The 57,108-nt window shown below is 64.8% G+C and carries 49 protein-coding genes, 6 tRNA genes and 2 riboswitches (2 of these 57 only partly in view); of the genes, 27 read left to right on the top strand and 28 right to left on the bottom strand.

The genetic code is table 11. From position 1 onward, the window contains the following. The 11 genes from NKF27_RS06105 to NKF27_RS06055 form a co-directional block, all read right to left on the bottom strand. Nucleotides 1–104, bottom strand: partial view of a YiiD C-terminal domain-containing protein gene (locus tag NKF27_RS06105; protein ID WP_253555710.1) — the beginning only. It extends 499 nt beyond the left edge of the window; 104 of the gene's 603 nt are visible here — the first part of the coding sequence; the start codon lies at nucleotides 102–104; the stop codon falls past the left edge of the window. A 6-nt stretch (nucleotides 105–110) separates the two neighbouring features. Beyond that, nucleotides 111–671, bottom strand: coding sequence for a nitroreductase (locus tag NKF27_RS06100; protein WP_253555709.1), 561 nt, complete (start codon nucleotides 669–671; stop codon nucleotides 111–113). 123 nt (nucleotides 672–794) lie between these two features. Next, complete coding sequence (gene queF, locus NKF27_RS06095; protein WP_124802430.1) at nucleotides 795–1,649, bottom strand: NADPH-dependent 7-cyano-7-deazaguanine reductase QueF; 855 nt, start codon at nucleotides 1,647–1,649, stop codon at nucleotides 795–797. Nucleotides 1,650–1,717: 68 nt separating this feature from the next. After that, nucleotides 1,718–2,491: an ABC transporter permease gene (locus NKF27_RS06090; protein WP_045993708.1), complete on the bottom strand. Its 774-nt coding sequence runs from the start codon at nucleotides 2,489–2,491 to the stop codon at nucleotides 1,718–1,720. After that, entirely contained in the window at nucleotides 2,488–3,432 is a 945-nt protein-coding gene (locus NKF27_RS06085) for an ABC transporter ATP-binding protein (RefSeq protein ID WP_124802432.1), read from the bottom strand. The genes NKF27_RS06090 and NKF27_RS06085 overlap by 4 nt, the downstream gene beginning before the upstream one ends. Nucleotides 3,433–3,826: 394 nt before the next feature. Continuing rightward, a tRNA-Gly gene (locus NKF27_RS06080) sits at nucleotides 3,827–3,901 on the bottom strand. Between the two features lie 53 nt (nucleotides 3,902–3,954). After that, a tRNA-Glu gene (locus tag NKF27_RS06075) sits at nucleotides 3,955–4,030 on the bottom strand. A gap of 3 nt (nucleotides 4,031–4,033) precedes the next feature. Continuing rightward, nucleotides 4,034–4,108: transfer RNA gene (locus NKF27_RS06070), tRNA-Gly, on the bottom strand. A 27-nt stretch (nucleotides 4,109–4,135) separates the two neighbouring features. Beyond that, nucleotides 4,136–4,211, bottom strand: a tRNA-Glu gene (locus NKF27_RS06065). Nucleotides 4,212–4,215: 4 nt separating this feature from the next. Next, nucleotides 4,216–4,290: transfer RNA gene (locus NKF27_RS06060), tRNA-Gly, on the bottom strand. A 40-nt stretch (nucleotides 4,291–4,330) separates the two neighbouring features. Next, nucleotides 4,331–4,406 (bottom strand) — tRNA-Glu (locus NKF27_RS06055). A 305-nt stretch (nucleotides 4,407–4,711) separates the two neighbouring features. Between NKF27_RS06055 and msrB the strand changes: the two genes are divergently transcribed. From msrB to ggt, 5 genes are all read left to right on the top strand, one after another. Further along, the gene (gene msrB, locus NKF27_RS06050) at nucleotides 4,712–5,110 is read left to right on the top strand and encodes a peptide-methionine (R)-S-oxide reductase MsrB (RefSeq protein ID WP_045994885.1); all 399 of its coding nucleotides are present in this window, start codon (nucleotides 4,712–4,714) and stop codon (nucleotides 5,108–5,110) included. 271 nt (nucleotides 5,111–5,381) lie between these two features. Further along, nucleotides 5,382–6,416, top strand: coding sequence for a ribosome biogenesis GTPase YlqF (gene ylqF / locus NKF27_RS06045; protein ID WP_253555708.1), 1,035 nt, complete (start codon nucleotides 5,382–5,384; stop codon nucleotides 6,414–6,416). Nucleotides 6,417–6,524: 108 nt separating this feature from the next. Beyond that, nucleotides 6,525–7,754: a pyridoxal phosphate-dependent aminotransferase gene (locus tag NKF27_RS06040; protein WP_045994887.1), complete on the top strand. Its 1,230-nt coding sequence runs from the start codon at nucleotides 6,525–6,527 to the stop codon at nucleotides 7,752–7,754. Nucleotides 7,755–7,939: 185 nt separating this feature from the next. Next, nucleotides 7,940–8,839, top strand: coding sequence for a protease HtpX (gene htpX, locus NKF27_RS06035; RefSeq protein WP_045994888.1), 900 nt, complete (start codon nucleotides 7,940–7,942; stop codon nucleotides 8,837–8,839). Nucleotides 8,840–9,058: 219 nt separating this feature from the next. Then, on the top strand, nucleotides 9,059–10,798 hold the full coding sequence (gene ggt, locus NKF27_RS06030; protein WP_253555707.1) for a gamma-glutamyltransferase: 1,740 nt from the start codon (nucleotides 9,059–9,061) through the stop codon (nucleotides 10,796–10,798). 165 nt (nucleotides 10,799–10,963) lie between these two features. Here ggt and pdxB read toward each other — a convergent pair whose 3' ends face one another. Further along, complete coding sequence (gene pdxB / locus NKF27_RS06025) at nucleotides 10,964–12,148, bottom strand: 4-phosphoerythronate dehydrogenase PdxB (protein WP_253555706.1); 1,185 nt, start codon at nucleotides 12,146–12,148, stop codon at nucleotides 10,964–10,966. 186 nt (nucleotides 12,149–12,334) lie between these two features. On the opposite strand from pdxB, the gene NKF27_RS06020 reads away from it, so the two are divergent. Together NKF27_RS06020 and NKF27_RS06015 are read left to right on the top strand one after the other, a co-directional pair. Then, nucleotides 12,335–12,616: a hypothetical protein gene (locus tag NKF27_RS06020; protein WP_045994908.1), complete on the top strand. Its 282-nt coding sequence runs from the start codon at nucleotides 12,335–12,337 to the stop codon at nucleotides 12,614–12,616. A gap of 2 nt (nucleotides 12,617–12,618) precedes the next feature. Then, a complete protein-coding gene (locus tag NKF27_RS06015) occupies nucleotides 12,619–12,969 on the top strand; it encodes a hypothetical protein (RefSeq protein WP_253555705.1) in 351 nt (116 codons plus the stop codon). Nucleotides 12,970–13,060: 91 nt separating this feature from the next. On the opposite strand, the gene NKF27_RS06010 is transcribed toward NKF27_RS06015, so the two are convergent. Then, nucleotides 13,061–13,423 (bottom strand): glutaredoxin family protein, encoded by a 363-nt coding sequence (locus tag NKF27_RS06010; RefSeq protein ID WP_253555704.1) that lies wholly within the window; start codon nucleotides 13,421–13,423, stop codon nucleotides 13,061–13,063. Next, the gene (gene rlmKL, locus NKF27_RS06005; protein ID WP_253555703.1) at nucleotides 13,420–15,732 is read right to left on the bottom strand and encodes a bifunctional 23S rRNA (guanine(2069)-N(7))-methyltransferase RlmK/23S rRNA (guanine(2445)-N(2))-methyltransferase RlmL; all 2,313 of its coding nucleotides are present in this window, start codon (nucleotides 15,730–15,732) and stop codon (nucleotides 13,420–13,422) included. The genes NKF27_RS06010 and rlmKL overlap by 4 nt, the downstream gene beginning before the upstream one ends. 296 nt (nucleotides 15,733–16,028) lie before the next feature. On the opposite strand from rlmKL, the gene rmf reads away from it, so the two are divergent. Beyond that, nucleotides 16,029–16,235, top strand: a complete 207-nt coding sequence (gene rmf / locus NKF27_RS06000; protein WP_045994893.1) for a ribosome modulation factor — start codon at nucleotides 16,029–16,031, stop codon at nucleotides 16,233–16,235. A gap of 80 nt (nucleotides 16,236–16,315) precedes the next feature. Here the strand turns inward: rmf and NKF27_RS05995 are convergent, their stop codons facing one another. After that, nucleotides 16,316–17,332, bottom strand: a complete 1,017-nt coding sequence (locus tag NKF27_RS05995; protein WP_108449714.1) for a quinone-dependent dihydroorotate dehydrogenase — start codon at nucleotides 17,330–17,332, stop codon at nucleotides 16,316–16,318. A gap of 128 nt (nucleotides 17,333–17,460) precedes the next feature. Beyond that, nucleotides 17,461–17,751, bottom strand: a complete 291-nt coding sequence (locus NKF27_RS05990; protein ID WP_045994894.1) for an encapsulin-associated ferritin-like protein — start codon at nucleotides 17,749–17,751, stop codon at nucleotides 17,461–17,463. Nucleotides 17,752–17,860: 109 nt separating this feature from the next. On the opposite strand from NKF27_RS05990, the gene mgtE reads away from it, so the two are divergent. Beyond that, complete coding sequence (gene mgtE, locus NKF27_RS05985; RefSeq protein ID WP_253555702.1) at nucleotides 17,861–19,213, top strand: magnesium transporter; 1,353 nt, start codon at nucleotides 17,861–17,863, stop codon at nucleotides 19,211–19,213. A 354-nt stretch (nucleotides 19,214–19,567) separates the two neighbouring features. Then, complete coding sequence (locus NKF27_RS05980; RefSeq protein WP_045994896.1) at nucleotides 19,568–19,939, top strand: hypothetical protein; 372 nt, start codon at nucleotides 19,568–19,570, stop codon at nucleotides 19,937–19,939. A gap of 175 nt (nucleotides 19,940–20,114) precedes the next feature. On the opposite strand, the gene NKF27_RS05975 is transcribed toward NKF27_RS05980, so the two are convergent. The 4 genes from NKF27_RS05975 to NKF27_RS05960 form a co-directional block, all read right to left on the bottom strand. Then, a complete protein-coding gene (locus NKF27_RS05975; RefSeq protein WP_253555701.1) occupies nucleotides 20,115–24,956 on the bottom strand; it encodes an NAD-glutamate dehydrogenase in 4,842 nt (1,613 codons plus the stop codon). A 213-nt stretch (nucleotides 24,957–25,169) separates the two neighbouring features. Continuing rightward, nucleotides 25,170–26,276, bottom strand: coding sequence for a tRNA (uridine(54)-C5)-methyltransferase TrmA (gene trmA / locus NKF27_RS05970; protein ID WP_253555700.1), 1,107 nt, complete (start codon nucleotides 26,274–26,276; stop codon nucleotides 25,170–25,172). Nucleotides 26,277–26,369: 93 nt separating this feature from the next. Further along, nucleotides 26,370–27,182, bottom strand: coding sequence for a glutamate racemase (gene murI, locus NKF27_RS05965; RefSeq protein WP_253555699.1), 813 nt, complete (start codon nucleotides 27,180–27,182; stop codon nucleotides 26,370–26,372). Between the two features lie 326 nt (nucleotides 27,183–27,508). Beyond that, on the bottom strand, nucleotides 27,509–28,051 hold the full coding sequence (locus NKF27_RS05960; protein WP_253556419.1) for a hemerythrin domain-containing protein: 543 nt from the start codon (nucleotides 28,049–28,051) through the stop codon (nucleotides 27,509–27,511). A 226-nt stretch (nucleotides 28,052–28,277) separates the two neighbouring features. Between NKF27_RS05960 and NKF27_RS05955 the strand changes: the two genes are divergently transcribed. Then, complete coding sequence (locus NKF27_RS05955) at nucleotides 28,278–29,612, top strand: replication-associated recombination protein A (protein WP_253555697.1); 1,335 nt, start codon at nucleotides 28,278–28,280, stop codon at nucleotides 29,610–29,612. A 201-nt stretch (nucleotides 29,613–29,813) separates the two neighbouring features. Continuing rightward, entirely contained in the window at nucleotides 29,814–29,966 is a 153-nt protein-coding gene (locus NKF27_RS05950) for a hypothetical protein (RefSeq protein WP_253555696.1), read from the top strand. Nucleotides 29,967–30,065: 99 nt separating this feature from the next. Here the strand turns inward: NKF27_RS05950 and NKF27_RS05945 are convergent, their stop codons facing one another. Both NKF27_RS05945 and NKF27_RS05940 read right to left on the bottom strand, forming a co-directional pair. Continuing rightward, nucleotides 30,066–31,556, bottom strand: coding sequence for an MFS transporter (locus NKF27_RS05945; protein WP_253555695.1), 1,491 nt, complete (start codon nucleotides 31,554–31,556; stop codon nucleotides 30,066–30,068). 198 nt (nucleotides 31,557–31,754) lie between these two features. Continuing rightward, a complete protein-coding gene (locus tag NKF27_RS05940) occupies nucleotides 31,755–32,393 on the bottom strand; it encodes a class I SAM-dependent methyltransferase (protein WP_253555694.1) in 639 nt (212 codons plus the stop codon). Nucleotides 32,394–32,434: 41 nt separating this feature from the next. On the opposite strand from NKF27_RS05940, the gene NKF27_RS05935 reads away from it, so the two are divergent. The 10 genes from NKF27_RS05935 (at nucleotide 32,435) to pta (ending at nucleotide 45,332) form a co-directional block, all read left to right on the top strand. Next, entirely contained in the window at nucleotides 32,435–32,821 is a 387-nt protein-coding gene (locus NKF27_RS05935; RefSeq protein WP_253555693.1) for a VOC family protein, read from the top strand. A gap of 179 nt (nucleotides 32,822–33,000) precedes the next feature. Further along, entirely contained in the window at nucleotides 33,001–33,312 is a 312-nt protein-coding gene (locus NKF27_RS05930; RefSeq protein WP_253556418.1) for a DUF4870 domain-containing protein, read from the top strand. Between the two features lies 1 nt (nucleotide 33,313). After that, entirely contained in the window at nucleotides 33,314–34,255 is a 942-nt protein-coding gene (locus tag NKF27_RS05925; RefSeq protein WP_253555692.1) for a lysophospholipid acyltransferase family protein, read from the top strand. Further along, complete coding sequence (locus tag NKF27_RS05920) at nucleotides 34,252–34,608, top strand: hypothetical protein (RefSeq protein ID WP_231498501.1); 357 nt, start codon at nucleotides 34,252–34,254, stop codon at nucleotides 34,606–34,608. The genes NKF27_RS05925 and NKF27_RS05920 overlap by 4 nt, the downstream gene beginning before the upstream one ends. Before the next feature lie 351 nt (nucleotides 34,609–34,959). Further along, the gene (locus tag NKF27_RS05915) at nucleotides 34,960–36,546 is read left to right on the top strand and encodes a glucan biosynthesis protein (protein WP_253555691.1); all 1,587 of its coding nucleotides are present in this window, start codon (nucleotides 34,960–34,962) and stop codon (nucleotides 36,544–36,546) included. After that, a complete protein-coding gene (gene mdoH, locus NKF27_RS05910; protein ID WP_253555690.1) occupies nucleotides 36,546–38,447 on the top strand; it encodes a glucans biosynthesis glucosyltransferase MdoH in 1,902 nt (633 codons plus the stop codon). The genes NKF27_RS05915 and mdoH overlap by 1 nt, the downstream gene beginning before the upstream one ends. A 63-nt stretch (nucleotides 38,448–38,510) precedes the next feature. Beyond that, a riboswitch (TPP riboswitch) is annotated at nucleotides 38,511–38,664 on the top strand. Nucleotides 38,665–38,745: 81 nt separating this feature from the next. Then, nucleotides 38,746–39,414, top strand: coding sequence for a thiaminase II (gene tenA / locus NKF27_RS05905; RefSeq protein ID WP_253555688.1), 669 nt, complete (start codon nucleotides 38,746–38,748; stop codon nucleotides 39,412–39,414). Between the two features lie 11 nt (nucleotides 39,415–39,425). After that, nucleotides 39,426–39,560, top strand: a riboswitch (TPP riboswitch). Between the two features lie 77 nt (nucleotides 39,561–39,637). Continuing rightward, nucleotides 39,638–41,590, top strand: coding sequence for a phosphomethylpyrimidine synthase ThiC (gene thiC, locus NKF27_RS05900; protein ID WP_253555686.1), 1,953 nt, complete (start codon nucleotides 39,638–39,640; stop codon nucleotides 41,588–41,590). Nucleotides 41,591–41,958: 368 nt separating this feature from the next. Beyond that, on the top strand, nucleotides 41,959–43,173 hold the full coding sequence (locus tag NKF27_RS05895; protein WP_253555684.1) for an acetate/propionate family kinase: 1,215 nt from the start codon (nucleotides 41,959–41,961) through the stop codon (nucleotides 43,171–43,173). Then, nucleotides 43,170–45,332, top strand: coding sequence for a phosphate acetyltransferase (pta, locus tag NKF27_RS05890; protein ID WP_253555683.1), 2,163 nt, complete (start codon nucleotides 43,170–43,172; stop codon nucleotides 45,330–45,332). The genes NKF27_RS05895 and pta overlap by 4 nt, the downstream gene beginning before the upstream one ends. Nucleotides 45,333–45,425: 93 nt before the next feature. Here the strand turns inward: pta and NKF27_RS05885 are convergent, their stop codons facing one another. Continuing rightward, the gene (locus NKF27_RS05885) at nucleotides 45,426–46,475 is read right to left on the bottom strand and encodes a YeiH family protein (RefSeq protein ID WP_108131570.1); all 1,050 of its coding nucleotides are present in this window, start codon (nucleotides 46,473–46,475) and stop codon (nucleotides 45,426–45,428) included. 225 nt (nucleotides 46,476–46,700) lie between these two features. Further along, nucleotides 46,701–48,332, bottom strand: a complete 1,632-nt coding sequence (locus NKF27_RS05880; protein WP_253555682.1) for a GMC family oxidoreductase — start codon at nucleotides 48,330–48,332, stop codon at nucleotides 46,701–46,703. Between the two features lie 225 nt (nucleotides 48,333–48,557). Between NKF27_RS05880 and NKF27_RS05875 the strand changes: the two genes are divergently transcribed. The 4 genes from NKF27_RS05875 to NKF27_RS05860 all read left to right on the top strand — a co-directional run bounded on the left by NKF27_RS05875 (nucleotide 48,558) and on the right by NKF27_RS05860 (nucleotide 52,535). Continuing rightward, nucleotides 48,558–49,790, top strand: coding sequence for a TRAP transporter substrate-binding protein (locus NKF27_RS05875; RefSeq protein WP_253555681.1), 1,233 nt, complete (start codon nucleotides 48,558–48,560; stop codon nucleotides 49,788–49,790). Then, nucleotides 49,790–50,377 carry a TRAP transporter small permease gene (locus tag NKF27_RS05870; protein WP_253555680.1) on the top strand — a complete coding sequence of 196 codons (588 nt, stop codon included), beginning with the start codon at nucleotides 49,790–49,792 and terminating at the stop codon, nucleotides 50,375–50,377. The genes NKF27_RS05875 and NKF27_RS05870 overlap by 1 nt, the downstream gene beginning before the upstream one ends. 10 nt (nucleotides 50,378–50,387) lie before the next feature. Continuing rightward, complete coding sequence (locus NKF27_RS05865) at nucleotides 50,388–51,665, top strand: TRAP transporter large permease (protein ID WP_045991950.1); 1,278 nt, start codon at nucleotides 50,388–50,390, stop codon at nucleotides 51,663–51,665. A gap of 96 nt (nucleotides 51,666–51,761) precedes the next feature. After that, complete coding sequence (locus tag NKF27_RS05860; protein ID WP_253555679.1) at nucleotides 51,762–52,535, top strand: IclR family transcriptional regulator; 774 nt, start codon at nucleotides 51,762–51,764, stop codon at nucleotides 52,533–52,535. Nucleotides 52,536–52,618: 83 nt separating this feature from the next. Here NKF27_RS05860 and NKF27_RS05855 read toward each other — a convergent pair whose 3' ends face one another. The 4 genes from NKF27_RS05855 to NKF27_RS05840 form a co-directional block, all read right to left on the bottom strand. Continuing rightward, nucleotides 52,619–53,101, bottom strand: coding sequence for a universal stress protein (locus tag NKF27_RS05855; protein WP_253555678.1), 483 nt, complete (start codon nucleotides 53,099–53,101; stop codon nucleotides 52,619–52,621). A gap of 83 nt (nucleotides 53,102–53,184) precedes the next feature. Beyond that, a complete protein-coding gene (locus NKF27_RS05850; RefSeq protein WP_253555676.1) occupies nucleotides 53,185–54,525 on the bottom strand; it encodes a TRAP transporter large permease in 1,341 nt (446 codons plus the stop codon). Nucleotides 54,526–54,528: 3 nt separating this feature from the next. Further along, entirely contained in the window at nucleotides 54,529–55,080 is a 552-nt protein-coding gene (locus NKF27_RS05845) for a TRAP transporter small permease (protein WP_213228486.1), read from the bottom strand. A 122-nt stretch (nucleotides 55,081–55,202) separates the two neighbouring features. Further along, nucleotides 55,203–56,291, bottom strand: coding sequence for a TRAP transporter substrate-binding protein (locus NKF27_RS05840; protein WP_253555674.1), 1,089 nt, complete (start codon nucleotides 56,289–56,291; stop codon nucleotides 55,203–55,205). A 288-nt stretch (nucleotides 56,292–56,579) separates the two neighbouring features. On the opposite strand from NKF27_RS05840, the gene NKF27_RS05835 reads away from it, so the two are divergent. Continuing rightward, a protein-coding gene (locus tag NKF27_RS05835; protein ID WP_253555673.1) for a PLP-dependent aminotransferase family protein crosses the window boundary here: on the top strand, nucleotides 56,580–57,108 show its 5' portion. The gene runs 965 nt beyond the window's last position; 529 of the gene's 1,494 nt are visible here — the first part of the coding sequence; it begins with the start codon at nucleotides 56,580–56,582; the stop codon falls past the right edge of the window.

Raw genomic sequence — 57,108 nt, 5'->3', positions numbered from 1 at the left:
TCACCCAGCCAGTCGAGAAAGGCCCCGGGGTCGTCCTCGCCTCCCTCGGGCGGCAAGACGGGCCGCGGGTGGGCCGTGCCAACGCGTCTGATCAATTCATCCATGAGGGGTTAGTCCCAGCGCTCGACAAAGTCCTCACTATCATGACAGGCGATGGGCTTGTGGCGGCCACCGAGCTGGCCGATGTAGATAAAGGCGACCAGTTCGTCGTCGTCGCCGAGCCGCAGGCCCTTGCGCACGGTGTCGTCGAAGGCGTACTTGCCGCTGCGCCACATGGCGCCGAGCCCCAGGGCGTGGGCGGCCAGCAGGATGCCGTGGGCAGCGCAGCCAGCGGAGATGACCTGCTCGATCTTCGGCACCTTGGGTACGTCCGGGTCCACCTTGGCGACGACGCCGATGATCATGGGTGCGCGCTTGGGCTTCATTCGAGCGCTGTTGAGGCACTCGTCTGTCGCCTTGGGGTCTTCGCGAAATTCGGCCTCGGCGAACAATTCACCCAGGCGATCGAGCCCCTCGCCGGAGAACTCGATAAACCGCCAGGGTCTGAGCTCCTTGTGATCCGGTGCGCGCAGGGCGGCGCAGTAGATCGCCTCGAGTTGTTCACGGCTGGGGGCCGGTCCCATCAGCTTGCCCATGGAGCTGCGCTCTTGCAGCAGTGTCATTGCATCCATCGTGTCACTCCAGAGGGTCCGAGCCCTGTCACTGTTCAGCGATCGAGAATTCTTCGCATTACCCTACCAGATCACTCGGGTATTGTCTGTGGCGCTATCGCTATCGCCCTGAGCCATTGCCGACTACTGGCGCGCCAGGCGCAGCGGCGTGGGCGGTGTCTCGCCGGGAGTACCGCGCCAGGGGCTGATGTCGAGACCACCGCGGCGCACGTAGCGTGCCAGCACCAGAAGCCGTTCTGGGCGAGCCTTGTCCATCAGGTCCATGAAGATATGCTCGACGCAATGTTCATGGAAGTCCTGGTGCTGGCGATAGCCGACGATGTAGCGCAGAAGGCCTTCCCGATCGAGCCGGGGACCGCGGTAGCGGATCATCACGCTGCCCCAGTCGGGCTGGCCGGTCACCGGGCAGTTGGACTTGAGCAGGTGGGACGTCAGCGTTTCCTCGACGATCTCATCACTGACCGAAAGGTGCTCCGGGCTCGGCGTATAGTCGCTGATCTCGATGTCCTGATCGTCGATGCACTCCCCCGGCAATGGGCGCGGGTTGAGCTCGGCGTCGTCCACCGCCAGGATCTCCACGCTGAGCTCGGCCCCGGCGGCCTCGCTCAGGTCGCGCTTCAGCGTTTCGATCAGTTCGTCGTGGCCTGCAAAGCGGGTTTGATTCAGGCTATTGAGGTAGAGCTTCCAGGATTTGGACTCGATCAGCCGGGGTGAGCTTGCCGGCAGGCGAAAGCGTGCCACGGCGACACAGGGCTTGCCCCTGGGCGTCAGCCAGGACAGCTCGAAGGCGTGCCATTCGTCCTCGCCGACGAAGGGCAGCGCGCCCTCCTCGATTCCCAGCGGTTTGCGGTTGGCGGCGCGTTCGATGGGAAACAGAAGCTGCGCATCGTAGCGCTCGGGATAGTCCGACTCCCGCCCCAGGGGCGCATCGGTCAGGGTGTCGGGGCGGTGGTGGGGATCCCGAGGGATAGTGGACATGGCAATACCTGAACAAGAGAGAGTCCGAGAGACAAACGGCGACCGGCCGCCCGAGGCGGCCGGTGCGATCAACTGCGAATGCCCTTGCCGTTTTCCAGCATCCACAGTGCAATGGCGAACAGCACCACGATAAAGCCGAAGATAGCGGCGAGCGCCCAGCCGACCGGGATGTCGGAGACGCCAAGGAAACCGTAGCGGAAGACGTTGACCATGTAGAGGATGGGGTTGAGCATCGAGGCGCCCTGCCAGAAGGCCGGCAGCAGCGAGATCGAGTAGAAGACCCCACCCAGGTAGGTCAGCGGCGTCAGCACGAAGGTCGGCACGATGGAGATATCGTCGAACTTCTTGCCGAGCAGCGCATTGATGAAGCCGCCGGTGGCGAACAGTGCCGCGGTCAGGATCACCACCCCGATGGTCAACAGCGGGTGGGCCACCTCGATGCGGGTAAAGAACAGCGACACCCCGGTGACGATGATGCCGACACCGAGCCCGCGCGCCATGCCGCCGAGGATAAAGCCCGCCAGTATCACCCAGTTGGGCATCGGCGAGACCATCATCTCCTCGACGCTGCGCTGGAACTTGTTGGAGAAGAATGACGAGGCCACGTTGGAGTAGCTGTTGGTGATCACCGACATCATGATCAGCCCCGGGACGATGAAGTCCATGTAGCTGTAGCCGTCCATCTCACCGATGCGCGAGCCGATCAGGTTGCCGAAGATGATGAAGTACATCGTCATGGTGATCGACGGCGGCAACAGGGTCTGCGGCCAGATCCGGGTAAAGCGCCGGACTTCCTTGGCTACCAGGGTCCACAGGGCGATCGCGATCTGACTCGGGTTCATCCTCTCAGCTCCTTGTCGGCGTTGCCGCTTTCCACCATGGACACGAACATTTCCTCCAGTCGGTTGGCCCGGTTGCGCATCGACAGCACCCGCACGCCGTCTGCCTTGAGGGCATCGAAGACGTCGTTGAGGCACTGCCCGCGATGCACCATCACCGATAGCTGGGCGCTGTCCACCTGCTTGACCTCGAAGCCTTCGATGGCGGGGGCATGATCGATGGGTTCGGCCAGATCCAGCAGGAAGGTCTCGGTGTCGAGCTCACTCAGTAGCTCGCGTACGCTGGTGTTCCTGACGATCTCGCCGTGGTTGATGATGCCCACGTTGCGGCACAGGCTCTCCGCCTCTTCCAGATAGTGGGTGGTCAGGATAATGGTGGTGCCTTCCTCGCGGTTGATGCGCCGCATGTACTCCCACATGCTGCGACGCAACTCGATATCCACCCCGGCGGTGGGCTCATCGAGGATCAACAGCTTGGGACGGTGCATCAGCGCGCGGGCGATCATCAGGCGGCGCTTCATGCCGCCGGACAGCATGCGTGCGCTGCCGTTGCGCTTGTCCCACAGGCTGAGATCTCTGAGCAGGCTTTCCGCCCGAGGCAGGGCTTCACGGCGAGGCATGCCGTAGTAGCCTGCCTGGGCCAGCACGATATCGATGACCCGCTCGAACTGGTTGAAGTTGAACTCCTGCGGCACCACCCCGAGATGGTACTTGGCCCGGGCGAAGTCCTCGTCGATATCAATGCCGAAGATCTTTACCTGGCCGGCGGTCTTCTGCACCAGCGAACAGACCACGCCCAGGGTGGTGGACTTGCCCGCCCCATTGGGGCCAAGCAAGGCGTAGAAGTCGCCCTGCTGGACGTCGAGGTCGATGCCCTTTAGGGCCTTGAAGCCATTGCCGTAGACCTTGGTCAGGCCTCGAATGGACAGAGCCGGTTCGGCCATGAGGGATCCTTGGTGTCAGGGTTGAAAGCTTGGGCTTTGAAGCATGAGATCGGACGCCAAGCGCTGCACGCCTTCGCTAGCTTGCCTGTCGCGGGTGACTCGACGTTGACGGTTGGCATCGGCTTGCCCAACCCGTCGCGATCGCGCCGTGCCGAGCGACGGGATTCGCTATTCGATAGAAGGCTTAGCATATGGGGTCGGTCGGGAGCATCTTCAACCGGACAAAGCGGCAAATGCGGCGTCGACGCAAGGGGCACTCGATGGTCTTACGCCGGACTCGCTTCGCGCAAGCACAAAAAAATCGCCGATCAACGCGATGATTCGCGTCGCTCAGGCGACTGTTGCTGCTTCTGGCGATGTGCTTTCCACAGGTATTTGAGACGCTTCTCGATACTGGAGCGGGAAACGAGATTCGAACTCGCGACCCCAACCTTGGCAAGGTTGTGCTCTACCACTGAGCTATTCCCGCTTGATCGATGCAGTCCGACGATGTCTTCATCGTGTCCTGCCTGCGCTGCGAAGTGGCGTCCCATAGGGGGTTCGAACCCCTGTTCCCGCCGTGAAAGGGCGGTGTCCTGGACCACTAGACGAATGGGACGCATGGAGCGGGAAACGAGATTCGAACTCGCGACCCCAACCTTGGCAAGGTTGTGCTCTACCACTGAGCTATTCCCGCAAACGCATCGCAAATTGTACCGGAAAGTGGCGTCCCATAGGGGGTTCGAACCCCTGTTCCCGCCGTGAAAGGGCGGTGTCCTGGACCACTAGACGAATGGGACGCATTGGAGCGGGAAACGAGATTCGAACTCGCGACCCCAACCTTGGCAAGGTTGTGCTCTACCACTGAGCTATTCCCGCGCTGCGCACTACTGCCGCATTCCGGCCTCGAGATTCGAGTTGGCGTCCCATAGGGGGTTCGAACCCCTGTTCCCGCCGTGAAAGGGCGGTGTCCTGGACCACTAGACGAATGGGACGCATCCGCCTCGTCTCATCTCGAGGTGGCGCGTATGTTACTGAGCACCCTCAAAAGTGTCAACCCCGGCTGAAGGATTTCCTGCTCGATTCAGCGCCCTTCTCTATATAAGCTCTTTCTATACGCATTTGCTCTCCATCGACGCTTTAGCCACCCTCCCCTGCATCGTGGAACGCAGGAGTTGGTCAAACTGCAGCAAACGTCTTAGCTTGAATACCGAGGCTGCGACTTTGATGCAGTCGTGGGTGCCGCAGCGACGCGAACCACGATGCGCAAGCCTCGACCGAACGTCACGGGAGACCGTCCATGCGCAAGAAGATCGAGAAGTCCGACGCCGAATGGCGAGAGCAGCTTACCCCGGAGCAATACCACGTCACCCGCGAAAAAGGCACGGAACGTCCCTTTACCGGTGACTACCAGATCACCGAGGTGCACGGCATCTATCACTGCGTGTGCTGCAACGCCCCCTTGTTTGAAAACGAGCACAAGTTCGACGCTGGCTGCGGCTGGCCCAGCTTCGACCGCCCGCTGTCCTGCGAAAGCGTGCAGCGCCACGAGGACACCAGCCACGGCATGCACCGCATCGAGGTCACCTGCCATCGCTGCGATGCCCACCTGGGCCATGTGTTCCCCGACGGGCCGACCAGCACCGGAGAGCGCTTCTGCATCAATTCGCTGGCCATCGACTTTCATGAGGGGGAGTAGGCGTTGCGCCCTCCCCCGGCCTCCGCCCCAGACGCATCTCTCCCCTTGCCCCTTCCCCCCTCGCTGCAAGCCCCTGTGCCCGCCGCCAGGTTTTTATCGGCGGGCCTGGCGCGCTTGTCGCCCGGAGCTTGCGGCCTCGCCTCCCGCCGTGTGCGACCCTGCCCTCCATCATCTGCGGCCTTGTCATCCACCGCTCGCGACATTTGCCTCGCATTTCCATAAGATGGGGAGCCCTTTGCGCAACACCCTTTAGAAAAGGCAGGAGAACGAGATGCTGGGCTGGTTTCCGGGACACATGAACAAGGCGCGACGCCAGATTCTCGAGGCGCTGCCGGAAATCGACGTGGTCATCGAGGTGCTGGACGCGCGCCTGCCCTATTCCAGTGCCAACCCGATGCTGGCGAGCCTGACCCGCCACAAGCCGGTACTGAAGATCCTGTCCCGAGCCGACCTGGCCGATCCTGAGGGTACCCGCGCCTGGACCGCCCACTTCGACGCCCTGCCAGACACCCGCGCCCTGGCGGTGACCACCACCAATACCCGCGAGCTCAAGCGCATTCCCAAGCTGTGCCATGAACTGGCTGGCCAGGTGCGTGCCGACCGCGACGTGCGGGTGATGGTGATGGGCATCCCCAATGTCGGCAAATCGACGCTGATCAATGGTCTGGCGGGACGCACCATCGCCAAGACCGGTAACGAACCGGCGGTGACCAAGCGCCAGCAGAAGGTACGCATCCAGGGTCGCGTGGCGCTGACCGACACTCCGGGCGTGCTGTGGCCAAAGATCGAGGATCAGGCCAGTGCCTATCGTCTGGCGGCCAGTGGCGCCATCCGCGATACCGCCATCGACTATGTCGATGTGGCCCTGATCACCGCCGCCGAGCTGGCCAAACGCTATCCAGAGGCGCTCAAGGCACGCTATAAACTCAAGGCGCTGCCGGCCTACGAGGCCAATCCCGACGCCGACAAGGTCGAGGCCGACGGAGACGCTCGCCCGGACCTGATGGCGCTGGCCGGCTTCGACGGCCACGCCATCCTCGCCGAGATCGCCGCCAAGCGCGGTGGCCTGCGCGCCGGTGGCGAGATCGACCTGCACCGCGGCAGCGAGGTGCTGTTGCACGAACTGCGTGACGGCAAGCTCGGGCGCCTGACCCTGGAGACCCCGGAGGACATCCCGACGCCTGAGGAAGCCGCCGTCGAGGCCGCAGACGATGCCTTGGAAGACGGCTCGCAGGATGTCGCAGAAGGCGCCTCGAAGGCAGCACCTGCCCAGGGTGCCCAGGGCGAAGCGGCGAGCGACGACTAGGCCGCACGCCCGGCCACCGCCGCCCCGGCAACGCATCGACAGGACTCACCAACAACGACACTCCCGCCACGGCGGGCACGGACACACGGACCCAGCGAGACCCGCGCCATGGACACGCCCACCCTTTCCAAGTCTCACAAGCTCGACAACGTCTGCTACGACATCCGCGGGCCCGTGCTCGAGCACGCCAAGCGGCTGGAGGACGAAGGACAGCGCATCCTCAAGCTCAATATCGGCAACCCGGCGCCGTTCGGCTTCGAGGCGCCGGAAGAGATCCTGCAGGACGTGATGCGCAATCTGCCCACCGCCCAGGGCTACTGCGACTCCAAGGGGCTCTACTCGGCACGCAAGGCGATCATGCAGGAGTGCCAGCGCAAGGAGATCCCTGGCGTAGGCATCGAGGACATCTACATCGGCAACGGCGTCTCCGAGCTGATCGTGATGGCCATGCAGGCGCTGCTCAACGACGGCGACGAGGTGCTGATCCCGGCCCCCGACTATCCGCTGTGGACCGCTGCGGTGAACCTGTCCGGTGGGCGTGGCGTACACTATCTGTGCGACGAACAGGCCGACTGGGCGCCGGCGATGGACGATATCCGCGCCAAGGTCACCAGCCACACCCGCGCCATCGTCATCATCAACCCCAACAACCCCACCGGTGCGGTCTACCCCCCCGAGGTGCTGCGCGAGCTGCTCGACATCGCCCGTGAGCACAACCTGGTGGTGTTCTCCGACGAGATCTACGACAAGATCCTCTACGACGACACCGTGCACGTGGCCACCGGGGCACTGGCCAGCGAAGACCAGCTGGTGGTGACCATGAACGGTCTGTCCAAGAGCTACCGCTGCGCCGGCTTTCGCAGCGGCTGGATGACCCTGTCCGGGGCGGTGGCACGTCAGCGCGCCAACGACTTTATCCAGGGCCTGACCATGCTGGCCTCGATGCGCCTGTGCGCCAATGTGCCCGCCCAGCACGCCATCCAGACCGCACTGGGGGGCTACCAGTCGATCAACGACCTGATCCTGCCCGGCGGGCGCCTGCTGGCCCAGCGCGACATCACGGTGGAAAAGCTCAACGCCATCCCAGGGGTCAGCTGCACCACGCCCAAGGGGGCGCTCTACGCCTTTCCGCGCCTGGACCCCAAGGTCTTCAATATCCAGGACGACCAGCAACTGGTGCTGGACCTGCTGCTGCAGGAGAAGATCCTGCTGGTCCAGGGTACCGCCTTCAACTGGCCCGACCCGGACCACGTGCGCATCGTCACGTTGCCCTGGGCCGATCAGCTCGGCGACGCCCTGGATCGCTTCGCCCGCTTCCTCTCGCGCTATCGCCAGTAAGCGGTCACGTCGACGTCATCGCCGGGTGCCAGCATCGAATCCGCTATCTCGACGCTGGCACGGCGATAGCGTCATCCGCGCCCGGGCGCTTGAAACTTGTCGCTCCAGGGCTTATCTAAGCATCTGATTCCTCCCGTCGAGCCAATTGGCTCGGCAGGTTTCCTTCCTTACGGAGAATGTCGGCAATGATGAGAATCCTGCTCTTCCTGGGCACCAACCTGGCGGTGATCCTGGTGGCGAGTATCACCCTGCGCCTGCTCGGCGTGGAGCCCTACCTCAACGCCCAGGGCATCAACTTCAACAGCCTGCTGATCTTCTGCTTCGTGTTCGGCATGGCGGGTTCCATGGTGTCGCTGTTCATCTCCAAGTGGATGGCCAAGCGCTCCACCGGCACGGTGATCATCGAAAATCCCTCCAACGCCACCGAGCAGTGGCTGGTCGACACCGTCGCCGAGCTGGCCCGCGAGGCCAACATCAAGACTCCGGAGGTCGGCATCTTCCCGGCCCAGCAGTCCAACGCCTTTGCCACCGGCTGGAACAAGAACGATGCCCTGGTCGCGGTGTCCGCCGGCCTGCTCAATCGCATGCAGCCCGAAGAAATCAAGGCGGTGCTGGCCCACGAGATCGGCCACGTCGCCAACGGCGACATGGTCACGCTTGCGCTGATTCAGGGCGTGCTCAACACCTTCGTGATGTTCTTCGCCCGGGTGGTCGCCCAGGTGGTCGACAGCTTCCTGCGGCGTGACGACAACGAGGGCCTCGGCTTCTTCGGCTACATCGCCGTGGTCATGGTCGCCGAGATCGTGTTTGGCATCCTGGCCTCGATGATCGCCGCCTGGTTCTCGCGCTTCCGCGAGTACCGCGCCGACGCCGCCGGGGCCAAGCTCGCCGGTTCCGGCGCCATGATCAATGCCCTGGCTCGACTCAAGGCCGAGACCCAGATGCCCGACCAGATGCCGGACACCCTGACCGCCTTCGCCATCACCACCGGCCAGACCCGCAAGCTGATGGAAAAGCTGTTTGCCAGCCACCCGCCGCTGGACGACCGCATCCGCGCGCTCAAGGAAGCCGCCTACCGCCAGTAAGCGCACACTTGATACGCTCGAAACGCCCCCGCCCGGCCCTGCCTGGCGGGGGCGTTGTCGTTGGAGCCGGCATGCACTTACTCCTCTCGGCACACCCAGGATCGCTTCGCCATTTGCGCGTACGCCTCGTCACGACAATAGTTAAGCAGCGTACAACGAGGCGTTCTGGCCGCACGGCCAGCGGCCTGCAACGATCTATTGAAAACACGAGGGTATGCCATGTCAGTCTCCTACTCCCTGCGCGGGGCAATCGCAGGGTCGGCGCTAGGGCTCGCTCTGGGTCTCGTCTCGACCTCGGCGCTGGCCGACAGTCAGGCGATCCTGGAAGGCGAACGCTTCCATCCTGAGGTCAGCACCCGCGGCATGGTCGCCACCAGCCACTTCCTGGCCTCCGAGGTGGCCCGCGAGGTGCTGGCCAACGGCGGCAATGCCGTGGACGCTGCCGTGACCGCAGGCTTTGCGCTGGCGGTCACCCAGCCGCGTTCGGGCAATATCGGCGGTGGCGGTTTCATGCTGATCTCCGACGAGAACAGCGATGAAGTCATCGCCATCGACTATCGCGAAAAGGCGCCCAAGGCAGCCTACGAGACCATGTTCCAGGACGACAACGGCGACGCTGTGGCCGAACTGTCCCGCTACACCCACAACGCCGCCGGCGTACCAGGCACCGTGGCAGGGCTGGCACTGGCGCTGGAGCGCTACGGCACCATGAGCCTGGCCGAGACCCTGGCCCCGGCCATCAAGCTTGCCGAAGAGGGCTTCGCCGTGCCCCAGCGCTTCGTCGACGGCATCGACAGCGCCAGCGAACGCTTCGAGCCCTGGGAGGCCAGCCGCGCCAAGTTCTTCAAGGAGGATGGCTCGCGCTACCAGGTGGGCGACATCTACCGCCAGCCGGACCTGGCCGCCACCTTGAAGCGCATCGCCGAACAGGGCCCCCGGGAGTTCTACGAGGGTGAGACCGCCGAGCTGATCGCCGCCGAGATGGAGCGTCACGACGGCCTGATGACACGTGAGGATCTGGCCAGCTACGAGGCCACCGTGCGCGAGCCGGTGCATGGCAGCTACCGTGGCCACGACGTCTACGCGATGAGCCCGCCGTCCTCCGGTGGCGCCCATATCGTGCAGATCCTCAACATCCTCGAGGACGACGATATCGGCGAGCTGGGCTTCAACTCGGCCCGCACCATCCACCTGATGGCCGAGGCGATGAAGCGGGCCTACGCCGATCGCTCCCAGTACCTGGGTGACACCGACTTCGTCGAGGTGCCCCTGGCCGGGCTGACCTCCGAGGAGTACGCCGCCGAGCTACGCAGCGATATCGCCGCCGACCAGGCCACCCCAAGTGCCGATATCGCGCCAGGCAACCCACTGCCCTACGAGTCCAACGAAACCACTCACTTCTCGATCGCCGACGGCAACGGCCTGGCGGTGTCCAACACCTACACCATCAACTTCAGCTATGGTTCGGGCATCGTGGTCGACGGCGCCGGCTTCCTGCTCAACAACGAGATGGACGACTTCTCGGCCAAGCCGGGGGTACCCAACGCCTACGGCCTGATCGGCGGCGAAGCCAACAAGATCGAGCCGGAGAAGCGCATGCTGTCGTCGATGACGCCGACCATCGTCAAGCGCGACGGCAAGAACTACCTTATCACCGGCAGCCCCGGTGGCTCGCGCATCATCACCACCACCCTGCAGGTGCTGATGAACGTGATCGACCACGACATGAACATCCAGGCGGCGGTCAGCATGCCGCGCATCCACCACCAGTGGCTGCCCGACGAAATCCGTATCGAACAGGGCGTCAGCCCCGACACCCTGGACCTGCTGGAGAGCATGGGCCACACCGTCAGCCAGCAGGAGGCCATGGGTGCCGCCCAGTCGATCCTGATCGAGGACGGCGTCTTCTACGGCGGTGCCGATCCGCGCCGTTCCACCTCCTCGGCCATGGGGCTGTAGCCTGCTGACACCCAGGCAACGCCAAGACTTGGCCGCAACACACGATGGCAGTCGCGGTAGAGGATGGCCGCCTCAACAGACAAGAGCCCGGCGCATGGCGCCGGGCTCTTGGGGTGTCCATGCAGCTGGTCGGGAAAGACCACTTGGGCGGCGGTGCCGTCTGTGTCAGCGGCAGTCCACTTGAAAGCCGGCCCCGGACAGCAGGGGCGCCAGCTCCTGCGCCTGGCCGACAAGCTCCAGCGTCAGGGTCGAAAACTCACGACGCAGCGGATAGCTCGCCCGACACTGATCAAAGCCCTTGCCCGGGTCATCGACGGCCATGGCACGCAGCAGTCGATCATGATCGCGCCGCGGGTCATACACTGCCCGCATGCACAGCGCCAGCGCCTCCTCCGGCGACAAGCCGCCATCGAGCACCAGGCGTGACAGCGCGGGAGCGGGCAGCAGCGCAGCGAGGGAAACCCTTTCTCCCAGCCCCAGATGAGCCACCAGCGCCTGATGGATCTGATAGGTACCGCGCAGCTTGCCATCCAGGCTATGCCCCGCGATATGGGGCGTGGCCAGGGCGACCTGGTGCGCCAGCACCTGGTCAATGGAGGGCTCTTCCTCCCACACGTCGAGCAGTGCGGTGAGGTCATCACCACGAGCCAGGCGTCGGCTCAGCGCCTGACCGTCGACGCAGTCGCCACGTCCGCCATTGAGCAGCAGCGTACCGGGCGCCAGCGCCTCGATGCGCCGGGCGTCGAGCAGGTGGCGAGTAGCGTGGCGTCCCTCGCGCACCAGCGGGGTATGCAGGCACAGCACGTCGCAGCTGTCGATCAGGGCGTCCAGCTCGACAAAGTCCTGGCCGTTCTCGCGACCGGCTCTGCTGCCGGTTTCTCTCTCTGCCCTTGGCGGGTCGCACAGCCGGTGCTCGATGCCCATGGCAGCCAGACGGGCCGCCAGCCGGCCGCCTACATTGCCGACGCCGACGATACCCACGCGACGCTCGAGCAGCGACTGGCCACGACGCTCGCAGGCCAGCATCAACGCCGACAGCACATAGTCCACCACCGGCTCGGCATTGCAGCCAGGGGCGCTGGCGAAGGTGATGGCATGGCGTGCCAGGGCGGCCTGGTCGACGTGGTCGGTGCCAATGGTGCAACTGCCGACAAAGGACAGCGGCGAGCCCTTGGCCTTGGCGGCCTCGATCAAATCGGCGTCGAGACGCGTGATCGAGCGAATCACCAGGGCATCCACATCGGCCAGGCTGTCGGCGTCGATCTCGCGCCCCGGCCGACGGCTGACCTGGCCAAGCGGCGCAAAGCAGGCATCGGCGGCGGGCACGTTGGCATCGACAAGAATCTTCATGGGGCTCCCCGGGTCGCAGGTATCGGGCTCCCGGTCATGCAACCGGGCTATTTGTGGATTAGCCTCAAGGGCTTACAATGCCCATCATAACCATAATGGAAACACTGCAAAGGCTTTATCAGCGTTTCCAGACACGGAGCCGGCGCCCGCCCTCCGTAGCCACCAAGTGATATGACGGGAGTCGCCGTGATCGTCCGCTGGGAAACCGACCATGACTATGTCCTCGTGCACGTGCACCAGGACATGTTCGGCGACTGGATCTTCAGCCGTGCCTGGGGCCAGATCGGTACCCAGTTCGGCGGGCTCAAGCATCAGCTGGCCGATGACTACGGTCAGGCAATGATGTGGCTGGAAGACGAGAAGACCATCCTCGGATCGCGAGGTTTCACCAAGGTCCTGGAAGCCGACGACCATAGCCCGGAAGGCCGTGAAGCCATGGGGCAACTGTCACTGCTGGACGAGCACTGAGCATGGCGGACACCTCCCCTGTCAGCCTGGCCCCCCGACTGCGTGCCCTGCTGGAGAGCCTGCCCGACAGCGCCCTGCCGATCACCTACCAGCAGGCCGCCGAGGCCCTAGGGCTCACCCCGCCACGCACCATCCGCCGGGTGGCCGAAGCCCTGGAAATCACCATGCGCGAGGACGTCGCGGCCGAACGACCGCTGATCGCCGCCCTGGTGGTCAGCCGCCAGGCACCGCAACTGCCGGGCCCTGGATTCTTCGAACTGGCGGTGGCACTGGGGCGTCTTGACGAGGAGCCGACCTCACATCTCGAGGCCTACCAGCGAGAGCTGGCGGCTGCCCTGGCGACCCGCCGCTAAAGCGGCAGCCGCCATGGCGACGAGGCCTCCACCACGGGCGCTATCGACATAGCCCTTGTTACAGTCATCCTACAGCCATCCAGGCACCCGCTCAGAGCTTGCCGAAGACGCGGCGTCCTTTCACCCGGGTCGCTGTTACTGCGGGAGCCTCCCTCCCCTGGCTCGCCGAGTCCGCTTCGGCTTGCACAGCGACCGCTTGCTCGCTCAACCACCCGCGTGTCGCCAGCCAGCGCACGACGGCATCCGGCTCCACCCGTCCCTCCAGGACGTCATCGGGGCGACCAGCGTCGATCAGCACCGGGATCCTCTCGCCGTACCGGCGCATCAGAGCGTCGTCTTCGCTGATCTCGATACGCTCGATGGTGAACTCCACCCGGGCAAGGGCACGCACCAGGGCTTCCATCTGCTCGCACAGATGGCAGCCCAGGGTGGTGTAGAGCGTCAGCACTATCACGACGTCTGCCGATGGCGGATGAGGAAGCAGTGGTGCAGGTCCGGCCGGCGGCTGAAGTCAGGATCGAAGGTCTGACGCGAGATGTCCTTGACCTCGAAGTCGACGGCAAGCTCGTCATCCATCTGAAAGCGCCGCTGGTTGTTGGAGAACACCAGGGTACCGCCCGGCGCCAGCCGAGCCATGGCCAGGCGCACCAGGCGCGGGTGGTCCCGCTGGACATCCAGGGTGTCTTCCATCTTCTTGGAGTTGGAGAAGGTCGGCGGGTCCATGAAGATCAGGTCGAACTCGCCGCCTGCGGTCTCCAGCCAGCGCAGACAGTCGTCGCGCACCACTCGGTGGCGCGACGGGTCGAGCCGGTTGAGCTCGAAGTTGTCCCGCGCCCACTCCAGATAGGTGTTGGACATGTCGACGCTGACGCTGTCGCTGGCGCCGCCCTCGGCCTCGCTGCCGAGCGCCGCCTGCACCGTGGCCGTGGCGGTGTAGCAGAACAGGTTGAGAAAACGCTTGCCGGCAGCCATCTCGCCGAGCATACGGCGCACCGGGCGATGATCGAGAAACAGCCCTGTGTCCAGATAGTCACGCAGGTTGACCCACAGCGTCGCGCGACCTTCGGTGACCTGGAAGCGCTGGCCGCTTCGCCCCTGCTTCTCGTACTGGGACTTGCCCTGCTGACGCTTGCGCCGCTTGATCACCACCTTGCCGGGGTCCACTTCCAGCACCTCGGGAATCACCCCGAGGGCATCGAACAGACGCCGCTGGGCCTGGGACGGGTCGATGGACTTGGGCGCGGCGTACTCCTGGACGTGGACGTGATCGCCGTAGACATCGATGGCCAGGGCATACTCGGGCATGTCGGCGTCGTACAGCCGATAGCAGCTCTCGCCGCTGCGCTTGAGCCACTTGCGCAGCTTCTTCTGGTTCTTTTCCAGACGGTTGGCAAACATCTGGGCGCCCTCGCTACGAGGTGCCGTGGATGTTGCCTGGCTATCGGAGGATGCCGACCCTTCACCTGCCCCGGTGGCCGGGCTAGCCAGGCCATCGACCGCCGACGTCGCCTCAGCGTCATGGCGGCGACCCTGGCTCCGATCCCGGTTCTGATCCTGGCCCAGGTTCTGGTTCTGGCTCTGGCCATCGCGGCGTGCGATATCGATCAGCAACAGCTTGGCCTCGAGCGGGCCGTTTCTCAGCGCGTACTGCTTGTGGGCGCGCATGCCGAGACGGTGGCCAAGGTCCGGATTGCCGGTGAACAGCGCCAGGCGCCAGCCACCGAAGTCGGCCTTGAGCCGCTCGCCCAGGTCCGAATAGAGCCGCACCAGTTCCGGCAACTCGCCGATACGCTCACCGTAAGGCGGGTTGCTGATCACCAGCCCCGCAAGCTCGGGGTCGAGCACCCGCGGCCGCGCCAGGCGATGCACGCTGGCGCCATCGAGGTGGATCAGCGCCGGGATGCCGGCGCGCATGGCGTTGGTCTTGGCCGCCGACAGCGCCGGCGGGCTCTGGTCGAAGCCAAAGATCACCGAGCGCGCGCGTTTTCGTCCGATGCTCGCCCGGGCCTCGGCCTCGCGCAGGACCTCGCGCCACAGCGCCGGGTCGTGGCCAGCCCAGCGGGCAAAGCCGAAGCGCTCCCGGTTCAGGTTGGGCGCCATGTCGGCGGCCATCAGCGCGGCCTCGATCAACAGCGTGCCCGAGCCACACATGGGGTCGACCAGCGGCGCGCCCTGCTTGGCCAACTCCGGCCAGCCGGCGCGCACCAGCAGCGCCGCCGCCAGATTTTCCTTGAGCGGGGCGTGGCCGGTATCGCGACGATAGCCGCGCCGGTGCAGGCTGTCGCCGGACAGGTCGATGCCCAGCGTCAAGCGGCCACGGTGCAGGTGGGCATAGAGGCGAACGTCGGGATTACGGACGTCGACATCGGGACGCGCCTGGCCAGCCGCACCAAGACGGTCGACCACGCCATCCTTGACCGTCTGGGCGCCGAAGCGGGTGTGTCGAATCTCGTCACTGCGACCATGAAAGTCCACCGTAATGCTGGCACCGGCAGGCAGATGGCGCTGCCAGTCGACGGCGGCGGCGGCATCGTGCAGGGCATCCGGCGTTTCGACGCCTTCCGTTCGCGACAGACACAGGATGACCCGGTTGGCCAGGCGCGACCACAGGCAGGCCCGGTAGGCACCCTCGAGATCGCCCTCGGCGTTCACGCCTGCCACGGTGGTCTTGCCCGGTGTCAAGCCGAATGTGACTAGCTCGTCGGCTAACAGTTGTTCGATGCCCCGCGGACAGGTTGCCAGAAGGTCAAGCTTCTCAGGCACTTGCTTCTCCTACATTAATGATGACTGCGAAAGCCATTATTCGGTTAACCATTTCATGACGACAAGGTGAACAGGTTGTTACAAAACAACAGTCGACAATGCCGAGCGGCTTACGCTATCAATGGAATGGTAGCTACGAGATACGACACATGTGTCCCTGTCAACAAGCCTTCATTTCGTGCGACTCGGGAGAGCCTGCACATCGCAGGGCTTGGGCATCACGGGCCTGCCGCTTGCATCCCCCGAACTTCCCGCAGGGGCAGGTCAGATTGGTACCTTTGTCACGAGGTAGACCCATGAAACGACAGAAACGTGATCGCTTCCAGCGTGCCTATGTACATGGCTACAAGGCCGGTCTCTCGGGTAGATCCCGCGATGACTGCCCCAGCCAGGACATCAATCTACGGGAATACTGGATGAGCGGTTGGCGTGAAGGTCGTGGGGACCAGTGGTCGGGCATGACGGGAGTGTCCGGCATTCACAAGAACCCCATGGTGCTCTGATAACGCAGTACTGTCGAGGTAAAGGAAAGACCCGCCAAGCCCATGGCACATGACGCCATGGGCTTTTTGCTGCCCGCCCTTCAGCGCGCCGACGCCAGCGCCCTGGCGCACTCCCGGACCAGCCCCGGTCCGCGGTAGATAAAGCCCGAATACACCTGCACCAGATCCGCGCCTGCCTGACGCTTGGCCACCGCCGCCTGGCCACTGTCGACGCCGCCGACGCCGATGATCGGCATGTCGGGCAACGCCTGGCGCAGCCGCTCGATCACAAGGTTGGAGGCGTCGAACACCGGGCAACCCGACAGTCCGCCCTGCTCATCGGCGTGCGCAAGCCCTTGCACCGCTTCACGGGATACCGTGGTGTTGGTGGCGATCACCGCGTCGATGCCATTGTCCGCCAGCGCCCGCGCCACCAGGACGACCTCTTCCTCGTCCATGTCCGGGGCGATCTTTACCGCCAGCGGCACACGACGCCCACTCTGTTCATCGAGGCGAGTGCCTGTCGAGCGCAGGCGTCCGAGCAACTCATCGAGGTGGTCGCCGAACTGCAGGTTGCGTAGCCCCGGGGTATTCGGTGACGAGATATTGACCGCCACGTAGTCGGCGTGGGCGTGAACCCGCTCCAGGCAGTAAAGGTAGTCGTCACCGGCGTCCTCCACCGAGGTGGTCAGGTTCTTGCCGATATTGATGCCGATCACCCCGCGGTAGCGGCTGGCCTTTACTTGCTCCACCAGGTGATCCACGCCGAGGTTGTTGAACCCCATGCGATTGATGATGGCCCCACGCTCGGGCAGGCGGAACAGCCGGGGCTTGGGGTTGCCGGACTGGGCCCTGGGCGTCACGGTGCCGACCTCGACGAAGCCGAAGCCCAGCGCCCCCAGAGCGTCGAGGTGGTCGGCGTTCTTGTCGAGCCCCGCCGCCAGGCCGATACGGTTGGGGAAGCTCAAGCCCATCACCTTGACCGGATCGTCCACGCGGGCACCTGCCAGCAACCGCGTCGCCTTCACGCGCGCCGCCCAGTCCAGCGACGTCAAGGACAGGCCGTGGGCCCGTTCGGGATCCAGGCGAAACAACAGGGAGCGGGCGAGATCGTACATGGCGTCTCCGAGGCGAAAAAGGACGAGGGCGCGCGGCCGGGCGCGAGTATAGCGCAGCCGCGACGCCACGACGACTTCCTGAATCAGACCTCAGCCGTTTTGCCCAAACGGGCTTTCATCCCAGGTCGTCAGTGTCCAATGTCCCCTTCGGTAAACAGAAACTCGCGTAGATACTTGTCCATGGCGGGATCCTTGCGGCGCAGCCACTCCAGGGTCATGGCCGCGTGCTCCTTTTCCTCATCACGGTTATGTTCGAGGATCTTGCGTAGATCTTCGTCCTGACAGGCGTCAACTCGCTGGTTGTACCAGTCGACTGCCTCCAGTTCCTCCATCAACGACACGATGGCGCGATGATAATCCCGGGTCTGCGCCGTCAACTCTTCCACCGGTTCGTGGTAGCCCTCGCTCGATCCAGCCATTCGCCACTCCTTTTCTTTGTAAATAGTTGTGTTCTACTAACTCCATCAACGTAGGACACGATCGTTGTCTTGTCAGTCAGCGACATATGGACATATGCCGGGAGGGCCCATGACAGAAGTGACCGAGACGTTTGAAAGCCAGCTGTCGCGCATCCACCTGGCCCTGGAAGATGAGAACCCCCAGGAGGTCTCCGAGGCCCTTGAGGATCTCGAACCCGCCGAGGTCGCCCTGCTGCTCGAATCGCTGCCACTGAGCGAACGCATCAGGCTGTGGGAACAGGTACCGGCAGAGGACGACGGCGAGGTACTGCTGCACGTCCACGACGAGGTGCGCAGTACCCTGCTCGAGGACATGGACCCCGAGGAGATCGTCGCCGCCACGGCAAGCCTGGATACCGCCGACCTGGCCGAACTGTTCGAGGACCTGCCCAAGCAGGTGGCCGAGGACATGCTGCGCACCATGGACGAGATGCAGCGCACTCGTCTGCAGGAGACCCTGTCCTTCGAGGAAGACAGCGCCGGGCGCCTGATGCGCACCGACGCCATCGGGGTGCGTTCCGACGTTACGCTGGAGACGGTGCAGCGCTTTCTGCGCTGGAAGGAATCGATCCCGGACAATACCGACAACCTGATGGTAGTCGACCGCATCGGCCACTTCGTCGGCGTGTTGCCGCTGGCCCGGCTGGTTTCCCACGACCAGGAAACCTCGGTGGTGGAACTGATGGACGCCGACGTCGACGTCATCCAGGGCGACATGAAGTCCCGTGACGTGGCCACGCTGTTCCAGACCCACGACCTGACGTCGGCCCCGGTGGTGGACAACGACGGCATGTTGATCGGCCGTATCGTCATCGACGATATCGTCGACGTCATCCAGGAGAACTCCGAACAGGCGCTGATGAACATGGCCGGCCTCGACGAGGAGGAAGACCTGTTCGCGCCGGTACTGCCCAGCGCCAAGCGTCGTGCCGTGTGGCTCGGCATCAACCTGCTGACTGCCTTTCTCGCCGCCTGGGTCATCGGTCAGTTCGAGGATGCCCTGGAGAAGGTGGTGGCGCTGGCGGTACTGATGCCGATCGTCGCCAGCATGGGCGGCATCGCCGGCAGCCAGACCCTGACCCTGGCGATTCGCGGTCTTGCCCTCGGCCAGATCAGCAAGACCAACAGCAACTGGCTGCTGCGCAAGGAGGTCGGCATCGCCCTGCTCAACGGTATCGTCTGGGCGCTGGTGGTGGCGGTGCTGGCGGTGCTCTGGTTCAAGAGCGTGGCGATCGGCGCGATCATCGCCGCCGCCCTGGTCATCAACATGCTGGCCGCCGGGGTCTGCGGCATCGTGATTCCCCTCGTGCTCAAGCGCATGAACATCGATCCAGCGCTGTCCGGCTCGGTCATTCTGACCACCGTCACCGACGTCATCGGCTTCATGTCATTCCTTGGCCTGGCGACGATCTTCCTGCTGTAGCGCTCCGCTGAACGGCGTCATCGATCGGCCAACTCGCTCGGCCATCACGATCGGTCATCACTGCCCCACGGGCACTGATGGCCGTCCGAAGGCCTGCCACCTGCGTCGCTTATCTACCGACTCTTGTCTGCCGTCTCCTGTCTGCCGTCTCCTGTCTGCCGTCTCCTGTCTGCCGTCTCCTGTCTGCTGTCTGCCGTCTCCTGTCTGCCGTCTCCTGTCTGCGACACCCCCCGTCGCCGGCACGCTACTCTTGTGCTGCTGTGCTGATTCGTTAGCATGGTCAGCAAGGCGCAGGTGACAAGCGCCCATCCCTGCAGGAAACAGGGATCCCCGAGACGGAAAAGGAGAGACCGCATGATGATCAAGACTCGCCCCATGATGCTTGCCCTCGGCGCCGTTGCCGCCCTCGGCCTCGCCGGCTGCGCCAGCGACAGCGCCTCGATGGAGAAAGAGAGCACCGACTACATCGTCACCGGGCTCGGCGATGATCGCCAGGAAGCCCTGGAAGAGGCCAAGGAACGCGCACTGGAGCAGTGCGAGGCCCAGGATCGCGACGAATTCATCATCGAAGAGCAACAGGTGCTTGGCCCCAACACCAGCCCGGAAAAGCGTGAGCGCGCCGAGGCCATGGTCGAAGGCGGCACCGTCAACGAAGACACCAACCTGGCGGCGCTGAACGACGACAGCGAAGGCTTCAAGGCGATCTGGAGCATCAGCTGCCGCTAAGCCTCGGTCCGTTAGTTGCCGACAAGGCCTGCAAAGGCCAGACACAAGAAGGGCGCCCTTGGGGGCGCCCTTCTTGCGTTGTGTGAACCAACGTCACGGATTCACTCGATCGGTGTCGGCTACGACGAGGACGCCCGTCGGGCGTCCTCGCGTGGTCGACTCACTGACCCGGGGTCTAGACCTCGCTGTTGCTCTCGGCCAGATCCACCAGCTCACGCACCGCCACGGCAAACAGCGGGAAGCCGCCCTGGGCGCCACTGTCGACCTCGTTGATCAGGCGGCACCAGCGCTTGTGCATGGACTCGTGGTGCTTGAGCCACTGATCGACACGTCCGGCGGTATCGCGGGCGCCGCTCTCCATCTTCATCACGCTGGCGGTCAACGCCATCTGCTGACGCTCGATGTCGTCGCGGAAGGTCTCCCGCGCCTGGGCCTGCCAGCTATCCTTCACCGGCAAGGCGGTAACCTGCTGGATCATCCACGGCAGCTCCAGACGGGCGCCGATCTCGTAGCAGACCTCGGCCACCTTCTGCGGCTTCTCGTTGACCTGGCGGGCGGTCTGGATGATGCCCAGCGCCGCGTACAGGCTATCAGCCGCGGCCACGGTGGAGGCCAGCGCCTCGGGCACCCCGGCGTCGACGAGTTCGTCACGGCGGGCCTGCCAGGCTTCGAGTTCCTCGCCACGCAGACGCTTGCCGATATTCTCCTGCAGCTGGGCAATACGCGGCTGGTAGTACTCGATGCAGTCACCGGCAGCCTGGCCCGAACGATGGCGCAGGAACCAGCGTGAAGCGCGGCGAATCATGCGCATCAGGTCGAGCATCATGCCGTACTGGATATCGGTCGAGATCTGGTTGTCGAGCGCTTCGATCTGCTCCCACAGCTTGGGCAGCTGGAAGCTGTCACGGGCGATGACGTAGGCCCGCGCGATGTCCGCACGCCCCATGCCGGTGGAGTCGATCAGCCGGCGGGTGAACACGATGCCCATGTGGTCGACCAGATCGTTGGCCAGCTGGGTCGCCACGATTTCGCGCTTCAGGCGGTGGCTCAGGACCTGGTCGCGGTAGCGCTCCACCAGGCTCTGGGGGAAGGCCCGGGTGGCGTGCTGGGCTATGATCTCGTCGTCGGGCACGTCGGAGGCGATCAGGTCGCCCTTGAGCGTGCTCTTGGCGTAGGAGATCAACACCGACAGCTCCGGCAACACCATGCCCTGGTCATTGGCGGAACGCTCCTGGAGCTCCTCGTCGGAGGGCAGGAACTCGAGTTCGCGATCGATCTGACCGGCCGCTTCCAGTTCGCTGATAAAGCGGCGGTAGGGCCCGATCCCCTGGTGGGACAGCCGCTCGGACAGATCCAGCGCCAGGGTCTGACGATAGTTGTCGGTCAGCACCAGCTCGCTGACTTCCTCGGTCATGTCCGCCAGCAGCTGATTGCGCTGCTTGTCGGTCATGTCACCGTTGGCCACCACCTCATCGATCAGGATCTTGATGTTGACCTCATGGTCGGAGCAGTTGACCCCGCCAGCGTTGTCGATGAAGTCGGTGTTGACGCGCACACCACGCGCCGCCGCCTCCATGCGCCCGCGCTGGGTCAGGCCAAGGTTGCCGCCCTCGCCTACCACTCGGCAGTTCAGTTCCTTGCCGTCGATGCGCAGCACGTCGTTGGCCTTGTCGCCGACCTCGGCGTCGGTCTCGGTGCTGGCCTTGACGTAGGTGCCGATGCCGCCGTTCCAGATCAGGTCGACCTTCGAGCGCAGCATCGCCTGGATCAGCTCATTGGGCGGCAGCTTGTCTTCGCTGATGCCGAAGACCTCCTTCATCTGCGGCGTGATCTTGATCGACTTGGCCGCACGGGAGAAGACACCGCCGCCTTCGGAGATCAACGAGGTGTCATAGTCTTCCCAGCTGGAGCGCGGCATCTCGAACAGGCGCTTGCGCTCCTTGAAGGTGCTGGCCGCATCCGGCGTCGGATCGACGAAGATGTGCATATGGTTGAAGGCACCGACCAGGCGAATGGTCTCGGACAGCAGCATGCCGTTGCCGAAGACGTCACCGGCCATGTCACCGATACCGACCACGCTGAACTCGTCGGACTGGGTATTGATGCCGAGGCCACGGAAGTGGCGCTTGACCGACTCCCAGGCGCCCTTGGCGGTGATGCCCATCTTCTTGTGGTCGTAGCCGTTGGCGCCGCCGGAAGCAAAGGCGTCACCCAGCCAGTGGCCATACTCGATGGAAATCTCGTTGGCGATGTCGGAGAAGGTGGCGGTGCCCTTGTCGGCCGCCACCACCAGGTAGGGGTCCGCCTCGTCGTGGCGTACCACGTTCTTCGGCTCGACGACCTCGCCACCGACCAGATTGTCGGTCACGTCCAGCAGCGCGCGGATGAAGGTCTGGTAGCAGGCGATGCCTTCCTTCTGGGTGGTCTCGCGATCGGCACCTTCCGGCATGCGCTTGCACACGAAGCCGCCCTTGGCCCCCACCGGTACGATCACCGAGTTCTTGACCTGCTGCGCCTTGACCAGCCCGAGCACCTCGGTACGGAAGTCCTCGTGGCGATCCGACCAGCGCAGGCCGCCGCGGGCGACCTTGCCACCGCGCAGGTGAACACCCTCGACCCGCGGCGAGCAGACGAAGATCTCGAACATCGGGCGCGGCTTGGGCATGCCGGTGACCTTGGACGGTTCCAGCTTGAACGACAGGTAGTCCTTGAAGCCGCCGTCTTCGGTCTTCTGATAGTAGTTGGTACGCAGGGTCGCCTGGATCAGCTCCACGTAACGACGCAGCAGCCGGTCGTCGTTGAGGCTGGCGACGTCGTCGAGCAAGCCATTGATGCGCTCGACGCAGGCCTCGATTTCACCCTCGGCGGGACGATCCTCGGGATCGAAGCGCAGCTCGAACAGGGTCACCAGCTCGCGGGTGATCTGTGGGTGGGCCACCAGTGCATTGGCGATGAAGTTCTGGGAGATGCCGAAGCGGATCTGCTTCAGATAACGCGCGTAGGAGCGCAGCATCGCCACTTCACGCCAGTCGAGGTTGGCACCGATGATCAGACGGTTGAAGCGGTCGTTGTCCGCCTCGCCGGCCCAGATGCGCTGGAAGGCCTCGATGAACGGCTTGCGCATCTCCTGCAGGTTGACCTCGGTGTCGGTGTGATGCTCCAGATCGAAGTCGTGGATCCAGTAGCTCTCGTCCACCGCCTCGACCTCGTAGGGCCGTTCACCGATGACCCTGAGCCCCAGGTTTTCCATCATCGGCAGCACGTCGGACAGCGGAATCGGCTTGCGCTTGTGGAACAGCTTGAGGTTGACGCCGCTGCCCTCTTCCTCGATCAGTCGGTACAGCGACAGCGCCAGCGGCTTGCCGTTGTCCAGCTCGCCGATATGCTGCAGGTCGTACACCGCGGTGCGGGCGCTGAAGTCTTCCTGGTAGCTGGCCTGGAAGGCGTCGCGGAAGCGATCCAGCAGCTGGTTGGCGTGTTCCTCGCCGAAGCCTTCGATGGCGGCATTGAGCAGATCGTCACGCCAGTTGCGGGCGAGCCGCGCCAGCTTCTCTTCCAGCGCCTTGATGTCGTAGTCGGTCGGCGTGTCGCCGTTGAAGCGCAGGATGAACTGGATCCGCGCCAGCACCGACTCGGACAGGTAGGTGTTGAAGTCGCCAAAGGTGGCGTCGAGTTCCTCGCACAGCAAGTTCTGCAGACGCAGACGAAGCTCGGTGGAGAAGACGTCACGCGGTACGAACACCAGGCACGAATAGAAGCGACCGAAACGATCCTCTCGGATGAACAGCCGCACCCGACGGCGTTCACGGATATCGAGGATGCCCAGCGCCGTCTGGGCCAGTTCGTCGGTGTCGATCTGGAACAGGTCGTCGCGGGGATAGACCTCGAGAATCTGGGTCAGCTGCTTGCCGTTGTGGCCCTTGGGGTTGAAGCCGGCGATATTCATCACCGTCTTGAGCTTGCGCCTCAGGATCGGAATATGACGCGGCGAGTCGTTGTAGACGCCGGCGGTGAACAGTCCCAGGAAGCGACGCTCGCCGATGACGTTGCCCTTGTCGTCATAGCGATCGATGGTCACGTAGTCCGGATAGGTGGGACGGTGGACGCGGGCGTGGAAGGCGCTCTTGGCGAACGACAGAAGCTGCGGCACCAGTACGTAGCGATCGCCCTCTACCCCCTGGTCGGTGCGGATACGCTGGCGATACTGGGCATCGGACAGACGGAACAGGCCAAGCTCGCTGCCGTCGACCTGATTGAGGCTCTGGCCACCGTTGTCCTTGTCGACGGTGAACTCGTCATAACCGAGGAAGGTGAAGTTGTCTTCCAGCATCCATTCGAGAAAGGCCACCGCCTCGTCGTGGTCGGCCTTGTCGATCGGGCCGGGGCAGCAGCTGTTGAGCTCGTCGATGGTCTCGCGGATACGCGTACGCATCGGATCGAAGTCCGCCACCGCCGTGCGCACTTCCTTCAGCACCTCCTGGATGCTCTGCTCGATGGCCGCCAGTTCTTCGGGATCGGAGTGACGATCCACCTCGATGGCGATCAACGACTCACGATGCTCGGGAGCGTCCTTGTCACCCGGAGACGTCACACGCTCGACCCGGTGCTGCTTGTCACGAGCGACCGACAGTACCGAGTTGTGGATGGCGTGAACGGTCATGCCACGACGGTTGAGTTCGATGCGCACCGAGTCGACCAGAAACGGCATGTCCTCGTGCAGCACCGCGACAAAGGTGTGGGTCGACTGCCAGCCATGCTCCTCGAAGTCAGGGTTCATCACCTTGACCTTGGGTGAGGCCGGATCGAACTGCTGCAGGAAGTGCCACACCGACAGGGTGGCGCCGTACAGATCATCCAGGCGTCGCTCGCTCAGATCCTCCAGCGGCACCGTGGAGTAGAAGTGGCGAGCGAAGTCACCCACCAGATCGGCCTTTTCCTGATCGAGGCGTCCTTCCAGCTTTTCCTCGAGTTGCTTGAGCAGATCCTCGCGACTGTCATCCTGTGCGACGTGTAACATCCTCACCTCGGTTGGCGGCGGCCACTTCACTGTGGCCTGTGTAAAGGTAGTGACGAGCGTGCTGCGCGGCGCTACGCATCCGGCGCTCCTGGCGCATTCGGCAAGCTTACGCCAATCCCCACCCCACCCCCATCCAGATGCCCGCCTTCTCATGGAGCATGACGGTTACGCATCCCCCCTTGACAGCACGCTTGCGTTAGGCTCGGTGGCACCTCAGGAGCGCCGTTCCAGCAAGACCCCGCACTCACAGTGATGGGTGAAGGGGAACTGGTCAAACAGAGCGAAACGAACGATGCGGTGCGTCCGGGTGAGCTGTTCGAGATTGACGGCCAGGGTGTCCGGATTGCATGAAATATAGACGATACGCGGGTATTCACTCAGCTGATCACAGCTGTCGGCGTCCAGACCGGCCCGCGGTGGGTCCACCAGCACTGTGGAGAAGTCATAGTCACCCAGGCACATCTCGTCCACTCGCCGGCCTGTTTTCTCCCCTTTGAGCGCAGAAGAGAAGTCTTCGGCAGACATCCGCGCGACAAAGGCATTGGTCACCGCGTTGGCCTCGAGATTGACCCTGGCGCTGGCCACCGAGGTGCGCGAGATCTCGGTAGCCAGAACCCGGCGGAAATTCTCTGCCAGGGCGATGGTGAAGTTGCCGTTGCCGCAGTAGAGCTCGACCAGGTCCTGCTGCTGACTGCCGGCGGTCACCTCCCGTGCCCAGGACAGCATGGAGGCGCAGATGCGCGCATTGGGCTGGGTAAAGCTGTTTTCCACCTGCTGGTAGTGCAGTACCTGTCCGTCCACTTCGAGACGTTCCCACACATGGTCGCGGGTCAGCACCAGCCGCTGCTTGCGTGAGCGGCCGATGATCATCACCCCAAGCTCGCGCTCGAGTTCCCGGGCATCCCGCTCCCAGTCTTCTTCCAGCGGGCGGTGGTAGATCAGGCTGATCAACGTCTCACCCGCCAGGGTGGTCAGAAACTCCACCTGAAACAGCTTGCGCCGCATCACCGGGTTGTCACGGATGGCGTCGAGCAGCGCCGGCATCAGGGCATTGATGCGTTCGCTGGCCACCGCGAACTGGTCCATGCGTACCAGTCGCTTGTCGTCGGGGTCCTCGGGATTGACCTCGAACATCACATAGTAGAGATCGTCGCCCTCATGCCAGACGCGAAACTCGCAGCGTTGCCGGTAGTGACTCGGCGGTGACGGATACACCTCGAGCTCGGGCGGAGAAAACCGCGCAAACTGCTCGACCAGGCGATCACGCTTGGCGGCGAGCTGTTCGGCATAGCGTTCGGGTTCAACGACGGGTATGGCCACGGAAACTCCTGGAAAAACGATGAACAATAAACAAATGACGTGGGCGATGGCGGCGTGGTCAGCGCCGCTGCCGGACGGTGTACAAGAGGTGGGTCAAGCGCTGGGCACGTCCAGCAGGCAAGGGGCCGCAAAGCCGAAGGACTCAAGCCCTCGCGTCAGCCTTTCCGAGGCGTCCGTCGCACCTGACGAATCCCGCAATAGACTCGTGACCCAGGCCGCATCGAGGCCCTGTCGGGCGTCCGGGCCCACCGCCACCTGGGCCGTCCGTCGGGCAATGGCGTCGCCGGAGTCTACCCAGGTGACGGCCCGCGGCATGGCCTCGTCGAGCCAGCGACGCAGCAAGGGAAAGTGGGTACAGCCCAGCACCACCGTATCGATACGGGCATCCTCCACAAGCGCTGCCAGCGCCTGGCGAACCACCGCAGGATCGATAGCGTGCCCCTGGATGGCGCGCTCCGCCTCGGCCACCAGCGCGTCGGCGGCCACCTTCTCGACCTGGCAGTGCGGCGCATAGCTGTCGATCAGCCGCTGGGTGTAGGGCCGGGCGACCGTTGCGCTGGTGGCCAGCAGTGCCAGATGCCCACTGCGACTGGCCTGGGCGGCCGGCTTGATCGCCGGCACCGTGCCCACCACCGGCACGTCCAGGCGCTCACGCAAGGCCTCCAGTGCCAGGGTGCTGGCGGTATTGCAGGCCACCACCAGGGTATCGGCACCGGTACGATTCACCGCCGCCTCGCACACCGCGACGATCCGCTCGACCAACCAAGGGTCCGGCCGCGTACCGTAGGGCAGCATGGCGTTGTCGCAGCAGTAGGCAAGCGCCGTATCGGGCAGATGGCGTCTGAGCGCCGCCACCACGGAAAGCCCGCCCACGCCGGAGTCGAACACCAGCACAGGTCCGGCCATCAAGCCTCCTCCCTGACGGGCACAACCCTTGCCCACCGCCACTGCCGGACGGCGGGGAAATATCCACCACGATCGGATCGGGCCGCCATCGAGGCCGACCGGAGACGGGGAAGGAGGAGGGGCAAGAGGCTGAGCAAGGGAAACGGCGCCTGAATCAACATGGGCGCCATTCTACCCGACATTGGCGGACCTGCATAAGCGCAGCACGGGCGCCCACGGATACGCCAGCGCGCCGAAGTGAGCGCAGACGTCATGCGGCCCGAACCGGAGTTCGGGCCGCATGACGTGGCGCTTGAGAAGCAAGGGGCAGACGAGGGGAAAGCCGATCAGGCGGGTACCGGCTCTTCGCGTAGCTCGGCGTAAAGTTCCGGATAGGCCGCCTGGAGTCGCTCCAGTTCGGAGGTTGCGTTCTCCGGCAGGGAATGGGCCAGGCGATCGAGATCTTCGTCCGAGAAGTGCTCGCTGATCAGCGGGAAGAGTTCCTCACGCTCCTGGCGAAGGTAAGCACGGTGGCTGTCCAGGTATTGCTTGAGGTCATCGGCGAACTGGCCCATGGGGATGGCGACATCCATCAGGATCATGTCGATGTCACGGGATAGACGCGTCAGCCGGGCCTTGAGCTTGCGGTAGTCGCCGGACAGCTGCTCGGCCACTGCCTCGCTTTCGGGAGCCAGCTCCTTGAGACGGTCGGTACAGATCTGCTCCAGGGGCAGGGTGAAACCCGCCATGTAGTCGAGAATAAAGTCCACCACCTCCCTGACGAGCTGGAAGTTGGGCCGCTCTCCCTGAGCGAGGGTCTTTTGCTTGAGTTGCAGGACGTGCAGTATGCGCGCCATGTTGGCATGATCCCGTCGCAGTTGCTTTAGCATGGGCATGACGGAAACCTCCTGTGGTCAGCATGAGCTGAAGGCACCCTAGCTTAGACTGGCCTTCTCGGGTCAGGTTCCGGATCGTGCGGGAACCGGAATGTATCACCCTAGACGCATAATCGAGTTTTTGCCCGACGAAAATTGCCACATTCAAAAGGGTTGATTTCCTACACACCGCCTGAGCGTCGACCTCTGGCGCTCAATTCAATCTTGTCAGGAGTCGTCGATGGACATGTTCGAACAGGCCCACCAGGAAGACGCCGCGCCCCTGGCCTGGCGCATGCGCCCGAGGTCCCTGGACGACTACGTGGGCCAGCCTTCGCTGGTGGGGCCAGGCAAGCCATTGCGGCGCATGGTCGAAGCCGGACAGGTGCGCTCGATGATCCTGTGGGGGCCACCAGGCGTCGGCAAGACCACCCTGGCCGACATCCTTGCCAGCGCCTCCAGCGCACGGCTGGAACGCTTGTCGGCGGTCATGGCCGGGGTCAAGGACATTCGCGAGGTGGTCGAGCGCGCCCGGGTGGCTCAGGGCCAGGGGCAGACCACGGTGCTGTTTCTCGACGAGATCCATCGCCTCAACAAGAGTCAGCAGGACGCCCTGCTGCCCCACGTCGAGTCGGGCCTTCTGACGTTGATCGGCGCCACCACCGAGAACCCCTCCTTCGAGGTCAATTCGGCGCTGTTGTCCCGGGCCCGAGTCCATGTGCTCAAGGCACTGGACGAGGCTGCGCTGGCCGAGGTCATGCGACGCGCCCTGGCCGATCCCGAGCGCGGCCTTGGTCACCGCGACATCAGGGTCGACGACGAGGTGCTGGCGATACTGGCACGCGCGTCGGCCGGCGACGCCCGGCGCGCCCTGGGCCTTCTGGAGACCGCCTGCGACTTCACCCAGGCGGAAGGCAGCGCGGAGCGTCTGCCCCGCGAAGCGCTCGAGGACGTCATCGGCCACACCGCCAGCGCCTTCGACAAGCAGGGCGATCACTACTACGACCTGCTATCGGCGCTGCACAAGTCGGTACGGTCGTCACGCCCCGACGCCGCCCTTCTGTACATGGCCCGCTTTATTCAGGGCGGTGGCGATCCGCTGGACGTCATCCGTCGCCTGGCCGCCATCGCCTCGGAGGACGTCGGCAACGCCGACCCGCGTTGCCTGCCGCTGGTCATGTCGGCCTGGGATGCCTACCTGCGTCTGGGCGACTACGAGGGCCAGCGCGCCATCGCCCACGCCGCCATCCACCTGGCGGTGGCGCCCAAGAGCAACGCCATCGACCAGGCCTGGAAGAAGGCCCAGGCCTTTGTGGCGGCACAACCAAGCCTGGAGGTGCCGACCTACCTGCGCAACGCCCCGACCAAGCTCATGGCCTCACTTGGCCACGGCGACGGCTACCGCTACGCCCACGCCGAGCCTGACGGCTACCCGGCGGGGTCGGCCCACGACTGCTGGCCCGAAGCAGTGCCGACCGAGCGCTTCTACCACCCCACGGATCATGGCCAGGAAGAACGCTTCGCTCGCATCATGGCCTGGCGGGCGCAGCTTGATGAGGCCGCGGATGGCGGCTGACGTGGCAACTGATCTATCGCGACAAAGATGACGCCTGAGATAGCACTTGGGATGGCACGAGGGAAAGACCGGCCACCTCTGCGGCAGCCATGATCGCAGTCGCTTCAGCACATCCAGGCATCGTAAGGAGCGAGGCGACAGAGCGACTACTCAGGGACTCAAGTGCCCATGGTGGGCACCCGATGCTCCGGAGGGACTGTCATGTCGGCCACCCAGCTACAGCAAGCTCGTCAGATCCTGGTGCGTAACGCCCGTCATCCCAATCATCACGATGTGCTGCTGGCCTATGCCCGCCAGCAGGCGACACCCGCGGTACGTCGTGCGCTGTTCAAGCTGCTGTTCGGACCGAACTGAGGTTGCTGCCTGCCATATGGTGGCTGCCCAGGCCGGCGCTTCTTGACCGGTCTGGTCCGCCCACGGCGACCAAAGGGGCAAGAGCGCCGGCCCGTATGATCAGCCCTTCGGTACCTCGCCCTGCTCAGCCGCCGACGGCGACTCCTGCTCCCAGCCGGGTTCGACAGGCGTTGGCTCGATAGAGACGGCGTCTTCGTCAGATTCCTGATGGTTCACTTCGAGCACGCCGCCGTGGTAGCCGTCCTCGTCGAAATAGGCCACGTACTGGCCTTCTTCCGCCGGCGGCCCCACCATGGGCTCGGCCACGTCCACGTCCGGCACCACGTCGGACAGGTCTTCCATATGCTCGTGCTCCTTGGCGCCGGCAACCCATTCGTCGGTGACCACGAATTCCGCACCCACCGACGACAACGGCGTCGCCGGGGAGAACGGCACCACCGGCACCGGAGCCGGACGCACCAGGCGACGCCAGGCGAAGAACAGCACCAGCGTCCCACCGAGGGCGCCGAAGACCATGAACAGGGCGGTATCGCCAAGCGCCGCCATCACCGGGCTGACCAGCGGCGGACTGACCGAGGAGCCCAGCGCGCTGATCAACAAGAGCCCCTGACTCATGGGCACCAGGGCACCGGCGGGTGCACGGTCCGCCGAGTGGCTGACCGATACCGGATACAGCGAGAAGACGCCACCGCCCAGCAGGAACAGCAGTGCGGCCAGCCCCCAGCTCGGCAAGGGCAGCAGCAGCACCGCCAGCGAGATGGCCAGGCAGAACAGCCCGATCAGGATCAGCACCAGCTGGCGGTCGTGACGATCCGACCAGCGGCCCACCGGATACTGCAGCAGCATGGCGCCGAGTACCGTGACCGCCATCAGCTGGCCGACCTCGGCCAGGTCAAAGCCGGTACGCTGCAGATACAGCGGCATCAGGGCGTACACCGCGGCCGCCAGCATGCCGGAACCGAAGGCCCCCACCACCCCGGTGGGGGTGAGGATCATCAGGCGCAGCGGCGATAGCGGCTCGACCTTGTCGAGCAGTGGCGTGACCCGCGGGATCATCGCCATCGGCAGTACCGACAGCGAGGCCAGGGCACCGATGACCATGAAGGGGGCGGTTTCGCCCATGTCCTGGGTGATGCCCAACAGCAGCTGACCGAGCACACCTGAGCCGTACAGGGCGATCATGTAAAGCGCCAGCAGACGGCCGCGCACCCCGGAGTCTCCGGAGGCCAGCAGCCAGCTCTCGATCACCAGAAACACCCCGACCGTGGCCCAACCACCGATCAGGCGCAGGCCGAACCAGGCCACCGGATCAAGGATCAGCCCCTGCAGCAGCACCGTCACCGCCACCAGCGAGGCGAAGCTGCCGTAGGCGCGAATATGGCCGATGGCGAGCAACAGCCGGTCGTTGAACAGGGCACCGAGGCCAAGACCGATGAAGTAGGCGCCGGAGACCCAACCGATGACCACCGGCGATTCACCGGCGGCATCCAGACGCAGGGTGATAAGCGAAGACAGAAAACCGTTGCCGATGCCCAGAATGAATAGCCCCAGAACGGGGGGCAGGGCCATGGCCAGGAGTTGGGGAGACATGAGGAGTCGGGCTCCAGCGATGCGGACGACGCGGACGGCGGCGGCGGGTGGGTGTTGATGTTTCGAGTCCGTCCGTCGCGGTGCGTATCGACGACTCTTGGGCGGCGAATATACCCCCCTTTTCGCGCCTGTCAATGTCTTTCGAAGGGCCTCACCCATGCATCTGTAACGCATTGTTGGTCAAGCATAAATTCGGCCTCAGTGACTCGTGTCACGGCGCATTAGCACCACATCGGCTGCGGGGAAGTCGACACTCATGCCGAGCGTCTCGCCCAACCAGCGAAAGCTCGTCTCGCTGAAGAACACCACATGGGTGGGATCACGAATATAATGCCAGCGGGCAAAGTCCTCTGGCGTGCGCTTGGTCATCAGCCCCAGCCAGCCACCGGGTCGCAGTTGTCGGGCCAAAGCAGGGAGCACCTGCCCTGGCGCAAACAGATGCTCGACCACCTCGGTGGCGGTGATGAAGTCGTAATACCGCTCCAGGTTTTCCGGCGCGGGATGGTAGTAGGGATCGTGGATTCGGGTGGGGAACCCCGCCTCCTCGAACATCAGCGACAGCGTCGGGCCGGGCCCTGCACCGAAATCGAGCCCCTCGGCGCCGGGCGACAGACGCTCGCTCAACGGATCAAACAGGCGACCCAGAAAACGACGGTAACCGGGGTCATCCGGGCGGTTGTCGTGCTGATCGTAGACCGCCTTCTCGGCCTGCGGTCCCAGGCGCTGCTCGGGAGGCACCGCCACCAAGTCACATACCGAGCAGCGAAAATAGTCGCGGCGCCCGTCCGCATGAAAGTGGTCCGTCGTCGGGTTTGCGCATAGCGGACAGCTTGGCATCGTCGTATTCTCTGGGACTTGGATCATTTGTGGAGAGAGGCATGCTGTCAGGTCTAGATCACCTGGTCATCACCGTGACCGATATTTCCCGCGCCGTGGACTTCTACACCCGCGTTCTGGGCCTGGACGTCCGCTATCGCGATACCGAGCGGGTCGACCTGATGCTCGGCGAGCTGGCCCTGCGCCTGCACTGGACCGCCACCGACGTCATCCCCAGGGCCGCCACCCCAACCCCCGGCAGCCTGGACGTCTGTTTCAAGAGCCATCTGCCGCTGGCTGAGGTCAAGGCTCACCTCGATGCCCTGTCGGTGGAGGTGGAGCTGGGCCCGGTGGTACGCCAGGGGGCCACCGGCAGGATCGAGTCGCTGTATCTGCGCGACCCGGACGGCAACCTGCTGGAGATCAGCCGTCCGCTCAAACAGGAGTAGCATCGGTCGTCCCTGCGGGTCGCTTCGCGGGTCATGGCAATGCGGCACAGGCTGGGTATGATAACGGGGCCGTATGACATGCACCCAAGGGAACACGGATGAGCCAACACGACCTTACGCCTCAACAACCCACTGTCGAGCCGCCCTCTCCTGGCGACACGCCCCCCGCCGACACCACCATGTCGCTGGTGGGCTACGCGCTGCTGCTGGCCAACCTGGTCACCGGTTTCACCGCGGTGATCGGGGTGATCATCGCCTACGTCTACCGAGGCAAGGGCCCCGTGTGGCTCGACGAGCACTATCGCTACCAGATCCGCACCTTCTGGATCGGCCTGCTCTACGGCATCGTGGCGTCGATCCTGACCTTTATCGTGATCGGCCTGCCGCTGCTGCTGGCCCTGGCGGTGTGGTTGATCGTGCGCTGCGTCAAAGGCTTCAAGGCACTGCAGGAAAAGCGCGCTCCGGACAATGTGGAAAGCTGGTTGATCTGATATGAACGTCCCCTGGCAACAGCGACTCCAGGCTACCGCGATATCACGCCTGTGGCGGATACTTTCACGTCTGTCACCGGCGACCCTGTGGCGACTCAGCGTCGCCCTGGTGAATGTGGCCTACCCCCTGCTCAAGCGAGAACGTGCGGTGACCAGGCTCAACCTGGAAGTGGTCCATCCCGACCTTTCCGAGGCCCGTCGCGCCGCCCTGGGGCGCGAGAGCCTCAAGCATTCCACCGCCACCATGCTGGAGCTCGGCTTCGCCTGGCAGGGCGACCCCGGCCGAGTGGCCGACAGCATCGTCGAGGTCCATGGCCGCGAACTGCTGGATGATGCCCGCGCCGAGGGCCAGGGCGTGATCATCCTGGCGCCTCACTTCGGCAACTGGGAGGTGCTGAACTTCTGGCTGTCGAGCCACTTCCCCTTCACCGCCATGTACGAACCGCCCAAGCTGGCACCGTTGGACCCGATCATTCGCGCCGGGCGCGAGCGCTGCGGCGCCAGCCTGGTGCCGACCAATCCAAGGGGCGTGGCGGCGCTGCTCAAGGCGCTCAAGCGATCCGAGGCCGTCGGCATCCTGCCCGACCAGGAACCCAGCTGGGGCAGCGGCGTGTTCGCGCCCTTCTTCAAGCGCCCCGCCTACACCGCCACCCTGCTGCCCAAGCTGGTGTCGCGCACCAACGCAAGAGTCGTGACCGGCGTCGCCCTGCGCCGACCCGGGCGGGGCTTCGCGCTGTACTTCCTGGCCGCCGACGAGCGCGTCTACGATAAAGACGAGACCATCTCCTGCAGCGGGGTCAATGCCAGCATCGAGGCGGTGATCGCACTGGACCCGGCCCAGTACCAGTGGGAGTACAAGCGCTACACCAAGACCCTGGAAGAAGAGCGTGGCGACCCCGACTTCCGCCGTTATCGGCTTTACAGCTCGAGGAACATGAAGTGACCACAGCGTCAGTGTCACCGCCGCCGGAGACCCGCGTCGGCCACGTCCTCTATCTGCTCTACCTGGCAGGGCTGGTGAGCGGATTCGTGACACTGTTGATCGCGCTGGTCGTCGCTTACGTCTATCGCACCGACGCCGCCCCCTGGCTGCGCGCCCACTACCAGTTTCTGATCAGCACCTTCTGGATCGGCCTGCTCTACATGGTCGCCGCGGTGGTACTGTCGGTGCTGATCATCGGCCTGGCGCTACCCCCGCTGCTGGTCACCGCCTGGTTCGTGATCCGCTGCATCGTCGGCTGGCGTGCCCTGCACCAGCGCCTGCCGCCGCCCAGACCATCCAGCTGGCTCTGGTAGGCGCGGCAAGACTCTTCCCCCAAACATGCAACCTCCCTTCCTGGACTCCCAGTCGCTCCCTCTTGGCCACCTGAACGTTACCGCTCAGTAACCTGCCCGCCCCAATACCGTCTCCCTTCGGCGACACGGAACCCGAACTGGCACAAATCCTCAAATGCACTCCGATGACATCTATTGCAACTTTTGTCTCGGCCAATAGGCTAGATTAAAGGCTGGCTCGATCTGGCATAGAAAGTGGCATAGAAAGTCGCATAGAACATGCCATCGATGTGAACGGCAGAAGGATCCCCTACACCCCCAGCGGGCGAACCCGAGCCACCGGGCGTTCGTCCGCTCGCAAGGAGAGCGCACTTGGACACGGCAATATCTCGAGAACGACACACCCTTGCACACCGGCGACCTGGCTCGCGCAACCTGGCGCTCGCCTTCGTCGGCGTCATCACCAGCGTTGCCCTGGCGACGCCGGCCATGGCCGTCGAGACCGGCGCGCTGTTCGAACAGGTCACGAACCGGGCCAAGGAAATGGCCGCGTCCCCCTATGAAGAGGCCTCGGCCGAGTTGCCCGAAGCCCTCAGCGAGATGGACTACGATCGCTACCGGCAGATTCGCTACCGCGATGAGCGGGCGCTGTGGAAGGATGACGGCGACTTCGAGGTGGAGCTCTTCCACCCGGGCTTTCTGTATGACCAGCCGGTAGATATCCACCTGCTGGAGGATGGCGAGGTACGCTCGCTGCCCTTCGAATCTGAGCGCTTTCGCTACGACGACGATGCCGCCGACCTCGCCGAGCTCGATCTGAGTGGGCTCGGCTATGCCGGCTTTCGCCTGCACTACCCGCTCAACCGCGCCGACTACAAGGATGAGTTTGCGGTATTCCTGGGCGCGTCCTACTTCCGCCTGGTCGGACGAGATCAGGGCTACGGCCTGTCGGCCCGAGGCCTGGCCATCGACACCGCCCTGCCTCAGGGCGAGGAGTTTCCCGCCTTTCGCGAATACTGGCTGGTCAAGCCACAGCCCGGCGATACCCACATGACGGTGCTGGCGCTGCTGGACAGCCCGTCTCTGGCCGGCGCCTACCGCTTCGACATCACCCCGGGCAAGCGCACCCAGATCGACACCGAGGCTCGCCTGTTTGCCAGGGAAGACGTCGAGAAGCTCGGCGTCGCACCGCTGACCAGCATGTTCCTGCATGGCGAGATGGATCGCCGTCAGGAGGACGACTACCGCATCCGAGTGCATGACTCCAGCGGCCTGCTGATGGCCACCAGCACCGGCGAGTGGACCTGGCGCGTGCTGGAAAACCCCGAAAGCCTCCAGATTTCCGGGCTGCAGGACACCTCGCCCAAGGGCTATGGCCTGGTCCAGCGCCCCCAGCACTTCAACGCCTACCTGGACATGGAGGCCCGCTACGAGCGTCGCCCCAGTCAGTGGGTCGAACCCCAGGGCGAGTGGGGCGAAGGCCATGTGGAGCTGGTGGAGATTCCCACCGACAGCGAGGCCCACGACAACATCACCGCCTACTGGGTGCCCGCCACCCCGCTGATGGCCGGCGACTCCCGTACCTATCGCTATCGCACATGGACCTTCGGCGACACCCCCACGGCCGAACCGCTGGCACGTGTGGTGCGTTCGCGCCAGGGCTGGGGCGGGGTGCCGGGACAGAGTGATCCCCCCGACGAGCGCCTGCGTCAGTTCATCATCGACTTTCGCGGCGGTGAGCTCGAGGGACTGGACCCCAGCCAGCCGGTCGAGATGACCCTGACCACCTCCAGTGGCGAGACCGCCGAGGCCAAGGTCACACCGCTGCCCGACGACGACACCTGGCGCGCCAGCTTCACGCTGCTGCCCGACGGCGACCAGCCCGCTGATATCCGCCTGACCCTCATGCTTCGTGGCGAGCGCCTGAGCGAAACCTGGAACAGCATCTGGAGCCCCTGATGAACGCCCATACTCCCGAGGTACCCTGGCCACGCCTGCGACGTCTTGGCGTCGGCCTGGCCATTGCCGCCACCACGGCGCTGGGGGTCTGGACCATGTTCCGGATCCTCTACGTGGAGGGCATCAGTCCGCTCGAGATGGCGATCATCGGCCTGTTCGCGATCACCTTCGGCTGGATCACCATGGCCTTCTGGAGCGCGCTGATCGGCTTCGTTCTCAACCTGACCGGGCGTGACCCGCTGAGCCTGAAGCCGCGCCATTCCTATCCCATGCGACCCGAAGGCTCCCGCTCCCGCACCGCCCTGGTGATGCCGATCCACAACGAGGACGTGCTGCGTGTCGCCGCCGGACTCGAGGCCACCTGCAAGGATCTGGACGGACTGCCGGAAGGCATCGAGGTGGAAGCCTTCGTGCTCAGCGACAGCACCGACGACGAGGTAGTGGCCGAGGAAAAGGCCGCTATGGCCGAGCTGCAGAAGCGCCTGGAAGGCCACTGCCAACTGCACTACCGCCACCGTGACAGCAACGTCGGGCGCAAGGCCGGCAATCTGGGCGACTTCTGCACCCGCTGGGGCAGCCACTACGACTACATGCTGGTGATCGATGCCGACAGCCTGATGAGCGGCACGACCGTCATCGAGCTGATCGACGAGATGATGGCCAACCCGCGCCTTGGCCTGTTGCAGACGGTGCCGATTCCGGTGCGCCAGGACAGCCTGTTCGGCCGCGCCAACCAGTTCGCTGCCGCGCTCTACTCGCCGATGCTGGCCAGCGGTCTGAGCTTCTGGCACGCCACCGCGGCCAACTACTTCGGCCACAACGCCATCATTCGAGTGGACGCCTTCACCGATGCCTGTGGCCTGCCGGAGCTGCCCGGCAAGCCGCCGCTGGGAGGCGATATCCTGAGCCACGACTTCGTCGAGGCGGCCCTGCTGCGCCGCGCCGGCTGGCAGGTGCGCATGCGCACCGACCTGGGCGGCAGCTTCGAGGAGATGCCGAGTCATATCCTCGACTACGCCAAGCGCGACCGCCGCTGGGTCCAGGGCAACCTGCAGCATATGCGCCTGCTCGGCGGACGCGGACTGCACGTGCTAAGCCGGCTGCACTTCTTCTTCGGTGCCCTCGCCTACCTGTCATCGCTGGTGTGGCTGGCGATCCTGGTGATCAGCACCATCGACGCCCTGATCCGGGCACTGGTGCCGACCAACTTCTTCACCTCGAGCTCCCAGCTGTTTCCCGACTGGCCGATCGCCCCGCCCAACCTGATCATGCCGCTGCTGATCGGCACCCTGGGCATGCTGCTGATGCCCAAGGTACTGGGGCTGGTGCTGGGACTGATCCAGAACCCGCAGGCCTACGGCGGGCGTGCCCGGCTCGTCGCCAGCATGCTGCTCGAGACGCTGTTTGCCATGCTCATCGCGCCCTTGATGATGGTGTTCCACAGTCGTTTCGTGATTCAGGTACTGAGCGGCCGCACCGTGGCCTGGGATCCACAGTCCCGCGAGGGCCGCGCCCTGCCCTGGAAGGAAGCCTTTCGCCACACCTGGCTGTGGTCACTGATCGGCGCCTTGTGGGCGCTGGTGACCTGGGCCTTCACCCCGAGCTTCTTCATCTGGCTGACGCCGGTGTGGCTCGGCCTGGTGATGGCCGCCCCGCTGGTCCGCTGGAGCTCCAGCCTGACCATCGGCCGGGCCCTGAGGCGCGCCGGCCTGTTGCTGGTCCCGAGCGAGACCCGCCCCCCGGCGGTGGTGGGCGAGCTTCGCGTCGCCGAGGCACCACCGCCCCCGGCGACCCCGGCCGAGCCGCCACGGGAAATCCCCCGCGAGATGCCGGTGCAGTCGTTTCGCGAGCACGGCACGGACTCGGCGCCGGATGTCTCCGGCGAGAAGTCCATCGACTGAGCCGGATCCCGCCCGGCTTCACCGTGGTGGACACCCCGGCAAGCCGTGCTAGACTCGATCCAGACTCGCTTGACGGGGTGCCGGTGAATCCGGCTGAGATGGCGCAGGGCCAGCGTGATGTATCGCCGGCCGCCAGCGCCGATCCCGTGGAACCTGATCCGGGTGCGGTGTGGCTTCACACCTTGAACCGGCGTAGGGAATCAGGCGGTGGTGCCAGCCCCTGCGCGCGCACCTCCCTCCTTTCTCGTCGCCGTGTCCCTTGCCGCCGCCCTCCGGATCCGCACCAACCGGAGGCAACATGGGCTACCGCTTTACCGATCTTGTCGACGCCTGCCGCGATGACTGGCACGCCTATATCGAACACGACTTCGTGCTCGCCCTTGGCCGTGGTGAACTGGCCGACGCCAGCTTCCGTCACTACCTCAAGCAGGACTATCTGTTTCTGCTGCAGTTCTCCCGGGCCTACGCCCTGGCGGCCTACAAGAGCCACAGCCTCGACGAGCTGCGCGGCGCCTTCGACGGCATGAAGACCATCCTCGACGTGGAACTTGGCCTGCATCTCGCCTTCTGCCGCGACTGGGGCATCAGCGAGGCCGAACTCAGTGAGCTGCCCGAAGCCCGCGCCACCCTGGCCTACACCCGCTACGTGCTGGACGCCGGCAGCCGCGGCGACCTCCTGGACCTGCACGTGGCGCTGGCCCCCTGCATGGTCGGCTACGCCGATATCGCACGAAGCCTCAACGCCCGCTCGGACACCCTGCGCGGTGCCGACAACCCCTTCGACGCCTGGATCGCCATGTACGAAAGCGACGACTTCCAGGCCGCTGCGCGCCAGGAGCAGGCCTGGCTCGACGATCAGCTTGCCCAGGTATCCGGCGAGCGCTTTACGCGACTGTCACGGATCTTCGCCGACGCAACACGACTCGAGATCGACTTCTGGCAGATGGGACTCGACCTGAGCGACTGACACAATCAGCAGCACGCTTGACGGGGGGCCGCAAGAGGCGGCTGAGATCATGCAACGCATGGGACCCGTTGAACCTGATCTGGGGGTAACCCCGATGCCACGGCATCGCGGTGAGGACCAGCGTAGGGATCAAGCGCTCACGGCCCTGGCCACGACGCCCCTTCCTTCCTCGCGCCATGCCCACAACAACGACAGCACCCAGTGCCGTGAGAAGGACAAGCCAATGCCACTCGATCAACCCGTTTCCGCAAACAAGCCCCGCCATAGCGCGCACTTCCTGGCCGAGACCGCCCAGGTCGACAAGGCCGCGGTTGCGCCGCTGCCGGGCTCTCGCAAGGTCCATGTACAGGGCTCCCGCGACGACCTGCGGGTACCGTTTCGCGAGATTTCGCTGTCAGCGACCCGCACCTCCGGGGCCGACGAAGCCAACCCGCCGCTGCTGGTCTACGACACCTCCGGCCCCTACACCGATCCCCAGGTCGAGGTCGACCTGCGTCGCGGGCTTGCCGAGTTGCGCCGGCCCTGGATCGAGGAGCGCGACGACACCGAATGGCTCGATGGACCGACCTCGGACTACGGTCGCCGGCGCGCCAACGACCCGACACTCGCCTCCCTGCGTTTCGAATTGACCCGAACGCCGCGCCGCGCACGTCGTGGCGCCGATGGCCGCGCCGGCAATGTGACCCAGCTGCACTATGCTCGGCGCGGCATCATCACCCCGGAGATGGAGTTCATCGCCATCCGCGAGAACCAGCGTCGCCAGGCCCTGGCCGATGGCTATCGAGGCAGCGACGAGGTCGAGCGCATCCTCGGCCACCAGCATCCCGGGCAGGGCTTCGGCGCCCGTCTGCCAGAGGAGATCACCCCCGAGTTCGTGCGCCAGGAAGTTGCCGCCGGGCGCGCCATCATCCCCGCCAACATCAATCACCCGGAAGCCGAGCCGATGATCATCGGGCGCAACTTCCTGGTGAAGATCAATGGCAACCTGGGCAACTCGGCGGTGACCTCCTCCATCGAGCAAGAGGTCGAAAAGATGACCTGGGGCATCCGCTGGGGCGCCGATACCATCATGGATCTATCCACCGGAGCGAATATCCACGAGACCCGCGAGTGGATCATCCGCAACTCGCCGGTACCGATCGGCACGGTGCCGCTCTATCAGGCGCTGGAGAAGGTCAAGGGCGTGGCCGAGGACCTCACCTGGGAGGTGTTCCGCGACACCCTGATCGAACAGGCCGAGCAGGGCGTGGACTACTTCTCCATCCACGCAGGCGTGCTGCTGCGTTACGTGCCTCTGACCGCCAACCGGGTCACCGGCATCGTCTCTCGCGGCGGCTCGATCATGGCCAAGTGGTGCCTTTACCATCACCAGGAAAGCTTCCTCTACACCCACTTCGAGGACATCTGCGAGATCTGCAAGCAGTACGACGTGGCCTTCTCGCTGGGCGATGGCCTGCGCCCGGGCTCGGTGGCCGACGCCAACGACGAGGCCCAGATGGCGGAGCTCAAGACCCTGGGCGAGCTGACCCATATCGCCTGGAAGCACGACGTCCAGGTGATGATCGAAGGCCCTGGCCACGTGCCCATGCACCTGGTCAAGGAGAACATGGACAAGCAGCTCGAGTACTGCGACGAGGCGCCCTTCTATACCCTTGGGCCGCTGGTGACCGATATCGCCCCGGGCTACGACCACATCACCTCCGGCATCGGAGCGGCGATGATCGGCTGGTACGGCTGCGCCATGCTGTGCTACGTCACCCCCAAGGAGCACCTGGGCCTGCCCGACAAGGACGATGTCAAGACCGGCATCATCACCTACAAGATCGCCGCCCATGCCGCCGACCTGGCCAAGGGGCATCCCGGCGCCCAGCGCCGCGACAACGCCCTGTCCAAGGCACGCTTCGAGTTTCGCTGGGAGGACCAGTTCAACCTGGGCCTGGACCCGGACACCGCCCGCGCCTATCACGACGAAACGCTACCCAAGGACTCCGCCAAGGTGGCCCACTTCTGCTCCATGTGCGGGCCCAAGTTCTGCTCCATGAAGATCAGCCAGGAGGTCCGCGACTACGCCCGTGACAACGGTCTTGAGGGTGACGGCGACGCCGTCATGGCCGGCATGGAGGAGCGCGCCCGGGCCTTCCGCGAGCAGGGCGCGGAGCTGTACAAGGAGGTTTGAACAAGGAGGTTTGAACAAGGAGGTCTGAACAGAGAGGTCTGAACAGGGAGGTCTAAACAGGGAGGTCTGAACCAGACTGTCTCGACAAGGAGGTCTGAGACAAGCCACTACCCTGCGCATTCCCGGGCAGCGTTCAACCGCCCGGGGATGCACGTTTTGTACGCTCAAGCTCAGTCCCGCCGCACAAAGTTAGACAAAAGTCTAATCCAAAGATTCATGCACTTGACGCTCATCACGGCTTCGTCAGATCCACCAGCAAAGCCGTTCGACTACCTCCCCAGGCCAATTATTCGCGCCCCGGGGCGGTGCTAGATTCGCCGCCATCCCACGCATTCTCGCCTCACCAAGGCGTCTTTTCTGGAGATGGCATGAAAGCCCCGATTCTGGTGATCAACTGCGGCTCCTCCTCGATCAAGTTCGCGCTGATCGATCAGGCCCCCGACGCGCCCCGACTGTCCGGTATCGCCGAGCGCCTGGGCAGCCACGAGGCTCGCCTCAAGCTGACGGACGAACACGGCAGCGCCCGTGAGATCTCACTTCCCCGCGCGACCCACGCCCTGGCGCTCAAGACGATTCTCGAGCACCTCGAAGTCCACCGGCCCATCGGCATCGGCCACCGGGTAGTGCATGGCGGTGAGCGCTTCACCGCCGCCACCCTGCTCGACGACGCCGTGGTGCGCACCATTCGCCAGACCATCAGCCTGGCCCCCCTGCACAATCCGGCCAACCTCGACGGTATCGTCGCCACTCGTCGGCTGTTCGAGGAGCTGCCTCAGGTGGCGGTGTTCGACACCGCCTTCCACCAGACCCTGCCGCCCCACGCCTACCGCTATGCCATCCCCGAGGAGCTCTACAGCCGACACGGCATCCGTCGCTACGGCTTCCACGGCTCGAGCCATGCCTACGTGACCGGCCGCCTGGCAGAGGTCAGCTCCCGTGGTGAAGGCGGCTGGCTGATCGCCCACCTGGGCAATGGCTGCTCCGCCACCGCGGTGTGGGCCGGCAGAAGCCTGGACACCAGCATGGGCATGACCCCGCTGGAGGGCCTGGTGATGGGCACCCGCAGCGGCGACGTCGATCCCGGCCTGCACCTTCACCTGGCCCGCCAGCTGGGCATGTCGCTGGAGGGCGTCGATCAATTGCTCAACCAGAAGAGCGGACTGCTGGGGCTATCCGAGCTGACCAACGACATGCGTGAGCTCGAACAGGCCGCCAGTGAAGGTCACGCCGGCGCGAGCCTGGCCATCGAGGTGTTCTGCTACCGCCTGGCCAAGTCCCTGGCGGGCCTGGCCTGTGCCCTGCCCCGGGTCGACGGCATCGCCTTCACCGGCGGCATCGGCGAAAACTCATCCCTGGTGCGCGCGCGAACCCTGGGTCACCTGGAGTCCCTCGGTGTACGCCTGGACAGTGACGCCAACGAGGGCCTTGGTCGCGGCGAGGAAGGTCAGATCCACGCTCAAGACGCCACCCCGACGCCGGAGATCCGCGTCATCCCCACCGACGAAGAAGGCTATATCGCCAGCCAGACCCGGGCACTGATCGCGAGCCTGACGTCCTCGCCAACGCTCGAGGAGGTTCTGTGAGCACCCAGTCCCGCACGCTGCTGCTGATCCCCGTCGACGACGGGGTCGCCCTCACCTCTGCCGGCCTTGGCCTGCTCCGGGCACTGGATACGCTGGGGCTGGATGCGGGTTTTCTACAGCCGTTCAGCCAGTCTGAAGGTGGCGAACAGGCGAGCAGCAACGACGAACGCGCCCGCTCGCTGGTGGCCAGCACCCTGGGCATAGGTTCGCCACGACCAATCTCGCGCCAGACACTGGAGCAGTATCTCGGCCGTGACGATCGCGATGGTCTACTGGAACTTGCCGTGGAGCGCCACGCCCGCGTCGCACGCCCTGCCACCGGCAAGGCGCCGGCGCTGATCGTGGTGGAAGGCGTTCGACCACTGCCGAGAAACGCCTACGCCTTCGATCTCAACGTGCGCCTGGCCAGCGCCCTCGACGCCCAGGTAGTGCTGGTCGCCGATGGTCAGGTCGCCGACCCCCAGGAGCTGGCCAAGCAGTTGCAATTCCATCGTCAGAGCATCGACGCGGTGGGGTCGGTACGCACCCTGGGCGCCATGCTGATGCGATTGCCGGGGGACGGCGACGGCTCGGCCATCGACCAGACGCTGGCCTCGGTCAGCGAGGTCGAGGCCCGCGCCCACCGCCAGCACTGGCAGCAGCAGCTCGCCACCGGCGCCGATCTGACCCTGCCGGTGGTCGCGGCGGTGCCCTACCGAGCCTCCCTGACCGCGCCGCGAGTGGTCGACGTGGCCCGCGCCCTCGATGCCAGGATCCTGCACCATGGCGAGGCCGATCGCCGCCGCGTCGCCCACTCGACCCTGGGGGCCCGCAGCGCCGAGCACCTGCTCTACGCCCTGCGTCCCGGCGAGCTGATCGTGTCCCCCGGGGACCGCGACGACACCCTGCTGGCGGCGGCCCTGGCCACCATGAACGGCGTGCCCCTGGCGGGTCTTCTGCTGACCCATGGCGAGTCACCCAGCCAGCAGCTGATCGACGTCTGTCGCCCGGCGCTGGCCTCGGGGCTGCCGGTACTCTCGGTGGACACCGACAGCTACGCCACCGTGGCCCGGCTTACCGAGATGTCCGGCGGCATCCCGGTGGATGATCACGAGCGCGCCGAGGCCATCTGTGCCTTCGTCGCCGATCACCTGGATCGTGACTGGCTGCTGGCACTGATTCACGACGACGCCCAGCGCCGCCTGTCACCGGCGGCCTTCCGCCATCAACTGGTCAGCATGGCCCAGCACAAGCGTCGGCGAATCGTGCTGCCCGAAGGCGACGAGCCACGCACCCTGGAAGCGGCCATCCTGTGCCAGCGTCGTGGCATCGCCAACTGCGTGCTGCTGGGCAAGCGTCGCGCCATCCACGAGGTGGCCAAGGCGCGTGGCCTTGAACTGCCCGACGACCTCCAGATCCTCGACCCGGACGCCGAGCGTGGTCGCTTTGTCGCCCCGATGGTCGAGCGCCGGCGTGGCAAGCTGACCCCGCTGACCGCCGAGGCCCAGCTTCATGACAGCGTGGTGCTGGGTACCATGATGCTCGCCGAAGGCGAGGTCGATGGCCTGGTCTCCGGCGCCGTGCATACCACCGCCAACACCGTGCGCCCGGCCTTTCAGCTGATCAAGACCGCCCCCGGCTACGGCCAGGTGTCGTCGGTGTTCTTCATGCTGCTGCCCGACCAGGTGGTGGTCTACGGTGACTGCGCGGTCAACCCCGACCCCGACGCCGAGGCGCTGGCCGAGATCGCCCTGCAGAGCGCCACCAGCGCCGAGGCCTTCGGCATCGAGCCACGGGTCGCCATGATCAGCTACTCCACCGGCGAGTCCGGCAGCGGCGCCGACGTCGACAAGGTCCGCGAGGCGACCCGCATCGCCAGGCAACGGGCGCCGCACCTGGCCATCGACGGCCCGCTGCAGTACGACGCTGCGGCCATCGCCAGCGTAGCCCGGCAGAAGGCGCCGGAGTCCCCGGTGGCCGGTCGCGCGACGGTGTTCGTGTTCCCCGACCTGAACACCGGCAACACCACCTACAAGGCGGTCCAGCGCAGCGCTCGGGTGGTCAGCATCGGCCCCATGCTTCAAGGCCTCAACAAGCCGGTCAACGACCTGTCCCGGGGCGCCCTGGTGGAGGATATCGTCTATACGATTGCGCTGACCGCGATCCAGGCCGGTCAGTAACGACCAACACAGCGCCACAGACCGTCAGAAATGCCAAGGCCCCGGAGAACCGGGGCCTTGGCATTTGTGTGGGCTTTGGCCCGGGACCGCTCGCTACCACTCGGCGATGCCGGTATACAGGCACACCAGCACCAGCCCAAGCAGGAAGACGGTCTCGGCGACCATCAGGATGACGGGCTTCCAGCCAACCACGGCGAGCTTCTGGAAGGAGGTCTTGATACCGAGTGCGGCGATGGCGGTGACCAGGCACCAGCGCGACAGGTCGGTCATGCCCTCGACCATCACCTGGGGGATCACACCAAGGCTGTTGATCAGCACCAGCACCACGAAGGCCACCAGGAAGCTCGGGAACATCGGCACCTTGCCACCTTCACCGCCACGGGCGCGGCGAAACAGCAGCATGAACACCATTACCGCCGGCACCAGCATGGCGACCCGCAACAGCTTGACGAAGGTAGAGATGTCGCCGGTCTCGTCGGAAATCATGTAGCCGGCACCGACCACCTGGGCGACGTCATGGATGGTGCCACCAAGAAAGATGCCGGCCTGGGTGTCGGTCAGTCCCAGCGCACCGACCAGCAGCGGGTAGAGCACCATGGCGGCGGTGGACAGCGTCGTCACGCCAACCACGGTCAGGATGGTATTGCGCTCGGCGATCTCGTTGCGCGGCATCGCCGCAGACAGTGCCAGCGCCGCCGAGGCGCCGCAGATCGCCACCGACCCGCCGGTCAGCAGGCCAAGATCATTTTTCAGCCCCAGCAGTCGCGCCAGCACGCTTCCCGCCAGAATGGTCAGCACCACCCCGGCGACCACCGTCACCACCGGGCCGATCCCGAGTTCCGCCACCTGCTCCAGGGTGATGCGCACCCCCAGCAGGGCAACACCCAGCCTGAGGATGGTGCGGGCGGCAAACTCCACCCCCACCAGGCACGGGCCCTGCTCGCTGAGAAAGTGCAGGGTCATGCCGAACAGCAGTGCGTAGAGCAGGGTCGGGCCGCCGTAGTGATCGGCGATAAAGGTGGTGGCCAGGGCAATGGTGATGCAGATCAGCACCCCCGGCATGCGCTCCCGGGCGGGCTCCAGATGGCGACGCCATCCGGTCACGGGCGTCTCGGGCTTGGCGTGGGTCGTTGGCTGGGACATGGGCGTCCTCTCGTTTATTCGTTGTTCGCGTATCAGGGGTCGCGCTCAGCGGGTCAGGCGATGACGCGCCATTGAAATGATCCTGGCCCAGCCTGCTACCGCGACGTTAGGGCCAGAGCGCGGCCTCGAGTAAGGCCAGGCCCTGATAGCATCGATCCGCTGTCGAGGCTTGGGCGTCAAAGTTCGGGCGTCACAGTTCTGGCGTCGACGTTCCCGCGCTGCCCATCAGGCGACGCGCGCCTGGGCACGGCGATCGGCCTTGATCATGTCCGCCGCGCGTTCGGCGATCATGATGGTCGGGGCGTTGGTGTTGCCCGAGACGATGATCGGCATGATCGAGGCGTCCACCACCCTCAGTCCCTCGAGGCCGTGCACCCGCAGTCGGTCATCGACCACCGCCAGGTCGTCGTGGCCCATCTTGCAGGTGCCCGCCGGGTGGTAGATGGTCTGACTGTAGCGCCGGGCAGCCTCGAGCAATTGCTCGTCGCTCTGATACTCCCGCCCCGGCACGTATTCATCGGTGATCACCTCGGCAAGCGGTGCCTGCTCGGCGATGCGTCGCGCCACCTTGATGGCGTCCACCGCCACGCGGCAGTCTTCTTCGGTGCTCAGATAGTTGGGCTGGATCGAGGGATAGACGGCGGGGTCGGCGCTGGTGATGCGAATACGCCCCCGGCTGGTCGGACGCAACTGGCACACCGAGGAGGTGAAGGCCGAGAACGGATGCACCCCTTCGGCCGGCTTGTCTGCCGACAGCGGCTGCATATGGAACTGGATATCCGGACGATCCAGGCCCTCCCGCGACTGGGTGAAGATGCACACTTGACTGGCCGCCAGGGTCAGCGGACCGGTGCGGGTCAGGGCGTACTGGGTGCCTACCGCCAGCTTTCTGAGCGGATGACGCACCTCGTCGTTGAGGGTGCGACAGGAGGTCTTGAACACCAGCCGGATCTGCAGATGGTCCTGCAGGTTCTCGCCGACGCCTGGCAACGCATGGCGGCAGTCGACGCCGACCTCGGCCAGGTGGTCGGGGTCCCCGATGCCGGAGCACTGCAGGATCTGCGGCGAGCCGATGGCGCCGCTGGACAGCAGCACCTCGAGCCTGGCGCTTGCCCGATGGGTGCTCTGCCCCTGGCGGTACTCGACCCCGACCACGCGCTTGCCCTCCAGCAGCAGCCGCTGACAGTGGGCCCGCTTGACCAGGGTGAGATTGGACCGCTTTAGCGCCGGACGCAGAAACGCCTTGGCGGTGGAGCAGCGAAAGCCCTTGTAGGAGGTCTGCTGGAAGTAGCCCACCCCTTCCTGACTGGGCCCGTTGACGTCGCGGTTCTCGGGAATCCCCGAGGCCTTGGCCGCCTCGATGAAGCGTTCGGCGATCTCGCGGCGCAGGCGCAGATCCGAAACCTTCAAGGGCCCATCGGCGCCGTGGTAGTCATCGGCGCCCCGTTCCTGGCACTCCGACTTCTTGAAGTAGGGCAGCACCGAGTCGTAGTCCCAGCCGTCGTTGCCCAGCTGCGCCCAGTCATCGTAGTCCTCGCGCTGACCGCGGATGTACAGAAGACCATTGAGCGAGCTTGACCCGCCCAGGACCTTGCCCCTGGGCCACTGCAGCCGGCGACCCTCGATGCCCTCGTCGGGGTCGGTGAGGTAGCACCAGTCGGTGGCGGGATTGTGCATGGTCTTGAAGTAGCCCACGGGCACGTGGATCCAGGGATTCCAGTCGGACCCGCCGGCTTCCAGCAGCAGTACCGACACCTCGGGGTCCTCGCTCAGGCGGTTGGCCAGCACGCAGCCGGCGGAGCCCGCCCCCACGATGATGTAGTCGAAAGCCTCTGGCGGTGGTGTTGTGGTTGTCATGTCGCTCACTCAATCGAGACGTTTTGTCTCAATTCACTCTAGCCGCTTTTCTCAAAAGATCAATATCGAGACAAAAAAACTCATTTTTATTGATCTATTCCCGAGAGACTTCTAAGGTGTGGTCAAGGCCCTTTGTCGGGCCCGGTGCCAGGCGACGATCGCCAACCGCGAACGACCCGGCACTCCCCTGCATCCCTACACCAAACACAAGACTGGGAGCCTTCCATGAGTTCACGCCTCTTCTCATCAGACGTGTCGCGCCGCGACTTCCTGAATATCTCGGGTCGCTTCGGCATGACCTCCACACTGCTGGCCGCCAGTGGCCTCGGCGCTGGCCTCACCGCCTCGAGCCTGGCCCGGGCCGCCGACACCGAACAACAACGCCGCTATCAGACCGAGCCCAAGTTCCAGCTGCGCTTCGGCGCCTCCGGGTTCAACGAGCGCAATCTCGATATCCAGAAGTCCGGGCAGCTGTTCTTCGCCCGTGACGTCGAGGAGCGCACCAACGGCGCCATCCGCGTCGAGTTCATGGGCTCCAACGAGGTCTGCAACCAGCTCGACTGTGTCAGCAAGGCCCAGCAGGGCATCGTCGACATCTTCTCGGCCTCGACCCAGAACTCCGCCGGCGGCGCGCCCTACCTGAACGTGCTGGACTTTGCCTACATGTTCCCGAGCGTCGCCTCGATGTTTCACTTCTTCTACGACCCTCGCAGCGAGGCCCTTTTGCGCGAGCCGATGCGCCAGCGCCACAACCTGCAGTTCCTGTTCACCCACTGCGATCTGCGCGGGCTGATGATGGGTCAGAGCTGGGCCGACAAGCCGCTGGTGGACAGCCTCGAGGTGCTTCAGGGCACCAAGAACCGGGTCACCGGCACCCAGCTTGGCCGCATCGCCATGGAGCAGCTTGGCCTCAACCCGGTACCGGTGGCCTGGGAGGAGACCCTGGACGGCCTACGCCAGGGCTTGCTGGACGGCGCCGAGACCTGGATGAGCGCGGTGGCCTACGCCGGCATGGCACCGGTGGTGTCCCAGGCGGTCGACCTGCGCTTCTTCGCCGGTACCGAGCACACCGCCATGAACCTGTCGAAGTTCGAGGCGCTGGATGCCGAGCTGCAGGATCAGGTGATGGAGTCGGCCTACGCCGCCCAGATCTTCACCCAGGGCATGAACGAGGCCGGCCGCTACCAGATCGTCGGCGCCACCGAACACCCCGCCGCCGGCACCGTGTTCGCCGAGAACAACGTTCGGGTCGCTCCGCTGTCCGACGAGATCCGCGCCCAGGCCGAGCAGCTGTGCGCCCCGGAGTTCAACCCAGAGCCCTGGGAGCAGTGGCGCGAGCGGCTCAATGCCTGGGCCGGCGACGTCGATATCTACAAGGAAATCCACACCATCGCCCGGGAGATTCCCCACGACATGGCGGCGGTCAACGTGGCGCCGAAGCGCTGGTGGAGGGCGTAATGACCGATCACAAGGCCACCGCGGCCCAGGCGACGTCGAACGACGTCGCCGATCGGCCGACCCCCGCCTGGCTGGCGCCGATCAAGTGGCTCGACGCCAATCTGGAGAAGGTGATCATCCTGGTCTCCTACAGCGGCATGGCGGGCATCATCTTCGTCGAGGTCATCCGACGCTTCTTCTTCAGCCTGCAGGCGCCCTGGAGCACCAGCATTCCGGTGCTGCTGTTCCTATGGCTGACCTGGTTCGGCGCCTCGCTCAACGTCAAGCAGCGTACCCACCTGTCGCTCAACGAGATTCGCATGCGTCTGCCCTACACCGGTCAGTTCGCCTGCCAGGTGCTCGACGCCGTGCTGTGGATCGGCTTCGGCGCCCTGGTCATCCACTTCACCATCGCCCAGGTGGAACTGGCGCACATGAACTTCGCCATCGTGCCGGGCACCGACAACGTGATGCAGTGGTGGTTCTACCTGGCCACGCCGCTGGCCTGGGCGCTGATCATCTTCCGGGTGCTGCAGAACCTGGCCAGCGACATCGCGCGCTTCCGGCGCCGCGAGCCGTTCAACCTGCAACCGTCCATCATGGACTAGGAGAGACGTCATGACCGACGGCATGCTTATCGGCCTGGTCACCGCGGGCTGCACCACCATTTTTCTGCTGGGGGTACCGATCTTCCTGGTGATCGGCCTGTGGGTGGTCGGCACCAGCCTGATCATCGACTTCACCCTGGCCAATATCGGGGTCACCCTGTTCCAGGGCCTGAGCTTCTTCGGCCTGCTGGCACTGCCCCTGTTCATCCTGACCGGCGACTTGATCAATGCCGCCGGCATCGCCAAGCGACTGTCCGACTTCGCCTACTCGGTACTGGGCTGGCTGCGTGGCGGCATGGGCATGGCCACCCTCGGCGCCTGCGGCCTGTTCGCGGCGATCTCCGGGTCCAACGCCGGCACCACCGCCACCATCGGCTCGATCATGCAGCCCGAGATGGTCAAGAACGGCTACGACGAGCGCTTTTCCGCCGCCACCGCCGCCTCCGGCGGTACCGTCGGCATCATCATCCCGCCGTCGATCATCTTTATCGTCTACGGCTTCATGATGAACCTGTCGATCAGCGACCTGTTCATCGCCGGCATGATCCCCGGGGCGATGATGGTGTTCGGCATGATGGCGGCATGCCACCTGGTGGCGCGACGCCACGGCTGGGGTACCCTGATCCCGTTCAAGGCCGGCGAAAGCGCACGTTTTGCCAGGCGCGCCTATCTCGGCTTCGCCACCATCGGGGTGGTGATCTACGGCATCTATTCGGGCAAGTTCTCGCCCACCGAGGCCGCCGCCATCACCGTGGGCTTCACCCTGATTGCGGGGCTTCTGATCACCCGCGAGATCCGCTTCACCGCGCTGCCCTCGATCATGCTGCGATCAGGCCAGATCGCCGGCATGCTGGCGCCGTTGATCGCGATCTCGGTGGTGATGCAGCAACTGCTGTCGGTGCTCGGCGCGGGCCAGGCGCTGCAGGACCTGCTCAGCGGTCTGGGCAACTACTACGTGATCCTGGGCGCCTGCATGCTGATGATCCTGCTGGCCGGGATGATCCTCGAGAGCCTGCCGGTGACCATCATCCTGGCACCGATCCTGGCGCCCATCGCCCAGAACGCCGGGGTGGACCCGATCCACTTCGCGGTGATCTTCCTGGTCGGCGCCGCCATCGGCTTCGTCACCCCGCCCTTCGGCCTCAATCTCTACGTGGCCTCGAGCATCACCGGGATTCCCTACCTGCGCCTGGTGAAGTTCGTCATCCCCTACTTCATCGCGCTGATCAGCTGCTGGATCGCCATCTCGATGTGGCCGGCGCTGTCACTGATGCTGGTGAACCTGTAGCACCGACAGGCCGGGCAGGAGCACGCGGCAAGCCTCACCGGGCTTGCCGCGTTATCATGAGCCCCTGCCACCATTTTCCGTCGTCAAGGATCGCGTATGTCTACAGCAAGCACTCGGACCACGACCAATTCGACGCTGCAACGAGGCCTGGTACTGCTGGAAACCATCGCCACCTCGGTCCACGGCGTCAGCGCCTCGGACCTGGAGCGTCAGCTCGACATTCCCAAGCCCACCCTGCATCGCCTGCTCAAGCAGCTAGAAGAGCAGGACCTGATCGTGCGCGACGTGGAAGGACGGCATCTGCTTCCCGGTGAACGGCTGCATCGCATGGCCATGGGCGTGCTCGCCAACGAGAGCCTCAAGGCGCCGCGCCGTATGCTGCTCAAGCGCCTGGCCGAAGAGGTCAACGAGACCTGCAACCTGACCCTGCTGGAAGGCCACGAGGTGCTCTACTACGAACGGGTGGAGACCAACTGGCCGGTACGCATACAGTTGCCGCCGGGCTCGCGTCTTCCGCTGCACTGCACCGCCAGCGGCAAGATGTTTCTGGCATTGATGGGGACGGCCCAGCGCCGCCAGCTGCTCAAGCACCTGCCGCTGGAGGCCTATACCCCCTACACCGCCACCGAGCCAGACGAGCTGGAGCGACGCCTGGCGGACATCGCCGAAAAGGAACTGAGCACCGACAACGAGGAGTTTATCCAGGGCATGGTGGCCATCGCCGTGCCGGTGTACGACCAGACCGGGCGCATCCAGGCGACGCTGGCGATCCACGCCCCCCGGCTACGCCACAGCATCGACTCGCTGATGGAGTGGGCACCCTTGATGCGGCGTATCGCCGGGCAGCTGCAGGATACCTTCGACCACTGAGTACACGAACGCATTGCCAAGGTACGCTGACTGACCGATCGGGTCAGGACACGCTCGGCCAGCCAGACTGACGTTCTTCGTGGCTACATCGGTGGCACCACCACCACCGGCACACTGGCACGCTTGATCACGCCCTTGGTCACCCGGCCAGCATAGGACGAGGCGAAGCCGCGCTTGTTGGTGGCTACAATGATCATGCCGCAGTCATGGCGCACGGCGTAGCGGGTAATCTCCGACGCCGGGTAACCCTCCACCACCGCCTGGGCGGTAACGATCTCACGCCCAGGAAGGCAACTTTCGTTTTCTTTCCAGAACGATTCAACAAATTCGTCGAGACGTTCACGCGCCAGACGCAGGCGCTGCTCCATCAGGTCATCCAGGGTGGCACGTTCACCGATGTTGGCCTTGAGGGTATGCATGACGTCATCGGACAACGACTTGACCGCATGCAGTACGTGAACCTCGGCCCCGGTGGCCTTGGCCAGCGTCAGGGTGTGGGCAAGCACCTGGCGGCAATCGTCCTTCAGCCCCAGGCAACAGAGAAGACGCGAGATCGAAACAGGCATGGCGTGACTCCTTGACGAGAGGCCGGGTCGCCGCGACATGCGGAGACACCCGGCCTTTTTTGCGGTGCGCTGACGGTGCGCAATCAATACCCCAGCATACGGGGTAGCCACAGCGATATTTCCGGAAAGTATGCAATAACGAACAGCGCGAACACCGAGCTTGCGGCAAACGGCAGCGCCTTGATCGATATCTCCTCGATGGAGGCGCCACCAATGCCCGAGGCCACGAACAGGTTCTCCCCCAGGGGCGGCGTCTGGAAGCCGATGGCCAGGGCACAGACGACGACGATACCGACGTGCACCGGGTCCATGCCCAGCATGTACATGATCGGCAGCAATACCGGCGTCAGGATCATGATAGCCGCCAGGGTTTCCATGAACATGCCGACAAAAAGCAGAAATGCGATAACCATGGCCCAGATCAAGTACAGGTTATCGGTCAGTCCCAGCATGCCCTCGGCGATCACCGCCGGCACCCGCTGTTCGACCAGCAAGCGGCCGAATACCGTGGCGGTGAACAGGATCAACAGCACCCGCCCGGTGATCCAGGTGGTGGTCTCCAGAGTCTTGAGCGCCGGCTTCCACTTGAGCTCGCGGTGCAGGAAGATACCGACGATCAGGGTGTAGGCGATGGCCACGATGGCCGACTCGGTAGGCGTGAACAGGCCGCTGTAGATACCGCCGAGGATGATCAGCGGCGCCAGGATCGACCACACGCCACGCTTCAGGCTCCTGGCGATGGTGTCCCAGGACCAGCTGTCGCTCAGCCCGCTGTAGCCGCGCCGGCGCGAGATGATGTAGTTGACGGTCAACAGGCAGCCGGCGATCACCATGCCGGGCAGAATGCCGGCGATGAACAGCTTCGGAATCGATAGCGTCTGGAAGGCGCCGTGCTCTGCTACGGCCTGCGCCGGTGGCTGCAGGCCCATCCCGGAGATGCCGAAGATGACCATAGGAATGGAGGGCGGAATCACCACACCAAGACCGCCGGAGGACGCCGTGATGGCAGAGCCATAGCCGCGATCATAGCCGCGGTTGGCCATGGCCGGGATCATCAGCATGCCCACTGCAGCGGTGGTGGCGGGCCCTGAGCCTGAAATCGCGCCGAAGAACATGCAGGCGAACACGGTGGCGGCGGCGAGACCGCCGGTCACCGGCCCGGCGAAGGCCTCGGCGATGTCCACCAGGCGTCGCGAGATGCCGGCGGCTTCCATCAAGGCCCCGGCGAGGATAAAGGCCGGCAGCGCCATCAGCGGAAAGGACCCCACCGAGGTGAAGGCGATCTGCACGAAGGCCATGGGGTTCTCCCCCAGCGACAGATAGGTGGCAAGCGCGGCCACCCCCAACGACACCGTGATCGGCGCACCCAGCACCAGCAGCAGAAAGAACACGCCGAACAGCACGTAGATGATGGTCGTCTCCATGGATCAGTCTCCCTTCTCGTTGGATGACGACAGCGTCGAGGACTTGGCCTCGGCGATGGCCTCGGCCTCGGGGTCGACGGGCTCGCGATGCTTGACGAAGCGCAGGTAGTTATTCTGCAGGATGCGCAGGGTCATCAGCACAAAGGCCAGCGGCAGGATCAGGTAGAACACCTTCATCGGGATGCCCAGGGTCTGGGACTTCCAGAAGGTATTCATCTTGTTGAACACGAAGTCGTAACTGAGCCAGATGAAGACCAGGTTGAAGCCGATCCAGATCAGGTCGGTCAGCGCACCGCAGGCCAGCTCCACCCAGCGCGGGAAGAAACGGAACTGGAAGGTGACGCGGTTGTGGGCCGACTTCTTGGCGGCGTAGACCGCCCCCAGGTAGGCGAACCAGACGAAGGCATAAGTGGCCAGCTCATCGGCCCAGGGCAGCGAATAGCTGAACAGGTTGCGCAGCATGATCTGGGCAAACAGCAGTGCCACGAAGGTCACCAGCAATAGCTGGCACAGCCAGTTCTCGAGGTTGTCCACGAGCTTCCATAGACGATTCATCACGACGACCTCTGAGCAGGCACCGCCTGGCGTCCAATGGCAGACGTCCGGCGGAGCCATGATTCATGGCGCCTGGAGTCAGGCGCCGGGAGGGTTCAAGACGACAACGACATCGTGACAGATCAGGGGGCTGGCTCACGTCCCAGCGCGGCGAGCGCCTCGTCGAGCTTGGCCTTGCCGCCGATGCTGTCGTAGAAGTCGGGCCAGATGGCGGTGGCCTGTTCGATCCACGCCTGCTCGCCGTCGGCGGGCTCGGTGATCTCCATGCCGTGCTCTTCCACCAGCCGGGTCTTGATTGCGTCTTCCTGGGCCAGCAGATACTCGTAGCTGTGGTCGGTGGCTTCCTGAGCGGCCTCCAGCACCCACTGCTGCTGCTCCTCGGACAGACTCTGGAACATGCCTTCGCCCATGATCAGCGGCTCCATGGAGAACACATAGCAGCTGTCGGTGACGTGATCCTGGACCTCGTAGAACTTCATCGCGTCGATGGTGATGTAGGGGTTGTCCTGGCCGTCGACGACGCCCTGCTGCAGGGCGGTAAAGGTCTCCGACCAGGCCAGCGGGTTTGGATTGACGCCCCAGGACTGATAGGCGGAGATCATGATCTCGTTCTTGGGCACCCGGATGACCAGGCCATCCAGATCCTCGGGGCTCGCCACCGGCCTCGCCGAGTTGGTCAGACGGCGACAGCCGGAGTAGGCCCAGCCCAGTATCCGCACGCCGGCGTCACGGATGGTGTTGTCGACCATCTCCTGGCCGATCTCGCCCTGGGTCAGGGTGCGGGCGTCCTCGGGACTCTGGATCACGTAGGGCAGCGTCATCACCCCGACCGTGGGCGAGAACGGCGTGATGTTGTTGATCGCCAGTACCGACAGGTCGAGCAGGCCCATGCTGGCGTTGTTGACGGTGTCCTGCTCACTGCCCAGCTGGCCGTTGGGAAACAGGTCCACGCTGACGTCGCCGCCGGACTTTTCCTCGATCAACTTGGCGAAGGTCTGTCCCATCTCGTGCTGGGTGCCACCGGCGGCGTCGCCCAGCGCCATCTTCCAGGTCGCCGCCTGGGCCGAGCCAGCGGCGCCCAGCAGCGCCAGGGCGACCGCCGCCACCAGCGGGCGCGGGCCGAGGCGCCGGGTCGAGGCGGCAGCGCCGATGGCCGCAGGAGTCATGTTGCGCGGGGGCGTGGTACGGAGGAAAGGGGACTTGGTGTGCATGCGGAACTCCCATCATTGTTGTGCCGCTTAAAGCGGAATCTTGTTGCGGGTGTCACATCTTGATCGTCATTGGCTGGCGAGCGCCGTCAGGTCCGACCCGCCATGTGACTCACTCTCCCCCGTCGAGCATCGACGCCATAGGACCAGTGGCCCCACATCGATTGGGCCAGGCACCCGCGAGCCCTCGACAAGACGTCGACGCTGTAAGATCGTAGGCGGGCGTGGCCGCCAGGCCTGGGCCACGCCGGAACTCGTCCAACAACCACCATCCGGGAACCCGTCGTCGGTATGAGCGCCCCCCTGTTTCGACTCGACGCAAAGCGTCAGGAAAGCCTTCAGTGCCAGCTTCGCGAGCAGATCGCCCACGCCATCCTCGAGGGGCACCTGCCCACCGGTGAGGCGCTGCCTTCGAGCCGCAAGCTCGCCAAGGAGCTGGGTGTGGCCCGCAACACGGTGATGATCGCCTACGAGCAACTGCTGGACGACGGCTACCTGGTCGCCCGGGAGCGCAGCGGCTACTTCGTCAATCCGGATATCCTCGCCGGACGCGTCACGCCCCCGGCCGACATCGCCCCCCCAGCCGCCAGCGCCACCTCCCACTCCGGCACAGCGACGCCCTGGGACGAGCTGTTGACGATGCGACCCTCGCGCCAGCCGACCATCGTCAAGCCGGCCAACTGGCTCGACTATGACTACCCCTTCCTCTACGGCCAGATCGATCCCAACCTGTTTCCCACCCAGCACTGGCGGGAGTGCAGCCGCGACTCGGTCAGCGTGCCGGCCATCCGCCGCTGGTCGGCAGACCACCTGAGCGAAG

The sequence above is a fragment of the Halomonas sp. DN3 genome, assembly GCF_024137905.1.
Classification (GTDB): domain Bacteria; phylum Pseudomonadota; class Gammaproteobacteria; order Pseudomonadales; family Halomonadaceae; genus Halomonas; species Halomonas litopenaei.
The sequence above is the reverse complement of the archived record's forward strand: the minus strand, read 5'-3'. Positions and strand labels throughout refer to the sequence as shown.

Excerpts from the sequence above, each read along its gene's own strand:
- tenA (WP_253555688.1), top strand. The coding sequence starts at position 38,746 with ATGGGCTACCGCTTTACCGATCTTGTCGACGCCTGCCGCGATGACTGG.
- NKF27_RS05865 (WP_045991950.1), top strand. The coding sequence starts at position 50,388 with ATGACCGACGGCATGCTTATCGGCCTGGTCACCGCGGGCTGCACCACC.
- NKF27_RS05940 (WP_253555694.1), bottom strand. The coding sequence starts at position 32,393 with ATGCCAAGCTGTCCGCTATGCGCAAACCCGACGACGGACCACTTTCAT.
- mgtE (WP_253555702.1), top strand. The coding sequence starts at position 17,861 with ATGACAGAAGTGACCGAGACGTTTGAAAGCCAGCTGTCGCGCATCCAC.
- pdxB (WP_253555706.1), bottom strand. The coding sequence starts at position 12,148 with ATGAAGATTCTTGTCGATGCCAACGTGCCCGCCGCCGATGCCTGCTTT.
- NKF27_RS05955 (WP_253555697.1), top strand. The coding sequence starts at position 28,278 with ATGGACATGTTCGAACAGGCCCACCAGGAAGACGCCGCGCCCCTGGCC.
- ylqF (WP_253555708.1), top strand. The coding sequence starts at position 5,382 with ATGCTGGGCTGGTTTCCGGGACACATGAACAAGGCGCGACGCCAGATT.
- NKF27_RS05960 (WP_253556419.1), bottom strand. The coding sequence starts at position 28,051 with ATGCTAAAGCAACTGCGACGGGATCATGCCAACATGGCGCGCATACTG.
- NKF27_RS05885 (WP_108131570.1), bottom strand. The coding sequence starts at position 46,475 with ATGTCCCAGCCAACGACCCACGCCAAGCCCGAGACGCCCGTGACCGGA.
- NKF27_RS05840 (WP_253555674.1), bottom strand. The coding sequence starts at position 56,291 with ATGCACACCAAGTCCCCTTTCCTCCGTACCACGCCCCCGCGCAACATG.
- NKF27_RS06100 (WP_253555709.1), bottom strand. The coding sequence starts at position 671 with ATGGATGCAATGACACTGCTGCAAGAGCGCAGCTCCATGGGCAAGCTG.
- NKF27_RS05935 (WP_253555693.1), top strand. The coding sequence starts at position 32,435 with ATGCTGTCAGGTCTAGATCACCTGGTCATCACCGTGACCGATATTTCC.
- NKF27_RS05895 (WP_253555684.1), top strand. The coding sequence starts at position 41,959 with ATGAAAGCCCCGATTCTGGTGATCAACTGCGGCTCCTCCTCGATCAAG.
- ggt (WP_253555707.1), top strand. The coding sequence starts at position 9,059 with ATGTCAGTCTCCTACTCCCTGCGCGGGGCAATCGCAGGGTCGGCGCTA.
- NKF27_RS05925 (WP_253555692.1), top strand. The coding sequence starts at position 33,314 with ATGAACGTCCCCTGGCAACAGCGACTCCAGGCTACCGCGATATCACGC.
- NKF27_RS05980 (WP_045994896.1), top strand. The coding sequence starts at position 19,568 with ATGATGATCAAGACTCGCCCCATGATGCTTGCCCTCGGCGCCGTTGCC.
- thiC (WP_253555686.1), top strand. The coding sequence starts at position 39,638 with ATGCCACTCGATCAACCCGTTTCCGCAAACAAGCCCCGCCATAGCGCG.
- NKF27_RS06085 (WP_124802432.1), bottom strand. The coding sequence starts at position 3,432 with ATGGCCGAACCGGCTCTGTCCATTCGAGGCCTGACCAAGGTCTACGGC.
- NKF27_RS05930 (WP_253556418.1), top strand. The coding sequence starts at position 33,001 with ATGTCGCTGGTGGGCTACGCGCTGCTGCTGGCCAACCTGGTCACCGGT.
- NKF27_RS05995 (WP_108449714.1), bottom strand. The coding sequence starts at position 17,332 with ATGTACGATCTCGCCCGCTCCCTGTTGTTTCGCCTGGATCCCGAACGG.
- NKF27_RS05945 (WP_253555695.1), bottom strand. The coding sequence starts at position 31,556 with ATGTCTCCCCAACTCCTGGCCATGGCCCTGCCCCCCGTTCTGGGGCTA.
- NKF27_RS05950 (WP_253555696.1), top strand. The coding sequence starts at position 29,814 with ATGTCGGCCACCCAGCTACAGCAAGCTCGTCAGATCCTGGTGCGTAAC.
- NKF27_RS05855 (WP_253555678.1), bottom strand. The coding sequence starts at position 53,101 with ATGCCTGTTTCGATCTCGCGTCTTCTCTGTTGCCTGGGGCTGAAGGAC.
- NKF27_RS05975 (WP_253555701.1), bottom strand. The coding sequence starts at position 24,956 with ATGTTACACGTCGCACAGGATGACAGTCGCGAGGATCTGCTCAAGCAA.
- NKF27_RS05845 (WP_213228486.1), bottom strand. The coding sequence starts at position 55,080 with ATGAATCGTCTATGGAAGCTCGTGGACAACCTCGAGAACTGGCTGTGC.
- msrB (WP_045994885.1), top strand. The coding sequence starts at position 4,712 with ATGCGCAAGAAGATCGAGAAGTCCGACGCCGAATGGCGAGAGCAGCTT.
- htpX (WP_045994888.1), top strand. The coding sequence starts at position 7,940 with ATGATGAGAATCCTGCTCTTCCTGGGCACCAACCTGGCGGTGATCCTG.
- NKF27_RS05990 (WP_045994894.1), bottom strand. The coding sequence starts at position 17,751 with ATGGCTGGATCGAGCGAGGGCTACCACGAACCGGTGGAAGAGTTGACG.
- murI (WP_253555699.1), bottom strand. The coding sequence starts at position 27,182 with ATGGCCGGACCTGTGCTGGTGTTCGACTCCGGCGTGGGCGGGCTTTCC.
- queF (WP_124802430.1), bottom strand. The coding sequence starts at position 1,649 with ATGTCCACTATCCCTCGGGATCCCCACCACCGCCCCGACACCCTGACC.
- NKF27_RS06090 (WP_045993708.1), bottom strand. The coding sequence starts at position 2,491 with ATGAACCCGAGTCAGATCGCGATCGCCCTGTGGACCCTGGTAGCCAAG.
- NKF27_RS05870 (WP_253555680.1), top strand. The coding sequence starts at position 49,790 with ATGACCGATCACAAGGCCACCGCGGCCCAGGCGACGTCGAACGACGTC.
- NKF27_RS05880 (WP_253555682.1), bottom strand. The coding sequence starts at position 48,332 with ATGACAACCACAACACCACCGCCAGAGGCTTTCGACTACATCATCGTG.
- NKF27_RS05850 (WP_253555676.1), bottom strand. The coding sequence starts at position 54,525 with ATGGAGACGACCATCATCTACGTGCTGTTCGGCGTGTTCTTTCTGCTG.
- rmf (WP_045994893.1), top strand. The coding sequence starts at position 16,029 with ATGAAACGACAGAAACGTGATCGCTTCCAGCGTGCCTATGTACATGGC.
- NKF27_RS06040 (WP_045994887.1), top strand. The coding sequence starts at position 6,525 with ATGGACACGCCCACCCTTTCCAAGTCTCACAAGCTCGACAACGTCTGC.
- NKF27_RS05860 (WP_253555679.1), top strand. The coding sequence starts at position 51,762 with ATGTCTACAGCAAGCACTCGGACCACGACCAATTCGACGCTGCAACGA.
- NKF27_RS06015 (WP_253555705.1), top strand. The coding sequence starts at position 12,619 with ATGGCGGACACCTCCCCTGTCAGCCTGGCCCCCCGACTGCGTGCCCTG.
- NKF27_RS05875 (WP_253555681.1), top strand. The coding sequence starts at position 48,558 with ATGAGTTCACGCCTCTTCTCATCAGACGTGTCGCGCCGCGACTTCCTG.
- mdoH (WP_253555690.1), top strand. The coding sequence starts at position 36,546 with ATGAACGCCCATACTCCCGAGGTACCCTGGCCACGCCTGCGACGTCTT.